59 protein-coding genes and 3 pseudogenes (1 of these 62 cut by a window edge) are annotated in these 55,153 nt (G+C 58.1%); 23 read left to right on the forward strand and 39 right to left on the reverse strand.

All coding sequences use genetic code 11. The features are described 5' to 3' along the window. Positions 1-349: 349 nt before the first annotated feature. Positions 350-1,570 (forward strand): chromate efflux transporter, encoded by a 1,221-nt coding sequence (chrA, locus tag VDP81_RS00005; RefSeq protein WP_323012369.1) that lies wholly within the window; start codon positions 350-352, stop codon positions 1,568-1,570. Between the two features lie 27 nt (positions 1,571-1,597). Here the strand turns inward: chrA and VDP81_RS00010 are convergent, their stop codons facing one another. Then, on the reverse strand, positions 1,598-2,656 hold the full coding sequence (locus VDP81_RS00010) for a DMT family transporter (RefSeq protein ID WP_323011193.1): 1,059 nt from the start codon (positions 2,654-2,656) through the stop codon (positions 1,598-1,600). A 7-nt stretch (positions 2,657-2,663) separates the two neighbouring features. Continuing rightward, entirely contained in the window at positions 2,664-3,095 is a 432-nt protein-coding gene (gene merR, locus VDP81_RS00015) for an Hg(II)-responsive transcriptional regulator (RefSeq protein ID WP_323011194.1), read from the reverse strand. Positions 3,096-3,135: 40 nt separating this feature from the next. Here merR and merT point away from each other — a divergent pair, with 40 nt between their 5' ends. The 5 genes and pseudogenes from merT to VDP81_RS00040 form a co-directional block, all read left to right on the forward strand. Then, a complete protein-coding gene (gene merT, locus VDP81_RS00020; protein WP_323011195.1) occupies positions 3,136-3,516 on the forward strand; it encodes a mercuric ion transporter MerT in 381 nt (126 codons plus the stop codon). Positions 3,517-3,528: 12 nt separating this feature from the next. Beyond that, positions 3,529-3,813 (forward strand): mercury resistance system periplasmic binding protein MerP, encoded by a 285-nt coding sequence (merP, locus tag VDP81_RS00025; protein WP_269499742.1) that lies wholly within the window; start codon positions 3,529-3,531, stop codon positions 3,811-3,813. After that, a complete protein-coding gene (locus VDP81_RS00030) occupies positions 3,810-4,031 on the forward strand; it encodes a GDCCVxC domain-containing (seleno)protein (protein ID WP_323011196.1) in 222 nt (73 codons plus the stop codon). The genes merP and VDP81_RS00030 overlap by 4 nt, the downstream gene beginning before the upstream one ends. A 574-nt stretch (positions 4,032-4,605) precedes the next feature. Further along, positions 4,606-5,850, forward strand: coding sequence for a TolC family protein (locus VDP81_RS00035; RefSeq protein ID WP_323012370.1), 1,245 nt, complete (start codon positions 4,606-4,608; stop codon positions 5,848-5,850). Positions 5,851-5,852: 2 nt separating this feature from the next. Further along, a pseudogene (locus tag VDP81_RS00040) lies at positions 5,853-6,740 on the forward strand (efflux RND transporter periplasmic adaptor subunit); the annotation flags it as partial. Positions 6,741-6,743: 3 nt separating this feature from the next. Here VDP81_RS00040 and arsC read toward each other — a convergent pair. The 16 genes from arsC to ccmA form a co-directional block, all read right to left on the reverse strand. Continuing rightward, on the reverse strand, positions 6,744-7,169 hold the full coding sequence (arsC, locus tag VDP81_RS00045; RefSeq protein ID WP_323011197.1) for an arsenate reductase (glutaredoxin): 426 nt from the start codon (positions 7,167-7,169) through the stop codon (positions 6,744-6,746). Positions 7,170-7,178: 9 nt separating this feature from the next. Next, on the reverse strand, positions 7,179-8,249 hold the full coding sequence (gene arsB, locus VDP81_RS00050; RefSeq protein WP_323011198.1) for an ACR3 family arsenite efflux transporter: 1,071 nt from the start codon (positions 8,247-8,249) through the stop codon (positions 7,179-7,181). A 123-nt stretch (positions 8,250-8,372) separates the two neighbouring features. After that, the gene (locus VDP81_RS00055) at positions 8,373-8,870 is read right to left on the reverse strand and encodes an ArsI/CadI family heavy metal resistance metalloenzyme (RefSeq protein ID WP_323011199.1); all 498 of its coding nucleotides are present in this window, start codon (positions 8,868-8,870) and stop codon (positions 8,373-8,375) included. Next, entirely contained in the window at positions 8,867-9,202 is a 336-nt protein-coding gene (locus VDP81_RS00060) for a metalloregulator ArsR/SmtB family transcription factor (protein ID WP_323011200.1), read from the reverse strand. Before VDP81_RS00060 ends, VDP81_RS00055 begins: the two co-directional genes overlap by 4 nt. 200 nt (positions 9,203-9,402) lie before the next feature. After that, positions 9,403-9,765, reverse strand: coding sequence for a hypothetical protein (locus tag VDP81_RS00065; protein WP_323011201.1), 363 nt, complete (start codon positions 9,763-9,765; stop codon positions 9,403-9,405). Between the two features lie 725 nt (positions 9,766-10,490). Then, a complete protein-coding gene (locus VDP81_RS00070) occupies positions 10,491-11,237 on the reverse strand; it encodes a cytochrome c biogenesis CcdA family protein (RefSeq protein WP_323011202.1) in 747 nt (248 codons plus the stop codon). Positions 11,238-11,280: 43 nt separating this feature from the next. Beyond that, entirely contained in the window at positions 11,281-11,898 is a 618-nt protein-coding gene (locus VDP81_RS00075) for a TlpA disulfide reductase family protein (RefSeq protein WP_323011203.1), read from the reverse strand. A 19-nt stretch (positions 11,899-11,917) separates the two neighbouring features. Continuing rightward, a complete protein-coding gene (gene ccmI / locus VDP81_RS00080; protein WP_323011204.1) occupies positions 11,918-12,775 on the reverse strand; it encodes a c-type cytochrome biogenesis protein CcmI in 858 nt (285 codons plus the stop codon). Further along, complete coding sequence (locus VDP81_RS00085) at positions 12,772-13,227, reverse strand: cytochrome c-type biogenesis protein (protein ID WP_323011205.1); 456 nt, start codon at positions 13,225-13,227, stop codon at positions 12,772-12,774. The genes ccmI and VDP81_RS00085 overlap by 4 nt, the downstream gene beginning before the upstream one ends. After that, positions 13,224-13,748 carry a DsbE family thiol:disulfide interchange protein gene (locus tag VDP81_RS00090; protein WP_323011206.1) on the reverse strand — a complete coding sequence of 175 codons (525 nt, stop codon included), beginning with the start codon at positions 13,746-13,748 and terminating at the stop codon, positions 13,224-13,226. The genes VDP81_RS00085 and VDP81_RS00090 overlap by 4 nt, the downstream gene beginning before the upstream one ends. Next, entirely contained in the window at positions 13,745-15,706 is a 1,962-nt protein-coding gene (locus VDP81_RS00095; RefSeq protein ID WP_323011207.1) for a heme lyase CcmF/NrfE family subunit, read from the reverse strand. Before VDP81_RS00095 ends, VDP81_RS00090 begins: the two co-directional genes overlap by 4 nt. A gap of 5 nt (positions 15,707-15,711) precedes the next feature. Next, on the reverse strand, positions 15,712-16,158 hold the full coding sequence (gene ccmE / locus VDP81_RS00100) for a cytochrome c maturation protein CcmE (RefSeq protein ID WP_323011208.1): 447 nt from the start codon (positions 16,156-16,158) through the stop codon (positions 15,712-15,714). Further along, complete coding sequence (ccmD, locus tag VDP81_RS00105) at positions 16,155-16,439, reverse strand: heme exporter protein CcmD (RefSeq protein WP_323011209.1); 285 nt, start codon at positions 16,437-16,439, stop codon at positions 16,155-16,157. Before ccmD ends, ccmE begins: the two co-directional genes overlap by 4 nt. Continuing rightward, positions 16,334-17,071, reverse strand: coding sequence for a heme ABC transporter permease CcmC (ccmC, locus tag VDP81_RS00110; protein ID WP_323011210.1), 738 nt, complete (start codon positions 17,069-17,071; stop codon positions 16,334-16,336). The genes ccmD and ccmC overlap by 106 nt, the downstream gene beginning before the upstream one ends. An 11-nt stretch (positions 17,072-17,082) precedes the next feature. Beyond that, on the reverse strand, positions 17,083-17,766 hold the full coding sequence (gene ccmB / locus VDP81_RS00115) for a heme exporter protein CcmB (protein WP_323011211.1): 684 nt from the start codon (positions 17,764-17,766) through the stop codon (positions 17,083-17,085). After that, entirely contained in the window at positions 17,763-18,377 is a 615-nt protein-coding gene (ccmA, locus tag VDP81_RS00120) for a cytochrome c biogenesis heme-transporting ATPase CcmA (protein ID WP_323011212.1), read from the reverse strand. The genes ccmB and ccmA overlap by 4 nt, the downstream gene beginning before the upstream one ends. Positions 18,378-19,510: 1,133 nt before the next feature. Between ccmA and VDP81_RS00125 the strand changes: the two genes are divergently transcribed. Next, positions 19,511-19,903 (forward strand): MerR family transcriptional regulator, encoded by a 393-nt coding sequence (locus VDP81_RS00125; RefSeq protein WP_323011213.1) that lies wholly within the window; start codon positions 19,511-19,513, stop codon positions 19,901-19,903. A gap of 341 nt (positions 19,904-20,244) precedes the next feature. Continuing rightward, a pseudogene (locus VDP81_RS00130) lies at positions 20,245-20,558 on the forward strand (transposase); the annotation flags it as partial. Positions 20,559-20,595: 37 nt separating this feature from the next. Here VDP81_RS00130 and tnpC read toward each other — a convergent pair. From tnpC to tnpA, 3 genes are all read right to left on the reverse strand, one after another. Continuing rightward, positions 20,596-22,122, reverse strand: a complete 1,527-nt coding sequence (gene tnpC, locus VDP81_RS00135) for an IS66 family transposase (RefSeq protein ID WP_322995367.1) — start codon at positions 22,120-22,122, stop codon at positions 20,596-20,598. Between the two features lie 206 nt (positions 22,123-22,328). Next, entirely contained in the window at positions 22,329-22,685 is a 357-nt protein-coding gene (gene tnpB / locus VDP81_RS00140) for an IS66 family insertion sequence element accessory protein TnpB (protein WP_323011214.1), read from the reverse strand. Further along, positions 22,685-23,053, reverse strand: coding sequence for an IS66 family insertion sequence element accessory protein TnpA (gene tnpA, locus VDP81_RS00145; protein ID WP_323011215.1), 369 nt, complete (start codon positions 23,051-23,053; stop codon positions 22,685-22,687). Before tnpA ends, tnpB begins: the two co-directional genes overlap by 1 nt. A 389-nt stretch (positions 23,054-23,442) precedes the next feature. Here tnpA and ltrA point away from each other — a divergent pair. After that, a pseudogene (gene ltrA / locus VDP81_RS00150) lies at positions 23,443-25,028 on the forward strand (group II intron reverse transcriptase/maturase). A 363-nt stretch (positions 25,029-25,391) separates the two neighbouring features. On the opposite strand, the gene VDP81_RS15305 reads toward ltrA, so the two are convergent. From VDP81_RS15305 to VDP81_RS00160, 3 genes are all read right to left on the reverse strand, one after another. Beyond that, positions 25,392-25,679, reverse strand: a complete 288-nt coding sequence (locus VDP81_RS15305) for a hypothetical protein (protein ID WP_416233196.1) — start codon at positions 25,677-25,679, stop codon at positions 25,392-25,394. Continuing rightward, complete coding sequence (locus VDP81_RS00155; RefSeq protein ID WP_416233197.1) at positions 25,643-26,107, reverse strand: solute carrier family 23 protein; 465 nt, start codon at positions 26,105-26,107, stop codon at positions 25,643-25,645. Before VDP81_RS00155 ends, VDP81_RS15305 begins: the two co-directional genes overlap by 37 nt. A 105-nt stretch (positions 26,108-26,212) precedes the next feature. Then, on the reverse strand, positions 26,213-27,604 hold the full coding sequence (locus tag VDP81_RS00160; protein ID WP_323011216.1) for an 8-oxoguanine deaminase: 1,392 nt from the start codon (positions 27,602-27,604) through the stop codon (positions 26,213-26,215). 69 nt (positions 27,605-27,673) lie between these two features. On the opposite strand from VDP81_RS00160, the gene VDP81_RS00165 reads away from it, so the two are divergent. The 3 genes from VDP81_RS00165 to VDP81_RS00175 are packed head-to-tail and all read left to right on the forward strand — an operon-like array spanning position 27,674 to position 29,899. Continuing rightward, positions 27,674-28,477 (forward strand): motility protein A, encoded by an 804-nt coding sequence (locus VDP81_RS00165; RefSeq protein WP_323011217.1) that lies wholly within the window; start codon positions 27,674-27,676, stop codon positions 28,475-28,477. After that, the gene (locus VDP81_RS00170) at positions 28,474-28,878 is read left to right on the forward strand and encodes a flagellar motor protein MotB (protein ID WP_323011218.1); all 405 of its coding nucleotides are present in this window, start codon (positions 28,474-28,476) and stop codon (positions 28,876-28,878) included. The genes VDP81_RS00165 and VDP81_RS00170 overlap by 4 nt, the downstream gene beginning before the upstream one ends. Beyond that, a complete protein-coding gene (locus VDP81_RS00175) occupies positions 28,838-29,899 on the forward strand; it encodes an OmpA family protein (RefSeq protein WP_323011219.1) in 1,062 nt (353 codons plus the stop codon). Before VDP81_RS00170 ends, VDP81_RS00175 begins: the two co-directional genes overlap by 41 nt. Here the strand turns inward: VDP81_RS00175 and VDP81_RS00180 are convergent, their stop codons facing one another. Then, complete coding sequence (locus VDP81_RS00180; RefSeq protein ID WP_323011220.1) at positions 29,900-30,325, reverse strand: DUF411 domain-containing protein; 426 nt, start codon at positions 30,323-30,325, stop codon at positions 29,900-29,902. It lies immediately after the preceding gene. A gap of 222 nt (positions 30,326-30,547) precedes the next feature. On the opposite strand from VDP81_RS00180, the gene VDP81_RS00185 reads away from it, so the two are divergent. The 3 genes from VDP81_RS00185 (at position 30,548) to VDP81_RS00195 (ending at position 34,645) form a co-directional block, all read left to right on the forward strand. Beyond that, a complete protein-coding gene (locus VDP81_RS00185) occupies positions 30,548-32,434 on the forward strand; it encodes a methyl-accepting chemotaxis protein (RefSeq protein ID WP_323011221.1) in 1,887 nt (628 codons plus the stop codon). Between the two features lie 146 nt (positions 32,435-32,580). Then, positions 32,581-33,843 (forward strand): FAD/NAD(P)-binding oxidoreductase, encoded by a 1,263-nt coding sequence (locus tag VDP81_RS00190; RefSeq protein ID WP_322994987.1) that lies wholly within the window; start codon positions 32,581-32,583, stop codon positions 33,841-33,843. Between the two features lie 49 nt (positions 33,844-33,892). Then, on the forward strand, positions 33,893-34,645 hold the full coding sequence (locus VDP81_RS00195; protein WP_323011222.1) for an SDR family NAD(P)-dependent oxidoreductase: 753 nt from the start codon (positions 33,893-33,895) through the stop codon (positions 34,643-34,645). A gap of 1 nt (position 34,646) precedes the next feature. On the opposite strand, the gene VDP81_RS00200 is transcribed toward VDP81_RS00195, so the two are convergent. Next, positions 34,647-35,444, reverse strand: a complete 798-nt coding sequence (locus VDP81_RS00200) for a hypothetical protein (RefSeq protein ID WP_322994985.1) — start codon at positions 35,442-35,444, stop codon at positions 34,647-34,649. A 127-nt stretch (positions 35,445-35,571) separates the two neighbouring features. On the opposite strand from VDP81_RS00200, the gene VDP81_RS00205 reads away from it, so the two are divergent. The 5 genes from VDP81_RS00205 to VDP81_RS00225 all read left to right on the forward strand — a co-directional run bounded on the left by VDP81_RS00205 (position 35,572) and on the right by VDP81_RS00225 (position 40,419). Beyond that, positions 35,572-36,390 (forward strand): RsiV family protein, encoded by an 819-nt coding sequence (locus VDP81_RS00205; RefSeq protein ID WP_322994984.1) that lies wholly within the window; start codon positions 35,572-35,574, stop codon positions 36,388-36,390. A gap of 200 nt (positions 36,391-36,590) precedes the next feature. Next, positions 36,591-37,595, forward strand: a complete 1,005-nt coding sequence (locus tag VDP81_RS00210) for a sulfate ABC transporter substrate-binding protein (RefSeq protein WP_323011223.1) — start codon at positions 36,591-36,593, stop codon at positions 37,593-37,595. Positions 37,596-37,598: 3 nt separating this feature from the next. Continuing rightward, a complete protein-coding gene (cysT, locus tag VDP81_RS00215; RefSeq protein ID WP_322994982.1) occupies positions 37,599-38,453 on the forward strand; it encodes a sulfate ABC transporter permease subunit CysT in 855 nt (284 codons plus the stop codon). Positions 38,454-38,467: 14 nt separating this feature from the next. After that, entirely contained in the window at positions 38,468-39,343 is an 876-nt protein-coding gene (gene cysW / locus VDP81_RS00220; RefSeq protein ID WP_322994981.1) for a sulfate ABC transporter permease subunit CysW, read from the forward strand. A 2-nt stretch (positions 39,344-39,345) separates the two neighbouring features. After that, positions 39,346-40,419, forward strand: coding sequence for a sulfate ABC transporter ATP-binding protein (locus tag VDP81_RS00225; protein WP_323011224.1), 1,074 nt, complete (start codon positions 39,346-39,348; stop codon positions 40,417-40,419). 80 nt (positions 40,420-40,499) lie between these two features. Here the strand turns inward: VDP81_RS00225 and VDP81_RS00230 are convergent, their stop codons facing one another. The 5 genes from VDP81_RS00230 to mltG all read right to left on the reverse strand — a co-directional run bounded on the left by VDP81_RS00230 (position 40,500) and on the right by mltG (position 44,872). Further along, the gene (locus tag VDP81_RS00230) at positions 40,500-41,330 is read right to left on the reverse strand and encodes an ankyrin repeat domain-containing protein (protein ID WP_323011225.1); all 831 of its coding nucleotides are present in this window, start codon (positions 41,328-41,330) and stop codon (positions 40,500-40,502) included. 13 nt (positions 41,331-41,343) lie between these two features. Then, the gene (locus VDP81_RS00235) at positions 41,344-42,123 is read right to left on the reverse strand and encodes a TatD family hydrolase (RefSeq protein WP_323011226.1); all 780 of its coding nucleotides are present in this window, start codon (positions 42,121-42,123) and stop codon (positions 41,344-41,346) included. Between the two features lie 61 nt (positions 42,124-42,184). Beyond that, a complete protein-coding gene (gene holB, locus VDP81_RS00240; RefSeq protein ID WP_323011227.1) occupies positions 42,185-43,219 on the reverse strand; it encodes a DNA polymerase III subunit delta' in 1,035 nt (344 codons plus the stop codon). Continuing rightward, the gene (gene tmk / locus VDP81_RS00245; protein WP_322994976.1) at positions 43,216-43,854 is read right to left on the reverse strand and encodes a dTMP kinase; all 639 of its coding nucleotides are present in this window, start codon (positions 43,852-43,854) and stop codon (positions 43,216-43,218) included. The genes holB and tmk overlap by 4 nt, the downstream gene beginning before the upstream one ends. Before the next feature lie 7 nt (positions 43,855-43,861). Then, entirely contained in the window at positions 43,862-44,872 is a 1,011-nt protein-coding gene (mltG, locus tag VDP81_RS00250; RefSeq protein ID WP_323011228.1) for an endolytic transglycosylase MltG, read from the reverse strand. A gap of 98 nt (positions 44,873-44,970) precedes the next feature. On the opposite strand from mltG, the gene VDP81_RS00255 reads away from it, so the two are divergent. Beyond that, positions 44,971-45,903, forward strand: coding sequence for a folate-binding protein (locus tag VDP81_RS00255; protein ID WP_322994974.1), 933 nt, complete (start codon positions 44,971-44,973; stop codon positions 45,901-45,903). A 65-nt stretch (positions 45,904-45,968) separates the two neighbouring features. Here the strand turns inward: VDP81_RS00255 and mmsB are convergent, their stop codons facing one another. Genes mmsB through VDP81_RS00270 form a run of 3 tightly spaced genes read right to left on the reverse strand, consistent with a single transcriptional unit; the run spans position 45,969 to position 49,204 of the window. After that, positions 45,969-46,862 carry a 3-hydroxyisobutyrate dehydrogenase gene (gene mmsB, locus VDP81_RS00260; RefSeq protein ID WP_322994973.1) on the reverse strand — a complete coding sequence of 298 codons (894 nt, stop codon included), beginning with the start codon at positions 46,860-46,862 and terminating at the stop codon, positions 45,969-45,971. A gap of 30 nt (positions 46,863-46,892) precedes the next feature. Next, positions 46,893-48,053, reverse strand: coding sequence for an enoyl-CoA hydratase/isomerase family protein (locus VDP81_RS00265; protein WP_323011229.1), 1,161 nt, complete (start codon positions 48,051-48,053; stop codon positions 46,893-46,895). Next, positions 48,050-49,204 carry an acyl-CoA dehydrogenase family protein gene (locus VDP81_RS00270; protein ID WP_322994971.1) on the reverse strand — a complete coding sequence of 385 codons (1,155 nt, stop codon included), beginning with the start codon at positions 49,202-49,204 and terminating at the stop codon, positions 48,050-48,052. The genes VDP81_RS00265 and VDP81_RS00270 overlap by 4 nt, the downstream gene beginning before the upstream one ends. A gap of 388 nt (positions 49,205-49,592) precedes the next feature. On the opposite strand from VDP81_RS00270, the gene VDP81_RS00275 reads away from it, so the two are divergent. Then, positions 49,593-50,711: a hypothetical protein gene (locus VDP81_RS00275; protein WP_323011230.1), complete on the forward strand. Its 1,119-nt coding sequence runs from the start codon at positions 49,593-49,595 to the stop codon at positions 50,709-50,711. A 10-nt stretch (positions 50,712-50,721) separates the two neighbouring features. On the opposite strand, the gene VDP81_RS00280 is transcribed toward VDP81_RS00275, so the two are convergent. Beyond that, the gene (locus VDP81_RS00280) at positions 50,722-51,018 is read right to left on the reverse strand and encodes an RnfH family protein (protein ID WP_323011231.1); all 297 of its coding nucleotides are present in this window, start codon (positions 51,016-51,018) and stop codon (positions 50,722-50,724) included. Between the two features lie 2 nt (positions 51,019-51,020). Next, entirely contained in the window at positions 51,021-51,455 is a 435-nt protein-coding gene (locus tag VDP81_RS00285) for a type II toxin-antitoxin system RatA family toxin (protein ID WP_322994968.1), read from the reverse strand. Between the two features lie 125 nt (positions 51,456-51,580). On the opposite strand from VDP81_RS00285, the gene smpB reads away from it, so the two are divergent. Then, positions 51,581-52,042, forward strand: coding sequence for an SsrA-binding protein SmpB (smpB, locus tag VDP81_RS00290; RefSeq protein ID WP_322994967.1), 462 nt, complete (start codon positions 51,581-51,583; stop codon positions 52,040-52,042). A 39-nt stretch (positions 52,043-52,081) separates the two neighbouring features. Here smpB and VDP81_RS00295 read toward each other — a convergent pair whose 3' ends face one another. From VDP81_RS00295 to ppsA, 3 genes are all read right to left on the reverse strand, one after another. Beyond that, positions 52,082-52,546, reverse strand: a complete 465-nt coding sequence (locus VDP81_RS00295; RefSeq protein WP_322994966.1) for a methylated-DNA--[protein]-cysteine S-methyltransferase — start codon at positions 52,544-52,546, stop codon at positions 52,082-52,084. Further along, positions 52,530-52,757: a hypothetical protein gene (locus VDP81_RS00300; protein WP_323011232.1), complete on the reverse strand. Its 228-nt coding sequence runs from the start codon at positions 52,755-52,757 to the stop codon at positions 52,530-52,532. The genes VDP81_RS00295 and VDP81_RS00300 overlap by 17 nt, the downstream gene beginning before the upstream one ends. A 91-nt stretch (positions 52,758-52,848) precedes the next feature. Next, positions 52,849-55,153 carry the 3' portion of a phosphoenolpyruvate synthase gene (gene ppsA / locus VDP81_RS00305; protein ID WP_322994964.1) on the reverse strand. The gene runs 74 nt beyond the window's last position, so 2,305 of the gene's 2,379 nt are visible here — the last part of the coding sequence; its start codon lies off the right edge, out of view — the gene reads right to left on this strand; its stop codon occupies positions 52,849-52,851.

The following is a 55,153-nucleotide window of genomic DNA, read 5'->3' on the forward strand; positions in this document are numbered from 1 at the left end:
TGTGGTTGAAACCAGCTCACGTGATCACTCGACTTGGAGGCGTAAACGGTATCCCAATGTTCCTTTGACTGCATGGCAAATCCTCTCATCGCACATCTACTCTGCGCGATACGCTTGATGCCCCCACAAGGCTTCTTCCAGCTCACCCCCTCAGTTTATCCTTATTTCGACCAATATCTGCGGCACCAATGACACACGGCCTCTCAACAAACTGACCAACTCGCGGCACGGGAAACAACACGGATAAAATTACCACAACCTTCAGGCCAACCAAAGCAACCACACAACATAGAACTTCGAGTACTGTGTGGTGATTATTTTCAGAATTAAACGTAGGGCAAGCGGAAAAATGACGCCATTGACGACCTGCGACCCTCCTGTCAAAGCGGTCAACGCCTGGAAAGTGTTTCTCATTTTTCTTCGGCTCGGGCTTACGTCGTTTGGCGGACCCGTTGCCCATCTTGGCTACTTTCGAGAGGAGTTCGTTAACCGCCGGCACTGGCTCAGCGACAACAGTTATACCGATCTTGTCGCGCTTTGCCAGTTTTTGCCTGGCCCTGCCAGTAGCCAAGTTGGTTTGGCGCTTGGGCTATCTCGTGCAGGATATGGCGGTGCGCTCGCAGCATGGATGGGCTTCACCCTTCCGTCGGCGGCCATGCTCATACTCTTCGCGCTCGGTATTTCAACGTGGGGCGAAGCTGTTCCGAGCGGAATACTGCAGGGCTTAAAGATTGCGGCAGTCGCCGTCGTTGCCCAAGCGGTATGGGGGATGGCGCGTAACCTTTGCACGGGCACCCTACGAGTGACCATTATGGCAATCGTGGCTTGCGTGGTACTGGCATGGCCAGGCATTTGGAGCCAAGTAAGCGTGATTATCGCAGCAGGATTCGCCGGTTTGTTTTTATTTAAAGCAACTGGAGAATTGGTGCATGAGCCGCTCGATATCACGGTGAGCCGTCGTACCGGTGCCATTTTCCTGACGCTATGCATTGCTCTGTTGATTGGGCTGCCTGTGCTGGTTCAGACCTGGCCAAGCCAAGCCTTATCCATGTTCGATGTGTTTTACCGGGCCGGATCCTTGGTTTTTGGCGGTGGGCATGTCATCTTGCCTTTATTGCAAGCCGAGGTTGTGCCTAACGGCTGGGTGGCCAATGACACGTTTCTGGCTGGCTATGGTGCCGCTCAGGCCGTGCCAGGCCCTCTCTTCACGTTTGCCGCCTTTTTGGGTGCGTCAATGACGGCATCGCCAAATGGCTGGCTGGGCGGCCTGCTTTGCCTGGTCGCCATCTTTGTGCCCTCGTTTCTGATTGTGTTGGGCGCGCTGCCGTTTTGGGAGCAGTTACGCACCAACTTACGCATGCGAGCTGCGCTGATTGGCGTGAATGCCGCAGTAGTTGGGCTGTTGTTGGCTGCCCTTTATGATCCGGTCTGGACCAGTGCGATCCATCGGCCCACCGACTTTGGACTGGCGTTAATGGCTCTTGTTGCCTTGATGTTCTGGCGCCTTCCGCCCTGGCTTACTGTGTTGGGGTGTGGACTAGGCGGCTGGTTACTCAGTATTGCCCTATAAACTCACCGCAAATATAACGAATAGGTATCAATGCTTGTGTCGATGGTGAGCGTCTGGAAAATGCTCGTGGGCATGAGTTAACGGCTCATGGCGATGCCAATGGCTATGCGCTGTACCCGGCGCGACAGGCACATCGTGCGAATGCTGGTGATGCTCGTCATGGGTATGTCGGTGCTCATGCTCCAACGCCTCATGGGTATGGCTATGGCTATGGCGCTCAGTCAAGTGCAGCCAAATCCCGACGGCCATCAAGGCCCCTGCGACCAGCAAGGGCACGGTGACCGATTCGCCCAGAGCAATTGCCAATACAGCACCAAAGAACGGTGCGACTGAAAAATACGCTCCGGTACGCGCTGTGCCCAGATGGCGCAGGCTGACCACGAACAACGCGAGGCTTACGCCATACGCCAAAAAGCCCACCACCATGGCACCAGTCAAGCTTGGCCATGTGGGCAGCGAAGCACCTAAAATAAACGCCAAAATCAAATTCACAATGCCGGCGACCAGCCCTTTCATCGAAGCAATCCACGTGGCATCAGTAAGCGCGACCTTACGCGTCAGATTGTTATCGATCCCCCACGCCAGGCAGGCCCCGAGCACCGCCAATGCAGGCCAAACTCCGGCAAAGTGCGCTTCGCCCGGCCAACTCAACACCAGCGCCCCTGCGACGATAGCCACCATGCCGAGTGCAATGCGGCGATCAAAATTCTCTTTAAAGACAAACCACGCCAAAAGTGCCGTAAACACGCCTTCAGCATTGAGCAGCAAGGAGGCGCCCGATGCGGGCATCCCTGTTAAACCAACCATGAGCAAAACGGGACCGACCACGCCTCCAGCGCCAATGGCTCCGAGCAACCAAGGCACTTCGTAGCGCGGTAGCCGCACTGCTGGCGCGCGCGTCAAGCGGCGATAAAGCGTAAGCCCAATGCCCGAGCCTAAATACAGCAGGCCAGCCAGCAGCCAGGGGCTAACACTCTCAAGCAATAATTTAGCCAGAGGTGTCCCTGCTCCGAAAAGCAGCGCCGCCAGTAAAGCGGATATCACGCCCGGTTGACGTAGATTCTGCTTCCAGTGAGGTGTAGACATGCGAACTCTATAGAGATTTGGTGAGATATTCGCTTGACTCGTGCAATGCTGAAATCAGCGGACATTTGACTGCATTGTGCGCTGAACCGCATTGGGCCACGAGTTGATCCAGTGCCCTTTCAATGCGCTGCAGATCAGCGAGTTTTTCGCGTACGTCTAGAAGTTTATGCTCGGCGATCTCACGCGCTTCCTCGCAATGCATGCCATCGTCAAGCTTCAGCAGTTCGCCTACTTCGGCCAGGCTAAAACCCAGCCGCTGCGATGCTTTGATAAAACGCACCCGATCAAGGTCAGCGTCGGTATAGTGGCGAATACGGCCATAGGCGCGCTCTGGTAGAGGCATCAGACCCTTGCGCTGGTAGAAGCGAATAGCCTCGACGTTAATTCCGGCCGCCTGCGCCAGCAGACCCACCGTCAGCGTTTTTGAGGTTTTTTTCATTGATTGACTCTGTACTTAAGTACAGAAGTAAGCTTACACCATGCAAATAGATTCCACGAGCAAAAATACGACGACGACAACACAGGCCAAGCATCCCGCATTGCTTGCGGGCGGTATCGCTGCCGTCCTGGCGTCGACCTGCTGCCTGGGACCACTGGTACTGATCACACTGGGCTTTTCAGGGGCATGGATTGGCAATCTGGCAGTGCTCGAACCATATCGGCCTGTCTTCGTGAGCGTGGCTTTAGTAGCGTTGTTCTTTGCTTGGCGACGCATCTGGCGACCTGTCCTGGTCTGCTCATCTGGGAATGTTTGTGCCACACCGCAAGTCAAGCGTATCTATAAATTGTTATTCGGCACCGTATCCGGGCTAACGCTGAGCGCACTTGCGTTCCCCTACGTCGCCCCATGGTTCTACTAGAAGGAAGAAGTCATGAAAAAAATGCTTGTAGCCGCCGCATTGAGCATACTGACCGCTCCAGCTTGGGCCGTTCCCACGACTGTTACTTTATCTATACCGACGATGGATTGTCCGGTATGCCCTATTACGGTGAAGAAAGCACTCACTAAGGTGCCGGGTGTCAGTCAGGCAGAAATAAGCTTTGAAAAACGGCTGGCTACCGTGACGTACGAGAGTACTAAGACCTCCGTGGATGCCCTTGTGCAAGCTACGACGAACGCAGGCTATCCTTCGATATTGATGGAGCATGCAAAATGAGTGTCGTTATCCTGGAGTCGATGTTGACCTGCCCGGAATGTGGGTACGCCAAAAAAGAATGCATGCCGACCGACGCCTGCCAGTGGTTCTACGAGTGTGAACAATGCCATACCGTACTGAAGCCTAAGCCTGGCGACTGCTGTGTTTATTGCTCCTACGGTTCGGTGCCATGCCCACCGGTTCAGGAGCATGGCAAACAGCGTGGTTGCTGTGGCTGACATTGACCTCATTAACGCCGCAGGTTCATAATTCAACCACTTGCAGATCTCCGCTCACCATGCCTTCATCTAGTCTCCGTACCCACCGATCGTTAATTTTAGTGTTGCTCATCACAACGCTACTGTTCTCGCGTGTGGTGCTCGCAGGCTACGCTTGCCCTCTGCCTCAGCTACAGGCTGAGACCTCAGCATCTCAGATGAATGGCACCGACTGCACTCAGCCAGCCGATCACTCAAAGATGATCGACGAAGCACAGCCTTCGCTGTGTGCACAGCACTTCTCAGACGAAAAACAAGCCACGAATGCCGTCGCACAACCCTTGGCGTCCGAGCCTGTTCTTTTCTTTGCCTATCCCCTCCCACTTCCCCTTGCGCTACAAGTTTGGCAGCCAGCCGCCTTTGACTCTACGTCAGCTTCAGGCGGTGGCGATGACCCACTCTTTCTCCTGACGCTTCGACTGCGCATTTGATCTAACTCCGATTTTCGTTGCCAAGGCCACGGTGACCACCGTGCCTTGTTTTCGTTCGCCTATTCGGAGTTAATTATGCTCGAACCTCTACGCGCACTCGTGTTCTGTGCGCACTACTGGCGCTCGCCAGCACAACCGCCTACGGCCAAAACGGCGGCCTGACGCTCGACACCGCCCTCTACCAGGCCACCAATCGCTCGGCAGCCATACAGGCTAGCCAGTCCTCTGTACTTGCCAGCACCCACGCCGCCGTCAAAGCCGATCAATTGCCCGATCCTATGCTCAAGGCCGGGATTGATAACCTACCTATCAACGGTCCAGATCGCTACTCGCTCACACAAGATCTCATGACCGCGCGCTACGTCGGCATCGAGCAGGAATGGGTCTCTTCTGGCAAACGTGAACGCCGCTCAAATCTAGCAAATCGCATTGTCGACAAGGATCAGGCGGCCACTCTGGTACAGCTCGCCAACACGCGCCAACAGACAGCAATCGCGTGGCTTGACGCGGCGTATGCACAGCGAGCCCTTGCGCTCTCCAATGCCTTGATCGAGCACATGACCCATGAGCTTGCAGCGACCCGCGCCTCCTATCGCGGACTCAGCGCGAGCGCAGACGATGTGACGCAAGCACAAATCATGCGCTCCCAGGTCAAAGACCAGCTGCTGAAGGCACAGCAGGCGTCACGTTCAGCGCTGATTACGCTCAGTCGATGGGTAGCCGCCCCGGTGACTGCGATCGCAGGCGACATACCGCCATTGGAATCCCACGTGGCCACGCTTACGCAGGAGGAACTGAACCAGGTTCAACCCGAGCTCCTTGCGGCTGAGCGTGATATTTACGTAGCGGACGCCGACACATCGGTAGCCAGCAGCAATCGAACGCCGAACTGGACCTGGGGGGTGACCTACCAGCAACGGGGAAGCCAGTACTCGAACATGGTGTCCGTTGGTGTAAGTATCCCGCTGCCCATTTCTCGGGCGAACCGACAGGATCAAGAGGTCGCTGAAAAAGCGGCTCTTGGCAACAAGGCGCGTTTGATGCTGCGAGAAACCCAGCGTCAGGTTCACGCCAATATCCAAAACCTGTCTACCTCGCTTGCCAATGGGCGCGAACGAATCGCCGGTCTGAACAGCACGCTGTTGCCCGCAGTCGCCCAGCAAGTCCGACTCGCGACAGCCGCCTACAAAGCGGGCTCAGGATCACTAGCCAGCGTATTCAACGCCAAACGCGCGCAATTGGAGGCCCAACTCCAGATTGTGGATCTAGAACGCGATGTGGCCCAGGTCTGGGCCCAGCTTGAATACCAGATCGTCCCTAGCAACAATCCACTCGGCCAAAAGGAATAAACATGCGACAAACTCACTTGGCGCGCCCCTTATTTGCGCTCGTTGTCATCGCTGCACTGCTTGGTGCCGGCTATATTTTTGGGTCTCGCCATACCCTCAGCACCCCCCTCGATTCTGCTATGGCCTCTACCGCAAGTGATCAAGCAGATAGCAAATCAGATCGAAAAGTCCTGTACTGGCACGATCCGATGGTCCCGAGCCAACATTTCGATAAACCGGGAAAATCGCCCTTCATGGATATGGCGCTGCAACCCGTCTATGCGGATGAAGGCGGCGGCACCGGCATCAAGGTCGATCCAACGCTCCAGCAGAATCTCGGCATTCGTTATGCGACCGCCGAGCGGCGCCAAACCAAGAACGGTTTCGATGCGGTGGGCACAACACAGTTCGATGAGTCCCGGGCAGTCGTGATCCAGTCCCGTGTGACGGGCTATATCGATCAGCTGTACGCGAATGCACCGATGCAGCGAGTCGCCAAAGGTGCCCCGATTGCGTCCTTATTCGTCCCGGACTGGCTTGCACCACAGGAAGAATATCTTGCCTTAAAGCAAAGCCATGCCGACCGAGGCATGCTCTCAGCCTCGCGTGCGCGTATGCGGGCAATGTCGATCCCGGAGGACATTCTCAATACGCTTGATCGAACCGGCAAAGCGCAAAGCCACATGACCTTGCGCACGCCGCAGGCAGGCGTTATCGCCGAGCTCAACGTGCGTAACGGTGCGATGGTGTCACCGGGACAAATGCTGGCCAAGGTCGCTGGCCTGAGCAAACTTTGGCTCGTGGTCGAAATACCGGAGTCAATGGCTCTTGAGGTGCACCAAGGTATGAGCGTGAACGCCGTATTCGCGGGAGACTCCACACAGCATTTCACAGGACACATCCGCGAGATTCGATCATGCGCTTACCCTCCGGCCTGTCGAGTCGATCACCACTTCCCCGTCCTCCTTGGAAAAGGCACCTCGCTGGGGAGAAGGCAGAATCTCAAGCACGAGCTCTGACGGCCGGCATAAGCGCACCCCAAGCTCTGTGATAACGAATGGGCGATTAATCAGGATCGGATGCGCCAACATAGCGTCTAATAATTGATCATCGGTCAGATCGAGGTTATCCAGACGGAGCTCCGCATAGGGCGTGCCTTTTTCTCGGATCGCCTGGCGCGCCGATAGACCCGCCTGGCAAATCATGTCTTGCAGTTCAGCGCGTGTCGGCGGTGCGCTCAGATACTCGATTACTTGCGGTTCTATGCCCGCATTGCGAATCATGGCCAGCGTATTGCGAGAGGTGCCGCACGCAGGGTTGTGATAGATGGTTGTAGACATTGTCAGTCCTTAGCTTGCCTTAGCTTCGTACCAAGGGCGTGAGCGATTAACGATGCGAACCACGACCAGCATGATAGGCACCTCGATGAGCACACCGACCACGGTGGCGAGTGCCGCACCTGATTGGAAACCGAACAGACTGATAGCCGTAGCCACAGCCAGTTCAAAGAAATTACTGGCACCGATCAGAGCCGATGGGCCCGCTACACAATGGGCTACGCCCAATCGGCGATTCAGGTAGTACGCCAGACCCGAGTTCAGCACGACCTGAATCAGGATCGGAATAGCTAGCAATAGAATAATCAGCGGCTTTTCAACGATCGCATTGCCCTGGAAGCCAAACAGCAGAACCAGCGTAGCCAACAGTGCAGCGATGGAATACGGGCCCAATGCGCTGACCACACGCTGATACGTCGCTTCTCCCCTGGAGAGCAGCAGCTTACGGATCACCTGCGCGATGAATACCGGGATGATGATGTACAGCACGACTGATGTAATCAGCGTATCCCACGGCACCGAGATCGAGGAGAGCCCGAGCAATAGCGCGACGACTGGTGCGAACGCCACGATCATGATGGCATCGTTCAGTGCCACCTGGGATAGTGTGAAGTAAGGGTCACCTTTGCATAGCTGCGACCAGACAAAAACCATCGCGGTGCATGGCGCGGCTGCTAGCAGAATTAGCCCTGCCACGTAGCTATCCAACTGGTCAGCGGGTAACCAGCCTGCAAACAGGTGGCGTATGAAGATCCAGGCCAAGAGCGCCATCGAAAAGGGTTTCACCAGCCAGTTTACGAATAGCGTCACGCCGATGCCGCGCCAGTGGCTGGTTACCTGCCCCATGGCGGCGAAATCGATCTTGATCAGCATGGGGATGATCATGACCCAGATCAGCAGGCCCACTGGCAGATTAACTTGTGCCACCTCCACAGCCGCGATGCCTTGAAATACCCCTGGCATGCCTTGACCGAGCAAGATGCCCGCGATGATACAAAGCAGCACCCAAACAGTTAGGTAGCGCTCAAAGAAGCTGATACCGCCGCCCTGCGGGAGAGCGGCTACTTGCGCGACTGAGCTCATTCCTTGGGCTCCGCGATTCGTTGACTGCTAGCGCTATAGGCCCGAAGGCAATCTTTGCCCAGCACATTGAAAGTTCTGTCAGACATGATCGGATAGTGATTTGAAAGGTTGGGTCATTGAGCCCTAGCAGCAAGCTGAGCCAGGCTTACAGCACGCATTTTCTGCCTTGGGCGCCATGTCAAAGGAGTTCGAGACAGGTGTGCAGCACACGCCACCGCTGTCTGTTGCCTGGCGAGACTGGCCATAGGTCGGTGCGCTCTCCAGCGTCTGGAATGACTCCCAGGCCACGCCTTGAGGATCAACAGACCAGTACTTGTCGGACTTTGCATAGCAGCAGGTCATATTGCTTTGCTCCTGCAAAGGCAGGCTCGCACTTACCAGACGGTCTTGCATCTCTGCTAGCTCTTCATTGGTTTCCACCTGAATTCCCAGGTGATCGACACCGAGCTTGTCTGGCGAAGTGCCTCGGGCGGAGATCGCAAAATTCACCCGTGGGTCGTCGAGCGCCCATTTCGCATAGTCTGATTTGACCGTTGTGGGTTCGGCTGCAAAGAGTGCTGAGTAGTAGCGGATGCTGGCCGACAGGTCGGCTACCGCGACATGGACATGAAAGCGCTTCATGATTTGGACTCCAATGAGGTGTCACAGCTGGTGATGGGAGAGCACGGATTGCCGCCACAGCAGTTTTCCGTGAGGTAACCAAGCAAATCGTTCATCGTCTCGTAGCGTGCTGAATAAATAATCGACCGCCCATCCTGACGACTGGCGAGCAATCCTGCCCGGTGTAGCTCTTTCAAATGAAAGGACAATGATGAGGCGGGTATCTCCATCAACTCGGCGATACGCCCTGCGGGCAGGCCCTCTGGCCCGGCTTGCACCAAGAGGCGATAGACCGATAAGCGAATCGAGTGAGCTAGGGCGGCAAGCGCTTCAAGAACTGAATTTGTTTCCATATTTCTACTATAGTCGAACAATTGAGCACTTGCAACCAATTTATGGAGCTTTGGTCGGGAGTATCTAGCTCAGAGGCTCAGCAGTAATTTTTCTCGAAAATATCCCGATATTTCCACTGAGCCGGTCGAGTAGATGCTGTAAGTTGTGCGCCATCCCATGCTGCAAAGGGATGACGCCTCTTTCGCCTATACGAGCCTAACTATTTAGACGTAGACGAGGACGGTGCTTCAAGTTTATCGGCATATTTCATCATAATCTCGCCCATGGAGCGCATCATCTCGCCATGCATCTGCATCATGACTTTTCCGTTGGGCCCTCCTTCTGAGCCCATCATCGGACAACCGCCCATCATTCCCATCATGCCACCACCCATCATGCCGCCCTCGCCCATGCCACCACGCATCATATGGCCCATTCTGGGTGTATTGCCGTCCTGCGTCATCCCTGACGCATTGGGCATGGTCACGGTGCTATCACCGCTAGGTGTCGCTGCAAAGGCTACGTTCCCCATACCCAACAAAAGAACGGTAAAAGATGTAATAAGCAATCTCGTCGTATTCATGTATATCTCCTAGATTCAATTAACTCCACGCGCGGCCCTGCGGATTACGCAGGCGCCAATTCGGAAAAACTCGTTAAATAAATATTCTGTGCGTACGCGGAGGCGGAGGCATAACATCTGGAAGAAACTGATCGGGAAGAAAATTGCTGGGCACAGCATAAGCCATCAAAACAGCTATAGCTGCCAATTGAAGTCTGTCAGGTAGTACAGCCACCATGCATGACAATGACATGCAAGCCCCGCTGTGAAACCCCGGCAGGGCCGTGGCAATAGGCATTTGCCCATTGTGCAGGTTTTCATGAACATCTCGACCGGCCACTACCTGAGCCTCTGTAGACATAGTCATCATCGGCATATCAGGGCATACAGTCGCCTGTGCGATGGATCCGAATAGTGATATCCACGCGATCAAAATGCACACAAAAGCTTTGATCCAGGTCATTTAACTAGTATAGGTTAACGGCTGACATACTGCTATAGCTAGTCCTTGAGGAGCCTGTGTGTTTATAGCCAGCCAGCTCTGTAAAACATTCAAGTTAGTGACAAGTGCAGCAATTCGTTCTGATCTCAATTGCTCGTCACTCCTAGCCTGTACTGAAGCGGCAATTGGGGTCTTGATAAATGGTGATTGATTTGCTTGCCGCTTGCGCTAAGGTTGTCGTTGTCATAAATATTGCTGCCAAAATCACCTTTTTCATCTGAAATTTTCCTTTATAAAAGCTGTACTACCCAATCGCCCCAAGCGCCGGAAAGGTCTTCAGTAGCCAAATTGCAAACCGCACCAACTGTCCACTGGCTACCGCAATGCCCATCAGCACCAGAATCGCGCCGGTGATTATCTGAAGGTAGCGACCCGCACGGCGCAACGAACCCAGTCGACGCATAAAGGGGGTCATGAAGTACGCGGAAAGAAGGAACGGCACACCTAACCCCAGTGCGTAAATACCCAAAAGCAGTACGCCCTGTCCAAGACTCTCAGAAGTGGCACCAAGTATGAGGATACCGCCGAGCACCGGACCGATACACGGCGTCCAACCGAAACCGAACGCCATACCAAGCACGGTAGCCGACCAGGGTTTTCCGCCGCCTGCACTGGGCTCGAAGCGGTAGTAACGCTGCATCCACATGGGAGCACGTATCACGCCCATAATCATCAGGCCGGCGATGACAATAACGCCGCCCGCTGCAATATTCAGTTCATAGCGATACGATAAGAACAAACGCCCGATTGCGGTGATGCTGGCTCCTAAAATCAGGAATACCATGGAAAAACCTGCAACGAAGCATGCACTAAGACCTAGTGCTCTCCATCGAGCGGAGCGCCCCTCGAAATCAGAGGTGCTTAACTGAGCGGATCCGCCCGCAATGTAGGAAAGATAGCCTGGCACAAGTGGCAAGACACAGGGCGAGAGAAAGGAAGCAATACCGGCGAAGAACGCTGTTAATAGCCCAATGACAGTTAATTCAAGCATAGCGTAGCCTCTGTGAAATAATCGATTCCAATGTCATTGCTTGTCACCTCTCATCCAGAGTAGGAGTGTGCAGCAGTGCACCATCAATCAAGGCTTCAACTTGCGGGCTATCCCAGGCCGCAGGCCCCATCGCCCGGCCGATTTCGCGACCTTCTTGATCTATCAATAGCGTTGTTGGCACACCCGGCGCACGCAGCGTGTCTGAAACCCTTGTTGTCGGGTCAACGTAATGCTTTAACGTGCGAATGCCAAAATCCTGATAGAACGGCTTGATCAAATCGGGATCTCGATCGATCGACAGCGCAACGACTTCAAAATCGGGGCCACCACGCTTGGCATTTAGCCGATCCAGCGATGGCATCTCCTCCCGGCACGGAGGACACCAGGTCGCCCATACATTGAGCAATATGACACGACCTTGAAAATCGGCCAAGGTCACGGTCTTACCCGTCGTATCCTGAAAGGCGATCAAAGGCAGTTTGCGTGGAGTATGCCAGCGCATGAAGCGCTGTCCACCTATGTCCACCGAAACATTAAGGACACCACTAAGGAGGCTTTTCGAGGCATTATTACGTTGATAAAAAAATAAAACCATCGCGATGGCGATCACGCAAATTAACACCATCGCCGCCCATGCAATTATCTTAAAAGAGTTCTTCATGACTAATATTTAGCATCCATCAGTTCTCGGCAGTCACTGTTTCGGTCTGCTCTTGGCGGGTCCGCTCTATGGTGTTTGCAACAGCCCGCGCGGCGTCAGAATCAGGCGGAAGCTGCCCGAGCAATTGTCGCCAGTAATCGATAGCTGCCGGATAGTCTTGGCGCCCAAGCGCCGCAGCTCCAGCCAAAGTCAGGGCAAATGGCTCGTTAGGATTGAGTGCTAGTGCGCGCTCCAACAATTGCGTTGGTTCCCCTTTGAATCCTGCAGGGCTGATTCTGGCGAGTGTTTCAGCATATTCAGACAAGGCCAAAGGATCTGTCTGGATGACGCTAGCCGCATTACTAAAGGCCTCCGCTGCGTCGGCATACCGCTCAAAATAGCGATAAGAACGTGCCAGCATGAGCCAGCCATGCGCGTCGTCGGGATTGCTTGCCAAGCGTGCTGCCAGCGAGTCCACCATGGCCTGTACATCGGCTTGTGTCACGGCAGAAGCGCTTTGCGCAGATGGCGGCGTAATCGCTGCTGGATTGCCCAAGGACAGATAGCTAAGGGTTGCCGCCACAGGCAGGACAATAGCCAGTGCTATGGCTGCTTGCTTGCTGCTCCGACGTCGTAGCTTGGTATCATGGGCTGGCGTTGCCTCTTCGAGGACGCGTCGTTGCAGCTCTTGCTGGGCTACAGCATGATCCTCTAAAGACAATATACCGTTGTCTCTATCCTGTTCCAGCTCAATCAATTGGTCGCGCAGTACTGCCGCATTGACGACGTGATGCTCGACGCTACTGTCCAACCTGGGTCCACGCCACAGCACTGACGCCAGCCATAAGGTGACACCGGCAAGTAGTAATGCTGCAATCAAGGTAAAAATTAGATTCATGGTGATGTTCCTGTTTCTGTGGTTTGGGCTAGCAGCGCCTGCGCTCTTTTGCGCTCGTCGTCACTTAACACTGTGTCAGCCACGTCGCTTTTGCGGCGACGCAATGTGAGCGCCAGAACAAGGAAGCCAAAACCCAACAACAACATGGGGCCAAACCATAGCAATAGCGTGGTGGGCTTTAATGGCGTGCGATACAGCACGAAGTCGCCATAGCGATCCACCATATAGGCTCTGATCTCAGTATCGCTTCGGCCTGCCTGAATCTGCTCGCGTATCTGCTGACGCAAATCCACGGCTAGGTCGGCGCGCGAAGCCGCGATTGATTCGTTCTGGCACACCAGACAGCGCAGCTCGCCAGCAATATCCAACATGCGCCTTTCCGTCGCGCTGTTATCCGCCCACGATGGCAAGGCGATGACCGCACACAATAATGTCAGCCACCAACGTTTCATTGCTCAAGCTCCCGTATCAGCGGTAGTATCGTGTCGCGTACCGCACTATCGGTTACTGCACCGATGTGCTTGTAACGAATGAGCCCATCCTTATCGATAACAAAGGTCTCGGGCACGCCGTAAACGCCATAGTCGATACCCACGCGCCCTTGCGTGTCGGACACGGATAACACATATCCGTTGCCATGACGTTCCAGCCAGGCAATAGCTTCTCCACGTATATCCTTGTAGTTCAGGCCGACTATAGGCACTCCGTGTGTTTTAGCTAAAGCCGTAATCACGGGGTGCTCTTCAAGGCAGGCGTAGCACCAGGAGGCCCACACATTGAGCAACCACACTTTGCCTTTCATCGCTTCCGGTGAAAACGTCTCCTCTGGGGACGCCAGCTGGGGCAACGTGAAATTAGGTGCAGACTTGTTAATTAAAGGTGAAGGGACCTCGCTGGGCTTAAGGGTCAAACCGAAACCCAGGAAGCCAACCAGTACGACAAAACCGACCAACGGCCATATAAAGCGACTCATGCTGTGGCTCCTCCTGCCACCAAGGCGGCCTTTCGTTCTCGACGCTTAAGTCGATAACGACGATCACTGATAGCTAACAGCCCACCCAGCGCCATTAAAATACAACCAATCCAGATCCAATCAACGAATGGTTTGTAGTAAACACGCACGCTCCAGGCACCGTCGGCGAGTGGCTCACCCAGCGCGATATACAAGTGACGCAGCCCATTGGCATCAATGGCCGCTTCGGTCATGGGCATTTCCGAGGAGATGTAGCTGCGTTTTTCGGGATGAAGCAGACGCAAAGTCCGACCATCGCGTGACAGCTCGATGTCACCGACTTCTGCGACATAATTAGGCCCCTGGGCCTTATTGACGCCTAGAAACTTCAACTCATAGCCTCCTGTACTTACCGTGCTACCAGGCGTCATACGCACATCTTGTTCGGTCTCATAGCCCATGACGAGCGTCACTCCCGCTACGAACACAGCAATACCTAAATGAGCCAGATGCATGCCTAGCCAACTACGCGGTTGGGCACGCAGCCCAGTGCGCGTTGCCCGCATACGGTCAACGATGCCCTTAACCACCGCAGTGGCAATCCACGTGGCCAGTGCCAGACCTAACGCCACCAGCGCCGACCAGCGCCCTAACATGAACGGTGCGCCAACACCGATCACAAGCGCCACCGCAGCTGGGACATGCAGGTGTTTTATCAGAGCGCTTATCTTGGCCGACTTCCAGTTAGCCACCGGGCCTACCGCCATGAGAAGCAGGGCGGGCACCATTAGCGGTATGAAAACGGCATTAAAGTATGGCGGCCCCACGGAAAGCTTGCCTAACCCGAGTGCATCAATGAAAAGCGGATACAAGGTTCCGAGAATGACAGCCCCTGCTGCTACGGCCAACAATACGTTGTTCACCAGCAAGAGAGATTCACGCGATATCAGTTCAAACCGCCCGCCCATGCCCACCTTGGGCGCACGCAGCGCAAATAAAACCAAGGACGAGCCCACCACCACGGCAAATAGCATCAAAATGAACACGCCACGGCGCGGGTCGGTGGCAAAGGCGTGTACCGATGTCAGCACGCCGGAGCGCACCAGAAAGGCTCCAAGTAAGGACAGTGAGAATGTGCTGATAGCAAGCAGTACCGTCCAGTTCTTGAAGCTGGCGCGTTTTTCGGTGACTGCTAGGGAATGAATCAAAGCTGTACCGACCAGCCATGGAATAAAAGAAGAGTTCTCTACCGGATCCCAGAACCACCAACCGCCCCAACCCAACTCGTAATAGGCCCACCAACTTCCCAGGGCAATACCCAAGGTCAGGAACAACCACGCTGCCGTTGCCCAGGGCCTAGACCAACGGGCCCAGGTCGAGTCGAGCTGCCCGGCCAGCAACGCGGCGATGGCAAATGCAAAGGCTACTGAAAATCCGACATACCCCATGTACAACAAGGGTGGATGGAATATCAACCCTATGTCTTGCAGCAGAGGATTCAAATCCATCCCCTCTATGGGCGCAGGAACCAGGCGCTCGAACGGGTTGGAGGTGAGCAGCACAAAGAGCAGGAATCCAGCAGTGACCAGGCCCAACACCCCCAATACGCGTGCCACCATGACATCAGGCAGTTGCTTTGAGAACACACTTACTGCATACGCCCAGCCTGTTTGCATCAGTAGCCACAGTAAGAGCGATCCTTCGTGACCACCCCAAACGGCGGCGATACGGTAAAGCAAGGGCAGTTGCGAGTTGGAGTTCTGGGCGACGTAAGTCACCGAAAAATCCTTAACAATGAAGGACCAACCAAGCGTCGCGAAGCTAAAAATAATTAAAAGAAACTGCGCGCGCGCGGCGGGTCGAGCAAAGGCGATCCAGACAGCATTGCCACGCGCCGCGCCGGCGAGGGCTAAACAGCCCTGCGCAAGCGCTACGAATAGTGTCAGGATGAGTGAAAAATGACCGAGTTCAGCAATCATGAGCGTTATGGCCTCACAGTAATCATGTTCTTGGCGGCCTCATCCAGCGCATGCTGCGCTTCAGGGGGCATATAGTTCTCATCGTGTTTGGCAAGCACCTCTTCCGCCCGGAACAACCCATCGGCCCCGAGCTTGCCTTGAGCCACCACCCCTTTGCCTTCACTAAACAGGTCGGGCAATATTCCCGTATAACTGACCGGTATCATTTTGGCGGTATCGGTGACAACGAACTTCACCGTTAGCCCATCACTTTGGCGCTGCACACTGCCGGTTTGCACCATGCCGCCGACGCGAAACGTCCGCTCCTGGGGGGCTTCACCAGCACTCACCTGCGTAGGCGTGAAGAAAAATACGAGGTTGCTCTGAAAAGCATTGAGAACTAACGCTGTGGCGATGCCGAAAGCCGCCACGCCACCAGCAATGAGGGCGATACGTTTATGGCGATTTTTCATCGAGATTCCTCCTTTCTCAGGATTAACTGGCGCTTTACTTGCGATAAAGCCGCTAGTCGGCGCTGACGCAACAGGAGCCATTCGGCGCACAGAACGACAATGGCGACTCCGAATGAACCCCATACGTACTGTCCATAACCGCCCATGGCAAAAAATTCAGCAGGATTCGTCCAATTCATTGCTTTACCTCCTTCAATTCGTCCAACCATCCAGCATGGTGTTCGCGTTCCAAAATGATGCAGCGCACGCGCATCAGCACGATCGCCACCGTATACATCCATGACGCCAAGGCCATAATCAGCATGCCGACCAGCATGACCATTGCCATCGAGGGCGCTTGCGTCAGCGAAACAGATGCACCTTGATGCAGGGTGTTCCACCACTGCACCGAGAAATAAATAATGGGGATATTCACCACGCCGACGAGAGCAAGGACAGCACCGGCCTTATCCGCGCGCCGTGGCTCATCAACCGCTGACTGAAGCGCCATAAAACCGATGTACAAAAAGAGAAGAATCAGCTCGGAGGTCAGGCGCGCATCCCAGACCCACCAGGTCCCCCACATGGGCTTGCCCCACAAGGCGCCCGTCCAGAGTGAAAGAAACGTGAACATGGCGCCGGTGGGGGCCAAGGCCGAGGCCATCATGGCGGCTAAACGATTGTTAAATGCCAGCCCTATCGCAGCCCAGAACGCCATGGCCAAATAAATGAACATCGACATCCAGGAGACCGGCACGTGCAGGAAGATGATGCGATAGCCCTCACCTTGCTGGGCGTCGGTGGGCGCCATGAAGAAACCCACGTACATCCCTATGATCGCCAGCATCGCGGCGGCGACGGCAAACCATGGAATCAGCTTGCCGGCCAGGGGATAAAACATTTTGGGCGATGAATACTTAAACCAATTAATCATTCATTTACTCATTATTCCAACGCAATCCGTAATGCCACGGTTGTGGCCCATGGTGCAAAAAAAGCAGTTAAAACCAGCACGGCGCCCAGCAATGACAGATGCGCCGTAGCCCCCAGACCGACAGCGGCAGCGTCTACGGAACCCGCGCCAAAGATCAGGACCGGCACATAAAGCGGAAGTACAAGCAAGGCGACCAGGACGCTGCCGCCTCGCAGGCCCAGGGTCAAACTCGCTCCGATCGCGCCAATAAAACCAAGTACAGGGGTACCAATGGCCAGCGACGCAGCCAGCACCAGTAACGAAGGCGTTGGTAAATCGAATTGCAAGGCCAGCAGCGGAGCCAGCAAGGTCAAGGGCAAACCCGTCAATAGCCAATACGCGACCACCTTGCCCAGCACCAGCATCCCTAGCGGAGCGGGAGAAAGGGCCATTTGCTCCAAGGTGCCGTCGGCGTAATCCTGCTCAAACAGCCGGTCAAGCGACAACATAGACGCCAGCAGTGCCACCACCCACAAAATGCCTGGAGCGATCTGTCGCAAGGTGTCGCGCTCTGCTCCTATGCCCAAGGGGAACAGGCTCACCACGATGACAAAGAAAAAAAGCGGCGTCAGCACATCGGACTTGCGTCGCATGGCTAGCCTTAAATCGCGTTGAATCATGCCGCACAGCACACTCAGGCCAAATGCGTCGCTCATGGGCCTACTCGTAGAAGTTGTGTTTTACCGCTTAGTGCAATGTTCTGATGGCTAGTCAAAACAACCATCCCGCCACTGCTGAGATGGCAGTCGATTTCACTGATTAGCCACAGGCTTGCTTGTGCATCCAATGCTGTCAGAGGTTCATCGAGCACCCACAAGGTACGTTTCTGTAGCAGTATCTTGGTCAGATTGGCACGACGTTTTTGTCCTTGTGACAGGGTGCGCACAGGCAGATGCTCCCTCCCCCGCAATCCAGCATGGCCCAAGGCCTGATAGGCAGCTTCCAGGGTGACGGCTTCATCAGCCAGTGCCATACTGAAAGTGAGGTTTTCTATGGCGCTTAGATCGTCCTTCAAACCTATGGGGTGACCGCAATACAGCAGCGCGCGTCGGTAGTCATCGCCTAGCGTCTTGATCGGATTGCCTTGCCAATGAATGGCGCCGCCAGCCGCAGGCGTTAATCCTACCAACATGCGTAAAAGACTGGTTTTGCCGCTGCCGTTTTGGCCGTGCACCAACAGGCATTCGCCAGCCTTAAGCTGAAAGTTCAGATGATGAAATAGGCGGCGCTCACCACGCACGCAGTCCAAATTGATGACTTCAAGCACCGTCGACCCTTGTCCACAAATATGTTAGTAACCAGGTGACATCGGTATTTGGGCCCAGCGTCGATATGCAATGTATCGTCCGTTACATACGAGGCTAAGCGCTACCGTAGTGAATTGCTGGGTTCGCGCCCAAAGTTAATTGAACGCGACGACGCTGAAGACGCAGGTGTAAATCAGGGGGGAAGTCGGATCAGCGGCTCGCCAGCTTAGGCAAGAAAAAGCCACTGGGGCCGCTCGGGCCGTTCAGAGAAGGTTGGTAAGCTCAAAGGCGTTTCTTGAAACCGAAGGATCGAGCTAGAGGATATCGAGGAAGTAGTTTGATTTGAAGATGAAATAATCGAAACCGCTGGCGCGTGACATGTATGCTCGTACTGATCCAGAAGCACCGAGTTCGAACTGGTTTGCTGAGTCTCGTCGCTCGAATATACACGCTGCTCTTGATCGTCGCTATAACAAGCCTCGACGCAAATTTCCCTATCCGGCTGGCAATATTCGCTCACGACGCCCCACGAGGCCTGGAGCGGCAGCATAAGCAGCATAAAAATAAGGAGAAATTTCTTCATTGCACTAGCGATTGTACTGGGTGCCGGTATCCCTCGCAAATGAGCGTAAAAAACCACCTTCGCCTTGAGGGCAATGATGCCGTTAACAGTCTTCACAACAATAAGTAACGAAGAGAGAACGAAAAGATCCCTGGCATGCGAGCGACTATCCTTGCCCTCCCCTCCCTACCGTGGTGGCGCGCGCCACAACCTCCCCATCAACCTTGCAAGAGCTCAAGGGCTCAAAATCCGATTCGCCGTATGAGTTTTTGCTCTTGACCTTCCGGTAATGGTAAGCAATATGCTTTTTCTTAACCTATTGGAACCAAACGACAAGGAGGTGCAAATTGAACGCACTGACACTGCCAAAGGACGTTTTGACGACTGCGAACAGCCTGTCGATCGAAGGCCTGGTTCGTACATCGTGCGTGGGCCTAGTCGAACTCGCACTCAAAGCTGTTCCCGGTGTTACCGAGGCGACGACGAGTTTGGCAACCAAGTGGGCCGGCGTGCGCTGATTTCACTCACCGCCGGCAGTGGCCGAATCCCCGCATCACACAGAATTTGAGTAAATGCAAAGGAGGCATCAACATGAATATCGGGCGAGTGGCGAAAGACTCCGGCGTTTCGACGAAGATGATCCGATACTATGAACGGATCGGACTGCTCCCTCCCGCGAGCCGCAGGAAGTCGGGTTATCGGAGCTATTCTCTGTCTGATGTGCACGTGCTGCGGTTTATCCGCAGGGGGCGTGATCTTGGCTTTTCGGTAGCAGATCTCAATGAGTTGTTGAGCCTTTGGCGTGACAGCTCACGTCAGAGTGCTGACGTAAAACGAAACGCTGCGGCTCATATGGCTGAATTACACGGGAAAATTAACAGTCTGGAACAAATTGCTAATGCGCTTCAAACGTTGATCGAATGTTGCTCTGACGATAATCGCCCATCTTACCCAGATATGGCCGACCCTGAGCACACCAATTAACGCAAAAAAACAGTCAAGAAACCGGTAAGGCCAAGTGCATTAAACATTAAGATATTCAAACGTTGGCCGACCATGCTGCTCGCTTTGAGTGAGTTTAAATAAGCTTTTATGATGTCTATTTGGATCAGCTGCCCAAAACCATGCCATAGCACTATTAAACGCATGGTCATCACACATGCTTTGATCGGCGGAGTGAGATAGCGTACGCCACTTCTCGCAAATTTTTTTGTCCAAACTTGTTATTTCTGGGCAAAGAATCTGAACTATGCCACTTCTGACCTCTAAAGTGGACCCCGGAATCGAGACAGCGGTTTAAGCTGTAATCCGAGGAGGAAAGCAGCGTGACAGAGGTTAAGAAACGCAAGGTTCACAGCGCAGAATTCAAGGCGAAGGTGGGCATGGAAGCGATCCGCGGGGAGAAGACGCTCAACGAAATAGGACAACAGTACGGTGTGCATCCCGTGGTGGTCAGCCAGTGGAAGAAGGCAATCCAGGAACAGGCAGCCACGCTGTTTGCCAGCAAGCGTGGCCCAAAGCCTGCAGAGCACGCCGACGAGGACCGCTTGTACAGCGAGATCGGGCGCCTGAAGATGGAATTGGATTGGCTCAAAAAAAAGTCCGGACTATGAACGCAGACGTACGGATGAACTGGGTCATGCAGGACACGTCCCGTAAGCGGTGCATCTCCCCCATTATTCCCAGGCGGCGAGATTCATGGCTAAATCTTGGTCATGAGTATTCCACGGCAACAGCGCCTCGATTTCGTCCACTGTTTGGGCCATCGGCAGGTGTTCCAGCACAAAGCGCAGCCACGCATAGGGCTCGCGCCCGTTGGCCTTGGCCGTTTCCAGCAGCGAATACAGTACCGCGCTGGCGTGTGCACCCGCCGGGGTATCCGCAAAAAGCCACGCTTTTCTGCCAATCACAAACGGCCTGATGGCGTTTTCTGCGGGGTTGTTATCGATGGGCAAATCGCCGCACTCGGTATAGCGGATCAGGCGCGGCCAGACCTTGTGCAGATATCCCAACGCTTCGCCCAGCTTGCTCCTGGGCGTGACCCCCGGCAGGGTTTCATCCAACCATGCACGCAGCTTTTGCAGGATCGGCAGGCTGTGGGTCTGGCGCGCCTCGAAGCGCTGCGCATCGCTCGCTGTTTTCAGCTTGGCCTCGATACGATACAGCCGGGCGAACAGATCCAGCGCGTGGTCTGCGCGGGCACTCTTGCCTTTGGGGCTGACCCGTTTGGCTTCGACGAACTTGCGCCGAGCATGGGCTGCGCACGCCAGGTGCTCCACACCGGGCAGGCGCGCCACCGGCGCGTAGCCTTCGTACCCGTCGGTCATCAGGTAACCCTGCCAGCCTTCGAGCAGGCGTACCGGTATCTGCCCCGAACGGCTCGCCTCGTAATCAAACAACACCACCGTGCGCCCCGGCGGCCCGCCGCGCTGCACCCACATATAACTTTTAGAGGTCGGACTTCGCCCTGGTTCTTTCAACACTTGAACCGTGGTTTCATCCATGTGGATGACGGGCGCATCCAGCAAGGTGTCGCGGGCCAGATTGTGCAGCGGCTGCAAGGCCTGGGCGAGCCTGATCATGGCCCGCGTCATGCTCTGGCGTGGGACGTCCACCTGGTGGCGGGCCATCACCTTCTCGAAGCGCGCCAGAGGCAGGCCGTCGACATACTTCACCACCGCCATCATCGCCAGGAACCCGGCGCTGAAGTTGCTGCGCGGCAGGACCTGCGCCGGTGCCGGCTGCTGTACCGGTGCCTGATCGCCCTTGGGGCAGGCGTAGCGCGGGCGCACCGTGCGGATCACGCGGATTTGCATCGGCACGATGTCCAGCTGTTCACTCACGTCTTCGCCGATACGCACCATGGGGGTGCCGCAGGCGCATTGGCGTTCTGCTTCGGGGACATCGACCAGGAACTCGACGCGGGGCAGCTCGGGCGGCAAAGCGCGGCGATGACCGCGCTTGGGGCGAGGCGTGTTGTGCGCGGGCGCGCCCTCGTGTGCGTCTTCGAGATCAGCGGCCTGCTCGGCCAAGGCTTCCACTTCGTTAAACAGCTCGCCCTGGTGCGACTCGCTACTGGGGCCGAACACCTGATGCCGGGCCAAGCGCCATTGCTCAAGGATGCGTTGCACCGCCTCGGCGACCCCTGTGGCGACGCCGGCGGCAATCCCTTCTTGCAGTTTCCTCTCGAACTCGGATTGCATCGCCGAACGCAAGGCGTGAAGGTGGGTTTCGTTCTGCGCCTGCAGCGTGGCCCGTAACTCGGCCAGCGTCTTTTCGCGCTCGGCTTTCAATGCCGCCTGGAAGGCTTCAACCGAGGTCGGCACAGCGCCGATTTCGGGGCTGTGCTCAGGGGGGAAGGATGGGGTGGCTGCAGGGCGATCAGACATGCATAATTATACCAGAATTATCACATAACTGACTGATATTTCAGTGTTTTATGAGGATGATTCGCCCATAAATCAAACCCTTCCAACAGCCACTCCAACTCTTTGGGGGTGAGTGTCACGGTCGCTTGCGCGCCTGGCGCGGGCCAGGCAAAGCGCTCTTTCTCCAGCCGCTTCTGCCAAAGGCAAAAGCCGTTGCGATGCCAATACAGAATCTTGATGCGGTTGCGCTGGCGATTCACGAACACGAATAACGTATCGCCGAAGACATCCAGTTCCAGCTCGCTTTGCACCAGCGCGGCCAGCCCGTCGATCTGCTTGCGAAAGTCCACCGGCACGCAGCACAAGTAGACCTGCCCAATCGCCACTCCCGGGTGCATCAATGCACCTGCTCAGTCAGCGCCTGACGCACCTGCGCCAGCCACTGCGGGCTGGGCAAGCCGGGCAGCTCCAGACGCAGGCCAGCGCCCAGCACCAGTACATGGCGATCCGCCGCGACAGGGTGATCGACAGCGGCGAGCGGACCCACGTTGACCGGCACAAACTGGCGCGCAACCGGCGCAGCCACCGCCTTGACGGGCACCTGAGCCTTCCGCTCCAGGGCTTTGAGGCGCCGGCGCCAATAATACAGGCTTGAGACCGGCAACCCCTCACGCTGCGCGTAGGCCGTGGCGCCAATGCCCTCGCGCGCTATCGCGTCAAGGTGCATTTCCCACCAGGCCTGCCCTGGTCCTCGACTCGTCGACATCCTCGGTTCTCCTGTTTGCTTGCAGAACCGATACGATGCCCCACAGAGCGGGCGCGAACAATCATGGGAAAAATGGAGCGTTTAGTACGCCAGTCAAAGCTGGTGAGTTGATAGTCGGTGAAAGTCCGATATAGGAAAGAATGGCACATCATCCTAACCCCGAGTCATGCGTCGCCCATCGCGAGGTGGTCGGTGAAGTGTTGACAGGGGAAACCTGCGGGCCAGCCATCGAGCCGCGAAATCATAAATCCGGGACGCCGACGCTGTTAAGCGAAGCGGAAGGCCACAGTGAACATGACGACAAGTGCAAGCCATGCTCACGTCCCGCGCGGTCGCAGACCCTGAGCACGCTGGGAAGTCACTCACACGGAAACTGGGAGGTCTCATCAATGTCCGATCATGTGGTACCGGACGGGGCAGGCAAGGTCATAAACCGTAATCCTGCCGTCTACGTTGGTGAGAAGTCGGATACTCCCGTAGTATCGAAGAAGCTGCCGAACAAAGGGAAACCTGCGGAGGCGGTGGAGAAAAGGGGAGTAGCCAAGGGAAATGTCAGCCAGGAACCCGCACGCCGGACTCAGAGCCGGGTAAGTGCGTCGATGTCTCTGGAGGGCATACGTCAAGCGGCACGCAGGGATAAGCGTGTCCGGTTCACGTCACTGATGCATCACCTGACCGAGGAACGACTGTACGAGAGCTTCTATGCCCTCAACAGGAATGCCGCGACAGGTATTGATCGGATGACGTGGGCAGAGTATGAGCGGGGGCTGTCCACTCGACTACCCGAACTGCACGATGAAATTCATGCTGGACGGTATCGGGCAACAGCTTCCCGGCGAGTTTACATTCCCAAAGCGGATGGTAGTCAACGACCGCTTGGGATCGCAGCTCTGGAAGATCGGCTGGTTCAGCATGCGGTAACTCAGCTGCTGAATGCAATTTACGAGCAGGACTTTCTGGGGTTCTCTTATGGATTCAGGCAAGGCAAGGGCCAGCACGACGCCTTGGATGCACTGACGGTTGGAATACAGACACGTCAGATAAGGTGGGTGCTGGATGCGGATATCCGTGCATTCTTCGACATGATTGATCATGAATGGATGATGCGTTTCCTTGAGCATCGGATTGCGGACCGTCGTCTTTTGAGACTGATTCGCAAATGGCTTGTGGCAGGTGTATTTGAAGAGGGTCGCCGCATTCCATCTGAACGCGGATGCCCCCAAGGGGCTGTCATATCACCCGTATTGGCAAACATTTACCTGCACTATGTGTATGACCTCTGGGTTGCACAATGGCGCAGGCGGATTGCCAAGGGTGAAGTCATCGTTGTGCGCTACGCGGACGACAGCGTGATGGGTTTCGCTTACGAGTCAGAAGCCCGGCAGTTCCTGAAGGCACTCGCAAAACGCCTTGGTCAGTTCGGACTGGAACTGAATGTTGCCAAAACCCGATTGATACGGTTTGGGCGGTACGCCGCCGAAGACTGTCTCAAGCACGGTGAAGGCAAACCCAAGACGTTTGACTTTCTTGGTTTTACTCACATCTGTGGTAAGAACAAGAAGGGCTTCTTCGAGGTCAAACGCCTCACTGTCAAGAAGCGAATGCGTGCCACGCTGAAAGCAGTAGGCCAGACATTGCTGCGCCGTCGCCATGAGCCCGTCCCCGTGATGGGTAAATGGCTTGGGCAAGTGGTGCGCGGCTACTTTGCTTACTTCAATGTGCCCGGTAATGAAAAGCGACTGGATCAGTTCTACCAAGAAGTTTGTCGTCACTGGCTACATGCGCTCAGGCGCCGAAGTCAGCGGCATCGAATGACGTGGGAGAGGCTGAAAACGATCGCTCGCCGTTACCTGCTGTACCCGCGGCAAGTTCCGAAGCATCCCTATCCCTCGGTTCGTTTTGACGTCACAACCCAAGGCAGGAGCCGTATGCGGTAATTCTGCACGTACGGATCTGTGCGGGGGGCATCGGGTAACCGGTGTCCCTACCGCGACCATATAAATCGCATTAGAGTTCACTTCAGACTCAGCATAAGGCGAGTGCTGTGGTGATTGAGCACAGACAATCACAGTCAAGGGGCCACCACTCAACACTTTCGTGGTGATTGAAATCGAAGTAGGCCCGCAGCAGCATCAATTTGCCAACTTTAGTTCCGATGCCTACCAGCATCGATTGAATAGGCGATTAAAATGGAACTAAAGTCGGCTAGAATTTATATAATCTAGATTAAGATGTGTCTGTTAGCTATTGAAATAAAAGCACATACCACATTGTGAAATTATCCGCGTTTAGTTCTGCGCACTAGGTTACCGCCTGCTGCCTTGAAACAGACCCCAGCTCAGGCGCTGGAGGCAGATTGGCTGGTGGCGCTGGCGTCCAGCCCCTCGGACTCGGCCTGGCTGCTGGGCTGAGCCAGTGACTTGCTGGCGGCTGCGTGGTTGAAGACCATGTTCAGGATAATGGCGACGACGGCAGCGGAACTGATTCCGGATTGGAAAATGGTGGAAAACCATTCTGGGAAATCCTTGTAGAAGTCAGGCGCGCCAGGATTGCCGCCCATCGCCCAGAAGGTAGCGACCGGCATCAAGGTCAGCCCAATCGTGGTGATGACGATACCAGTGACCAAGGGCGGAAAAACCGGATGACACGCGCAAAAACAGGGATAATGACCAAGCCCAGAAAGGAGGCTGCCATGACGGCGCCAAAGATGGCTGGCAAGCCTCCCCCTGTGTTCAGGATGGCAATCATGGTGGCCACTCCGGCAAATGAAACGCCTTGTACCAGGGGAAGTTGGGCGCCAAAAAATGGCACGCCCAGCGTTTGCAGCAAGGTTGCCAAGCCCCCCATGAACAAGCAGGCGGTAATCAATAAGCCCAGTTCGTCGGCAGGCAGGCCGGCTGCTTCGCCAATGATCAAGGGGACGGCGATGATGCCCCCATACATGGTCAGCACGTGCTGCAATCCAAATGCCAGATTGGCACCCAATCCGGGATTCTCGTCTTCCGGTCGCAACGCCGGTGTGCTGCGATTGACGGATATTTTGAATGTACTCATTGCTTGGTCTCCTGGGAAATGGGGTTGCCAGCCCCCTGCCCTGTCCGGTCTACGCCGGATCAGGGTCTGAATCGTACGATGGCTGCTACTTAAGCTGATGGATGTTTAGTGAGTGCTGGCGCGCGTGAACAGCGTATGAGCAAGCTGGCGGTGTCGTTCCAGCACCTGTGGCAGATCGGTCGTCAGCAATTGGCCGTCTTCGACCACAACGCGGCCGTTGATCACGCTGGTCGATACCTGACCGGGCGTGCAGAAAACCAAGGAAGCCACGGGATCATGAGCGCCGGCGTACGCAATCGCGGATAGATCGAAGGACACGAAATCAGCGGACATGCCTGGCGCCAAGGCCCCTATATCGTCACGGCCCAGGACGCGGGCGCCGCCCAAGGTGGCGATTTCCAGGGCTTCACGCGCACTCAGGGCAGCCGGGCCATGACCCACCCGCTGCAGCAGCATGGCCTGGCGGACCTCGCCCAACATATGCGCCCCATCGTTGGAGGCGCTGCCATCCACGCCCAAGCCGACCGGCACTTGTGCGTCCAGCATCGCGCGCACCGGGGCAATGCCCGAGGCCAGCCGCATGTTCGAGCATGGGCAATGGGCGACCCCAGTGCCGGTACGGCCAAACAGCGCGATCCCGGCTGCATCCAGCTTGACGCAGTGCGCGTGCCAGACGTCATGCCCAACCCAGCCCAGGTCTTCTGCGTATTGTGCCGGTGTCATGCCAAATTTCTCTTGCGAGTAGATGACGTCATTATTGTTTTCTGCCAGATGGGTATGCAGGGAAACGCCATAATGGCGCGCCATCTGGGCGGATTCGCGCATCAGATCGCGTGATACCGAGAAAGGCGAGCACGGCGCCAACACGACACGCAGCATAGAATGGCGGGTCTCGTCATGATAGGTTTCGATAAGACGCTGACTGTCGCGCAGAATGACGGCTTCTTCCTCCACGACCGAGTCGGGTGGCAAGCCACCCTTGCTGCGGCCCACACTCATAGAGCCGCGAGCAGCATGAAAGCGCATCCCCATCTCCTGGGCGGCGGCAATCGAGTCATCCAGCCGCGATCCATTGGGGAACAGATAAAGATGATCGCTGGTGCTTGTGCAGCCAGACAGCATGAGTTCGGCCATGGCGGTCTTGGTGGATATGCCAATCATTTCCGGGGTCAGGTGCGACCACAGCATATACAGATTTCCCAGCCATGTGAACAGTTCGGCATCCTGGGCAGCCGGCACGGCACGCGTCAGGGACTGATACATGTGGTGGTGGGTATTCACCAGGCCTGGGATCAGCACGTGGCCGCGCATATCCAGCTTTTGCGCAGTCTTGTTGTCCAGCGCCTGGCGATACTCTGATGGCAGGCTTGCGCTGGGGCCCACCCACTTCACGACAGGGCCATCGGTGACCAGCGCCCCATCCGGAATTTCGCGCCGGTCGGCATCCATGGTCACCAGTACATCGGCGTTCAGAGCAATCAGCATTGTGTCAGCCATCCCGTCAATCAGATCAAGGTAAGATACTGTACTTCTCCTGCGATACCAACCAAGCCCACCGCCATGCGCATGAATCCTTCCACTTTGATTGGCATCGTGGCCAGCATCTTATTGCTGGCCATCGTTCTGGTGTTCTCCACCGAGGACCCGCGCCTGTTTGTCGACTTCCCTGGATTGGGAATCGTGTTGCTGGGCACGGCAGCGGCAACCTTTATTGCATACCCCTTGCGCGAGGTCATGCGCATCTTCGGCCTGATCCGCAGCGTAGTGCATCATGAACAGCTTTATGTGGATCGGGATCTGGAAGACTTGGTCAATATTGCCAAGATCTGGATGCAAAGCGATATCCGGGCGGTGGAAAATGCTTTGGAAAAGGTCTCGAACCCGTTCTTGCGCAGTGGCGTACAACTGGTGATCGATAATGTCCCCGAACAGGACATCCTGGATTTGCTGCAATGGCGCATTGCCCGCATGAAAGCCAAAGAACACGCCGAAGCCCAGTTATTTCGGGTGATGGCGGGTTTTGCCCCGGCCTTCGGCATGGTGGGCACCCTGGTGGGCCTGGTGAATCTGCTGTTTCTGTTGGGAGGCGGTGACATCACTGCCATCGGGCGGCAGATGGCGCTGGCCCTGATGACCACATTTTATGGGGTGCTGCTGGCCAACCTGCTGTTCAAGCCCATTGCCGTCAAGCTCGAACGCCGCACCGAGCAGCGTCTGGTGCTGATGAATACCATCATCCAGGGCATTTCGATGATGAGCCAAAAACGCAGCCCGGCCCTGATGCGCGAAACCCTGAAGGCCTTTGTGGCCGATGTGCGTGATGAAATCAAGGACAGCGACATGCTGGCCCACCGGGAATCCGCTGCATGAGATCCGGCCCCGTCGAGCTGCAGCCCGCGCGCGAGTTCATCCAGCGCATGCATGCGCTGGAAGCCGAGCTGCAACAAGCCCGTCAACAACAGCGCCGTCAGCGCTCGAACCCAGACGCCGCCGCCCGTTGGGGCCTGGAGGGCGGCACCCAGCCCCAGCAGGAAGAAGGCTGGTTTCTGACGTATCTCGACATGATGACGCTGCTGCTGGTGGCCATGATCGTGATGCTGGCTTTTTCTGGCTCGCTGAGCCAACAGCGCGACGGCATCGGCCATTCTTCTTCCACGGCCACAACGCCAGACCAGCAGCAGGCGCTGGTGTCGCCCCCCCCCTGCTGCCCTGGCCCCCCCGATGCTGTCCATGGCAGCGCCTATCAGCGGTGGCCTGATTCCCACTCCTGATTATTTTTCTCCCTACCCGGCCGCCCCGGCCAGCGACTTCCAGGATGCGGCCTATCCCGCCGCCAGCCTGGCGGCGCTGGCCAGCGCATATCCAACGCCGATGGACCTGGCACCGCCAGTTCCCGAGCCTGTCGCGGCACCGCTGGTCCCCGCCCCTGTCCCTGCACCATCGACCCCCACCATGGCCGTTGGCCCAAGCAACGACCCTGCCCCTGCCCCCACTGCTCCGCCTGCCGCCAGTCAACCGCTGATCGCCGGCACCGCCCCCGAATTGCCTGCCGCGACGGCCAATGCCGCAGAGCCCATCGCAGTCACCTCGGCGGCAGCACCAATATCAACGCCTGCTCCTGCTCCTGTGCCTGCGCCCGTGCCAGCCAGCCCCGCCCCGCCCGACATCAATCCGCAATCCGAGGGAGAGTCCTTGGCGGCCGACTTGGCTTTGGGCAAGTTGGGCAGCGAGGTCGAGGTCGTCGTCAATCAACGCTCGGTCAGCCTGCGGATCAATAGCGAAATCCTGTTCGGCACGGGCCAGGCGGATCTGAGCCCCCACGGCCAAGACGTGCTGAAGCGCATGGCTGCTTTGTTAGCCAGCAAAGGCTACGACATTGTGGTCGAAGGCCATACGGACTCTATCCCGGTGCGCAGCAATAGCCGGTATCCATCGAACTGGGAACTTTCTACCGACCGAGCCGGCAGCGTGGTGCGATTCCTGTTGGCCGGCGGCATCGACAAGGCCCATCTGCGGGCCGTCGGATTTGCCGATACTCGTCCGATCGCCACCAATCAGGATGCTCAGGGTCGGGCGCGCAACCGGCGCGTGGAATTGGTGATCGAAAAGGGCCAGACCGCCCGCCCCGTTGAAAGCGAGACTGTCGCAGCGACAGACAAACCTGTCCAGGCGGCTGATATCCAGGAGGCTCAGGATTCAGCCGCCCCCTCGGAAACCGATTTGATTCTTCAGCAGGCCCATCAGGGCCAGCCAGGGGTTCAGGACAGCCCGATGAATTCACCCACCGAATAATCAGTCTTTGGAAAAGGCCTGACCATCGAAATCCACAGTGACCAGATTGCCGTCCAAAGCTCCCATGCCAGGGGAATTCAGGGGCATGCCGGGGGCGGATACCCCGCGGATCTGGCTGCTGGCCAATAGCTTGCGCACAGCCGAAGCGGGCACGTGGCCTTCGATGATCTGACCGCTGGCTTCGATCCTGGCGGTGTGACACGAAGCCAGTTCCATCGGCACCCCCAGGCGGGCCTTGATCGCCGCCATGTCGGTTGTGGGAATTTCCTGTACCTCGAAACCCTCGGCCCGCATGTGTTCAGCCCAGCCATGGCAGCATCCGCAGTTAGGGTCCTGGTAGACCGTGACCGCCTGGCCACCGGCCAAAGCGCTCAGGCTGACGCCCAAGGTAGCAACAAACAAAGCAGAGCGAATCAAAACATGCATGGGGAAATTCCTGTGATGAACAGCATGGTGCAAATGAGACGCAGGCCCGATGATTTGGTTCCGGCCCATGACGGGCTGATCATAGCGTAAATCGGCTTTCGGCCCTTGAATCAGCGGCCTATCCTCCGGGCTGATCCCAATATAAGCAAATCTGACAAATCCCTACAATGGCGCTGCAATTCCCGGCACTGATCAGTGCCGTCTCCATATAGGTCACATGCCATGCGTCTACGATCATTATCCATCCGTGCCAAACTCGTCCTGGCTTCTGCGCTGACCGTGGCCATCGCCATGGTGCTGCTGGCCACCGCCAATGTCCTGTCGGCCCAGCTCACCGTCAAGGACTTGGTGGGCCAGCAGACCAGCAGCCTGATCAAGAGCAACGCCCGTGAAATAGAAAGCTGGGCGCGCGACAAAAAGGACATCCTGAGTTCGGTGGCTCCGGTGGCCATGAATGAAGACCCCGTGCCTTATCTGCAGCAGGCGCAACAATCCGGGCGCTTCATGCAGACCTATATTGGCCGTCAAGCCACCAAGCAGATGCTGACCAATGCCCCCCTGCACCTGCCCGATGGCTATGACCCCACCACCCGTCCCTGGTATATAGATGCCGTCAAGGAAGGCGGGCCCATCCTGACAGCCCCCTACCAGGATGCCTCATCCGGCAAGATCATACTCAGTGTCGCCACGCCAGTGGCTTCAGGCGGCAAGGTACAGGCCGTCATCGCTGGAGACATCACCCTGGATGACGTGGTTGCCAGCACCCGGGCATTGCGTCCGACCGAAAACAGCTTCGCCTATCTGGTCGCGGGCGACGGCAGCATCATCGCCCACCCGGACCCCGCCCTGACCTTGAAACCAGCCACGGATGTCTTTCCACGCTATAACCTGCAACGCTTGCAGCAATTGGCGGACAACCCCGGCGAACTGGGCGACACCATTATCGCCGGCCCGGTCTACTGGCTGACTGCCCACCCGATTGCCGACACCGGCTGGATGCTGGTGGTGGCCTTGAACCAGGATGATGTGCTGGCCGGCGTGCGCCAGATGCGCTGGCAGGCGGTGATCACCGGGATCATCATGATCTTGCTGGCCGCCACGGCCCTGACGCTGCTGGCACGCACGCTGCTGCGCCGCCTGGGCAGCCTGAAGGACGCCCTGCAGGACATCGCCTCGGGTGAAGGCGATCTTACCCTGCGCCTGGACCAGACCGGCCACGACGAACTTTCCCAGGTCGGGGCGTCGTTCAACCAATTCGTGGGCAAGATCGCAGGCACCTTGCGCAGCATCCGCCAGACCACGGACTCCGTGCATGTGGCTTCGGATGAAATCGCTGCGGGGAACGCCGATCTGGCCCGGCGCACCGAAGGCAATGCCGCCAGCCTGCAGGAAACCTCCAGCTCTATGGAAGAACTCTCCAGCACCGTCAAACAAACCGCCGATGCAGGCAATGCCGCCGTGGTTCTGGCCAACAGCGCACGCGATGCTGCCAATCAAGGTGGTGTCCTGATGGGCCAGGTGGTGGAAACCATGCAGGGCATGAATGACAATGCCAGCAAGATCGGCGACATTATCGGCGTCATCGACAGCATTGCCTTCCAAACCAATATTCTGGCCCTGAATGCAGCCGTCGAGGCCGCACGTGCCGGCGAGCACGGCAAGGGCTTTGCCGTCGTCGCCTCCGAGGTCCGTGCCTTGGCGCAACGCAGCGCGCAGTCCGCCCGCGAAATCAAATCCCTGATCGACACCAATGTGGCCCAGGTGGCCCATGGCGGCGACCGGGTCCGTCAAGCAGGCGAAGCCATGGACAAAATCGTCTCCGAGGTACAACGCGTCACCGATATCATCAACGAGATCAAAGTCGCCACCAACGAGCAAAGCCTGGGCATCAGCCAGATCGAAATCGCGGTCCAGCAACTGGATGGCGCTACCCAGCAAAACGCGGCGCTGGTGCAACAATCTGCTGCAGCGGCCGATAGCCTGCGGGATCAGGCACAGGCGCTGGCGCAGGCAGTGGCCGGCTTCAAGCTCGATGAGCACGCGCCGCAGCAGCATGCCCACGATCAGGGCAGTGGCCGACGACCTGCTTTGCCGGCGCCCAGAAAATAGCCTTACGGCGGGGTGGGTTTTTGTTGAAATTGGTCATATCGACATAGCCCATCCATTGTTCTCATTATTAAAGAGGCTCTCTAAAATCGCTGCATTGCCTACCAGTTATTCCTATCTGCGGCGCAACCGATCCACCAGAGGCCCTCATGAGCACATCCGCACCCACTCGTAAACACACTGTCGTGATCATTGGCGGCGGTACTGGCGGGGCTGCCGTTGCCGCCCGTCTGCGGCGCAATCAGCCGCAACTCGACATCGCCGTTATCGAGCCGTCATCGACCCATGATTACCAGCCGGCCTGGACACTGGTGGGCGGTGGCGCCTATCAGGCCAAGGATACGCGCCGGGCCTTGCATGACTGCCTGCCGACCGGCGTGCGACATATCGCCCAGCGCGTCCAGCGCCTGCTGCCTGATGAGCGCCAGGTCGAACTCGATGACGGCGCCCGGATCGTCTATGACTACCTGGTGGTGGCGGCTGGCATCCAGATCAATTGGAACGCCATCGACGGCTTGGCCGATGCCCTGGGAAAAAACGGCGTGACCAGCAACTATCGCTACGACCTGGCCCCCTATACCTGGGAGCTGGTCCAGCAGTTCCAGGGGGGAACGGCAATCTTTACCCAGCCAGCCGGTGCCGTCAAATGCCCAGGCGCGCCGCAAAAAGCCCTGTACTTGTCTGCGGATCATTTCCGTCGCCACGGCATCAAGTCCGCCAGCTTGCAGTTTCGTTCAGCCTGCCCCACTGTGTTCGGTATTCCGTTCTACGCTCAGGCCTTGGACAAGGTCATGGACTCGTATGCCGCCGATACGCACTATGGCAATGCCTTGGTGCAAGTGCGCGGCGAGGAAAAAATCGCTGTTTTTGAATCCACCGTGGATGGCCAGACCGTGCGCGAGGAAGTCGCCTACGACCTGCTGCATGTGGTGCCGCCCCAGAGCGCGCCGGATTTCATCCGGCTAAGCCCGCTGGCCGACGCCAACGGCTGGCTGGAAATCGACAAGCACACCCTGCGCCATCCGCGCTATCCCAATATCTTTGGCCTGGGCGATTGCACGTCCACCCCCAACAGCAAGACCGCAGCAGCCATCAAGAGCCAGGCGCCGGTCCTGGCAGGCAATCTGCTCAGTGCCTTGCGAGGGGCAGGCAATGTGGAATCCTACGACGGCTATGCCGCCTGCCCGCTGACGACATCGCGGGGCAAGGTTTTACTGGCCGAATTCACTTACGGCGGCACCATTACGCCCAGTTTTCCGGTCGACCCGCGCGTCCCACGCCGATTCTACTGGTGGCTCAAGCGTTCTTTCCTGCCCTGGTTCTACTGGAATATCTTGATCAAGGGCCGCGGGCTGCCAGTGACCCACAAAACCCGAGAATTTCCGGCTGGGGCGCCTTCGGTACAGCCATAAGTTCTGCTAGGATGGCACTTTGCCATCCTATTTCGTTTCAAGGCCTTCCATGTCCAAAATTGCTCTGGTGACCGGCGCCTCCGCCGGCTTTGGCGCCGCCATTTCGCAGCGCCTGGTTGCAGACGGCTACACCGTGATCGGCGCCGCCCGGCGCCTGGATCGGTTGCAATCCCTCAAATCCGATCTCGGAGATGCCTTTTTCCCCTTGGTGATGGATGTCACCGACGCCGCCTCGGTGGACCAGGGCTGTGCCTGGATAGAACAACAGTTCCAGGGGCTGGACTTGCTGGTCAATAATGCCGGCCTGGCGCTGGGGGTGGCCCCGGCGCAAGAAGCCTCGATGGTCGATTGGGAACGCATGATCGCCACCAACATACTGGGCCTGACCCGCCTGGTGCACGTCGTACTGCCCGGCATGGTCAAGCGCAACCAGGGCCACATCATCAATATCGGCTCTACGGCAGGCGACTATCCTTATCCGGGCGGTAACGTCTATGGCGCCACCAAGGCATTCGTGCGCCAGCTCAGCCTGAATCTACGGGCCGATCTCTTTGGCACCCGGGTGCGGGTCACCAATATAGAACCAGGCCTGTGCGGCGGCACGGAATTTTCCCTGGTTCGCCTGGGCGATGATCAACGCGCGGCAGCGGTCTACGACGGCGCAGATCCCTTGACCGCCGATGATGTGGCCGATGCCGTCGTCTGGGCAGCCACGCGCCCGGCCCGGGTCAATATCAACTCGATTGAACTCATGCCGGTGTCGCAGTCGTTTGCCGGCCTGAAAATACACCGCGAGCCCTGATTCAGTTTCGCACCAGCAACAGCGTCATAGACGTTGGCTCGATGATAGTCGCCCCGGTAAATGGTCGTTCATAGGACGCAATCAAATACATGGTGGCCCCGAACCCCAGCGTAAAAAGCCCCAAGGCCATCACCAATGCCCGGCGTTGCGTCAGATGTATCTCGCAAATCACGCACGCCGCCACAAACAGCAGCACCAGCACCGTGGTCCACTTGGTGGCGGCGACCCGGCTGTGCGACACCAGCAGGCGGTGATTACGGGCAACGTCCACCTGCTGCGTGTAGTGGCGCAGATCTTTGGCGGACTGTCTCAAGAGAATAGCTGGTGCGCTTTTGGCCTGCTCGGCCAAGACCTCGAGCTGAATCGCCATATACGCCAGTGCATCCAATGAGTCATCGGCCTGGCGGCTGGCCTGGCCCTTGGCCATCAGGGGCCATTCGACTTCGACCACCTCGCGGATATAGTCATCCGTCAGGCCAGTCAGTTGCTCGCGCAGATCGGTCGGCAAATGCTGGGCAATGCGCAGAATATCCCCCACCGCCATGGCTTCCTGCTCGACGGCGGTCTGGCCCTTGGCTTCGTGCTGCCAGATATCGGATGCCACAAATGCCACCACCATGCCGGTGGGCAACAACACCCCTGAGAGCATGGTGCTGATCATGGTGGTCTTATGGCGATTTGGCCAGATCAGACGCAGCAGCCACATGCTGGCTGCTGCCGATACGACCAGTAGACCCGTCAGCAGGACACAAACAAGAAACAGCATCCAGTTGGGCAGGTCATACATAAAATCAAGCATGAGGTCTCCGGTCTTGCTGCAAAATCTGCATCATTATCGCTGAATCCCTCCGGGGTATTCGAGGATAGTATCTGGCACAGGCTTGCTCGATACAGTAGGATATAAATTGTTGATGCCAGGAAACCCGATGATGCACCCACCGCGCTTTGCCTATTCCAGACTGTACCGGCCCCTGCTGGCCACCACCATGACGCTGGCACTGGCCGCCTGCGCCAGCAGCCCGCAAGGCGATATTTCCCTGGTGCCCGCCCAATTGGACCAGCAAACCAGCCAATCAGGTTTGTTCTCCCAGCCGATTCAATGGTCCGGAGAACGCCCTGGCTGCAAGGGCGAATGTCCTAAATTAGTGATTGATTCCCTGGCTTTCCCCGGCAATCCCCGCCTGACCGGCCTGGTGGACCATGCCCTGGCCACCATGACCTGGCTGGATACCAGCCGCCCTGCCCCTTACGATACTTTGCAGGCATACCAGGCTTACTACTGGAAGACCGCCGCCCCTCGGGACGAGGCCAATCTGATCGCCCGCAACCGCTATCGCAATGCGCACTTGACGGTGATCGAGCTCAACGTAGGCCAATATCAAACCGGCATGGCGCACGGCATAACAGGCACCCAGTTCATCAACTGGGACAATCAAAGCGCCAAGGCCCTGACCATAGACCAGTTGCTGCAGCCTGGGGCGCGCCCTGGCTTTGATGCAGCCTTGCAGGCAGTGCATGACAAGTGGGTGCTGGCCCACCGCGATGCGATCCAGGACCCGGATAGCTTCAGTCGCATGTGGCCCTTTGCCACCAGCGATAACGTCGCGATCACCGACCAGGGGGTGTTGGTGAAATATCAGTCCTACGAAATCGCGCCTTACGCCTGGGGCCAACCCGAACTTTTGATTCCCTATACCCAGTTGCAGGGTATTTTGCGGCCCGCGTATCTGCCGCCCAATCTCTGATGGCTGCTACCGGACGCATGGCCACTGCCTAAGCCATCGACATGCGCGTGCTGGTGGGACTCCGGTCTGGACATATACCCATATTTCCAGACCGCATTATGCGCATCCCTCATATCGTTGGACAAAACGATTCGTTCGGCCTGACCTCCGATGCACGTAAGCTGATGCCTTGACTCATTCAATGACAAGGCATTCAGTTTATGCGCTTTCGATTGCTGCCCTGGCTGACGACAGCCGTGCTGGCCCTGGGGACGGCACAGGCAAGCAACATCAGTTTGCTGAATGCTTCCTATGACCCGACCCGCGAGCTATATCAGGCATACAACACCGCATTTTCCCGGTATTGGCTGAACAAGACCGGCGATCATGTCCTGGTCCGGCAGTCTCATGGGGGTTCAGGCAAACAGGCGCGTTCAGTGCTGGATGGCCTGCCCGCCGATATTGTTACCCTGGCGCTGGCGCCGGATATCGACATTCTGGCTGCCCGAGGCCTGGTCCGGGCCGATTGGCAGCAGCAATACCCTCAGCACAGCGTCCCCTATTACTCCACCATTGTCTTTCTGGTGCGCAAGGGCAATCCGAAAAACATCCGCGACTGGCCTGACCTGCTGCATCCCGGTGTCCAGGTGATTACGCCCAACCCCAAGACATCGGGGGGCGCCCGCTGGAATTATCTGGCCGCCTGGGGCGCGGCATTGCTGGGCAGCGCAGGAGATGAAAAACAGGCGCGCGACTATATCCGGCAGCTTTACCGTCATGTGCCGATGCTGGATACCGGCGCGCGCGCCGCCACCACCAGCTTTGCCGAACGGGGCATCGGGGATGTGCTGATTACCTGGGAAAACGAGGCGTTTCTGGCAATTCGGGAACTGGGGGCGGATCGTCTGGAGATGGTCATCCCCCCCATCAGCATTCGCGCCGAACCCCCGGTTGCACTGGTGGAGCAAACCGTCGCCCGACGCAATACCAGGGCTGTGGCCCAAGCCTACCTGGAGTACTTGTATTCCCCAGAGGCGCAAGAAATCGTCGCACAGCACTACTACCGCCCTACCCTGGCGTCGGCGGCCCAGCGCCATGCAGCGCAGTTTGCCCCCTTATCCTTATTTACCATCCGAGACCTGGGGCCAGACTGGGCCAGCCTGCAGGCGCAACATTTTTCCGATGGCGGCATCTTCGATCAAATCTACCAGCCGGAGAGCCACTAAACCATGGCCACTTCTGTCTTGCAAGACAGCCCGAGCGCACGCGTGCTGCCCGGACGCAATCTGACCTTGGGGTTAAGCCTGGGCTATCTGTGCCTAGTGGTGTTGCTGCCCTTATCGGCTGCCTACCTGACGGCGGCCAACCAGAGCCTGGAGGCATTTTGGCAGGCCGTCAGCAACCCTCGGGTGCTGGCATCCTACCGGCTGACCTTCGGTGCGGCCTTGCTGGCCGCGATGGTCAATGCGGTATTCGGCGGGATTGTGGCCTGGGTGTTGGTCCGTTATCCGTTTCCAGGTCGACGGCTGCTGGACGCCTTGGTTGATTTGCCCTTTGCCTTGCCCACGGCGGTGGCGGGGATTGCCCTGACCGCGCTCTATACCCCACGGGGCTGGCTCGGGGCCTGGCTGGCCACGCTGGATATCCAGGTGGCATTTCAACCTTTGGGGATCGTCGTTGCCCTGATTTTCGTAGGCTTGCCATTTGTCGTGCGAACAGTGCAGCCCGTGCTGGAAGACATGCCGGCCGACTTCGAAGAAGCCGCCAGCAGCCTGGGGGCCTCGCGCTGGCAGGTATTCACCAGGGTCATCCTGCCGACGCTGCTGCCATCCCTGATCACTGGGTTTGCCCTGGCCTTTGCCCGTGCCACGGGCGAATACGGTTCCGTGATCTTCATTGCCGGGAATCTACCCATGGTGTCGGAAATCACGCCCTTGTTGATTGTGACCAAGCTGGAGCAATACGACTATCCCGGTGCGACGGCGATTGCCGTCGTGATGCTGAGTCTTTCTTTTCTTATGCTGCTGGCCATCAACCTGCTGCAAGCCTGGGTACGCCGCCGCACGCTGGGCCAGACCCTTTAACTGGAACCCCATTGATGAACAGCCTGACAATCCCATCGCCACTCGCCCAAGCCCAGCCAGACCTGGAGGGGCGGCTGACGCGCGGCCTGTTGACGGGGGTGGCCTTTATATTTTTACTGCTGTTTTTATTATTGCCGCTGGTGACGGTTTTTTATGAGGCGCTGGGCAAGGGCTTGGCGGTCTCCCTGCAGGCCATCAGCGACCCGGATGCCCTGGCCGCAATCCGGTTGACCCTGCTTGCGGCGGGCATTGCCGTGCCGCTGAATCTGGTGTTCGGGGTGTGTGCCGCCTGGGCGATTGCACGCTTTGATTTCCGCGGGAAAAACCTGTTCATCACCCTGATCGATCTGCCGTTTTCCGTATCGCCCGTGATTGCCGGGCTGATTTATGTTTTGCTGTTCGGTGCCCAGGGCTGGTTTGGTCCCTGGCTGCAAGCCCATGATGTGCAGATCTTGTTTGCCGTCCCGGGCATCGTGCTGGCGACGGTATTTGTCACGGTGCCTTTCGTGGCCCGCGAACTGATTCCCCTGATGCAGGCCCAGGGCAGCGATGAAGAAGAAGCGGCCATCGTGCTGGGCGCATCCGGCTGGCGGGTATTTTGGCACGTGACGCTGCCCAATATCCGCTGGGGCTTGTTCTACGGCGTGATTCTCTGCAACGCCCGAGCCATGGGTGAGTTCGGCGCCGTTTCGGTTGTTTCGGGCCACATTCGTGGCTTGACCAACACCATGCCGCTGCACGTAGAAATTTTATACAACGAATATAACTTTGCCGCGGCTTTTTCGGTGGCTGCCTTGCTGGCCCTGCTGGCGCTGCTGTCCCTGGCCCTGAAATCCCTGGTGCAATGGCGCTTGCGCGTGCAGACCGCCAAACCTCATTCGGAGACCTGATCATGAGCATTGAAGTCCGCCACGTCCACAAGACTTTCGGCAACTTTACCGCACTGGGCGATATTTCACTGACATTTCCCGACGGACGTCTGACCGCGCTGCTGGGGCCTTCGGGCTGCGGCAAGACTACCCTGCTGCGTATTATTGCCGGCCTGGAGCAGCCCGACGGGGGGCAAGTGCTGCTGGAGGGATTGGATGCTTCGCATACCCATGTGCGCCAGCGCCAAGTAGGTTTTGTCTTCCAGCACTATGCCTTGTTTCGCCACATGTCGGTGTTCGACAACGTCGCATTCGGTTTGCGTGTGAAGCCGCGCAAGCAGCGCCCCAGCGTACGCCAGATCCATGACAAGGTCATGGGATTGCTGGAACTCGTCCAGCTGGATTGGCTGGCCGACCGCCGACCCGGCGCCCTGTCCGGCGGGCAGCGCCAGCGCATTGCGCTGGCGCGCGCCTTGGCGGTAGAGCCGCGCGTCTTGCTGCTGGACGAACCTTTTGGGGCGCTCGATGCCAAAGTCCGCAAGGAATTGCGGCGCTGGCTGCGCCGCCTGCACGATGAACTGCACATGACCAGCCTGTTTGTCACCCACGACCAGGAAGAAGCCCTGGAGGTTGCCGATCAGGTGGTCATCATGAATCGAGGCCAGGTCGAACAAGTCGGCAGTCCGCAGGCGGTCTACGATCAGCCTGCCAGCCCCTTTGTCTATGGTTTCTTGGGGCACGTGAATTTATTCCATGGCCGGGTGCAGGCGGGCTGCCTGCATACCGGTGGCGCCACGCTGGGCCGTTTAGGCATCGATCTGGGTGCCAGCGGCCAGGGCACCGCCTACGTGCGGCCCCATGATATCCAGATTGTGCCGCTGGGCACCAAGCATACAGACGCGCCCTCCGAGGGCCTGCTGGTGAATCTGCAGCGGGCTCATGCCTTTGGTCCGCTGGCGCAGCTGGAGCTGCGCCGCGAAGACACTCAGGAAATCATCGAAGTGGTCATGCCCAGCCAGGAGTTCGATCAAATCCGGGCGCAAGGCCACCAGCGCTTCATTGCGCACCCGCGGCATGCGCGGGTGTTTTTGCAATAGCTTGCTGCCTGTGCGATGCCCAACTGGCCCAACCGGGAGTTAGCCTTTTGCATGTCTCTCTGAGCGATTTGCGCGGAAGCTTATTTCACCGGCTCGTCGAAGCGATCCAGATCGAAGTAGCGTGAGAAAGAAGAGGCGTCCTGCGCATCCTTGGCGGGCGCCGGGCTTGGCTCGGGCTGCGGTTCCGGCAGGCCGGCCGCCTGTCTGGCCCGCTGGCTGCGAACCTGGTCGGCTGCTGCTTTTATGCCTTTCGCCATCGACGTGTTATTGCGTTTCAGGGCCCAGTCGACCGCAGTCTCGCCAGTTGCAGTGACCATGGTCGGATCCGCCCCGTGGTCCAGCAGCAATTGGGCCATGGCTGATTTTCCAGACAAGGCCGCCATCATTAACGGCGTCGTGCCATCCGGGCCGGGGGCATTGATGATGGCGCCATGCTTGATCAGCATGCGGGCGGTGTCTACCTGGCCTTTGGACGCCGCATAGTGCAAGGGCGTCCAGCCCAGACGATTAAGCTGGGCGCCTGCCTGGATCAAGGCGGCGGCACGGTCGGTCTCGCCCAAAATGCAGAGGTACATCAGGGCGGTTTCATCCTGCGCGTTGGGCTGGTCGATCTGGATGCCGGGGGCCAGCAGCAGCACATCGTATACCCGCCAGGATTGTTCGCGCACAGCCTGCGTCAGGGCAGGATTGCCGATCTTATTCAGTGCGCTGGTGTCCGTGCCGCGCAATAGCCGGGCCTGCACCGCACTGACATCGTCCCGGCGGATAGCCGACCACCAATCGGAGTCCGGGGCGGACTGCGCCTGGGCGCCAAAGGCCAGGAAAAGCAAACCCAGCACCAGACCAGCCAACAGGCTGGGCAAACGAACAATGGCCGGACGACCCCGGGAGCTTGTAAGTATAGGCAGCATAGGGATTTTGGCCTCAGGCATGGTTGATCTTGCTGAACAGACGAAAGTAATTGTCGGTGCTGGCTTGCTCGATCACAGAGACCGGCACCCCGCGCAGTTCGGCGATTTTTTCCGCAACATGAATGACCTTGGAGGGGTCGTTGAGCTTGCCCCGATAAGGCACAGGGGCAAGATAGGGGGAATCGGTCTCGATCAGCAATCGATCCAAAGGGACTTTCTGGGCCACCTGCTGCAGATCGACTGCGCTTTTGAAGGTAACAATCCCGGAAAAAGAAATATAAAACCCCAGATCCATGGCATCGCGCGCCATCTCCCAGGTTTCGGTAAAACAGTGCATCACGCCATGGTCAGCGTGCTCTTCGCGCATCAACCGGATGGTGTCGGCGACAGCCGCCCGCGTGTGTATGATCAGCGGCAGGCCAGTCTGCCTGGATGCCTGGATATGCATCCGAAAGCGCGCGCGCTGCCAGTCCAGGGGTTCGGCCAACCGATAGTAGTCCAGGCCGGTCTCGCCGATGGCGACGACCTTGGGGTGGACGGCACGCTGCAGCAGATCGTCCAGGACGGGCTCGGCACCATCATCGTCTTCGGCGTCGTTGTCCGGATGCACCCCCACCGATGCGTGCAGGCAAGGCTGGGACTCGACCAGCGCAATCAGCCCGGGCCAATCGCGCAGATTCACGCTGACCACCAGGGCATGCCCGACATTGGCCGCCTGCATGCGGGTCAGGATGTCGGGCAATTGAGCCTGCAGTGCGGGAAAGTTCAGATGACAATGAGAATCAACGTACATAATAAAAATTCGTCAGTAAAAGCTGCTGAGGCACGTCACCATGGTACGCCACATCATGTGCTTATTGCCTGGGTAAAACAGCTTGCAAAAGGCGCTGGGCGGCGTGGTCGGCCAATAGCTTAGGATTCAGGGGGTGGTGTGCCAGGCGGCGCTGTTTGGCCAGCCACTGGCCGGTTCGCGCCAGCAGGGCCGGATCAGCCGCTTCAGCAATGGCCTGGATTTTATCGGCTCGATCGGGGTAGTACCGCACCGGCAAGCCCCGGGCCGCCAGGCTCAGGTCCAGCCAGATGCGTTGAAAGCTATCCAGCCACTGGGCGGGCTCGGATGCCAGCAGGACATCGGCCAGCGGCGCAGAGGCCTCTGTGGTGCCAGCCTGCCGCAGGAATTGATCCACACAATCCGGCAAGGCAGGCTGCTGTAAACGGGCCTGCCGCAGGGCGGCCAGCGGTGCGCCACCGGCTGCGGCCAGCCGGGCGCCCGGCTGGTCCACCCCTTGGTCCTGCAGCCAGGCCAAGGCCTGATCCGCACCGGGCGTTGCCAGCGGCAGACGCCGACAGCGGGATACCAGCGTGGGCAGCAAACGGTCCGGCATATCGGCGACCAGCAGAAACACGGTATGCGCCGGCGGTTCCTCAAGGATTTTCAGGAGCGCGTTGGCCGCTATCGTGTTCAGGGATTCTGCCGGGTATAGCAAAGCGACGCGCCACCCTCCCCGATGCGTGGCCATATTGAACCAAGGCAGCAAGCTGCGGATTTGTTCAATACGGATGTCCTTGGAAGGCTGTTTTTTATGGCCGGACGCTTCGGTCTCGTCGATGGCGGCGCCTTCTTGGGCGGCCACGGCATCCGGCCGGATGCGGCGCAAATCAGGATGGTTGCCCGCCCGTACCCAGCGGCAAGCCTGACAATGATCACAGGCCAGGCCCTGCACAGGAGATTCGCACAGCAGGCTGGCTGCCCCCGCCATGGCGAATTCGACCTGGCCGACACCGGGCAGGCCATGGATCAACCAAGCATGGGCGAAGCGCTCAGGAGTGGCCAGCCAGGACTGTGCCTGCGCTTGCTGCCAGGGGAGAAAACCGATGGCGGCAGTCATGGGCGGCTTTGCCAATGCTGGACCAAGGCCTGTAAACAGGCATCCAGGCGGATGCGGATTTCCGGGATGCCGTGGCTGGCATCAATATGGCGAAAGCGATCCGGATCGGCTGCCATCCTGTCGAGATATGCCTGACGGGTACGCTCGAAGAAAGCCGCATTTTCTTGTTCGAACCGGTCTGCCGTGCCGCGCCCCTGCTGGACTCGGGTGCGTGCCACCGCCAGCGGTACATCAAACAGAAATGTGCAGTCCGGCCCATGCCCCGGCTGGGTCCAGGCATCCAGTTGAGCAATCGCGTCCGTCCCCAGTTGTCGGCCACCGCCCTGATAGGCATAGGACGCATCGGTGTAGCGGTCACACAGCACCCACAGGCCCTGCGCCAGGGCGGGCTGGATATGCGTGCGCCAGTGTTCGTTGCGGGCCGCGAACATCAGCAGGGTTTCCGTGCGCAAGTCCATGGCCTGATGCAGCAGTATTTCGCGTAGTTGTTCGCCCAGCGGCGTGCCACCCGGTTCGCGGGTGCAGAGCAAGGAAATGCCTGCCTGGCGCAGCCAATCCGTCATCCAGGCCACATGTGTGCTCTTGCCGGCCCCATCCAGGCCTTCCAAGGTAATGAAACAACCGCGTTGCGCCATGATGATGTCAGTTTCGCTTAAGAATGTATTTTCCCACCGCCCGGTTATGCGCGGCCAGGTTCTTGGAGAATTCGCTGGTCCCATCCCCACGCGACACAAAGTACAGAAAATCATGCTGTTCCGGGTGCAGGGCCGCCATCAGGGCGGCCTTGCCCGGACTGGCAATGGGGGTGGGTGGCAGGCCTGGACGAGTATAGGTGTTCCAGGGGGTATCGCGTTCCAGGTCTTTTTTGCGCAAGCGCCCCTGGTAATCGGCCCCCATGCCATAGATCACGGTGGGATCGGTCTGCAGCGGCATGCCGATGCGCAGGCGATTGATGAATACCCCGGCAATGCGGGCACGATCGGCACCATGGCCGGTTTCTTTCTCGATGATGGAAGCCAGAATCAGCGCCTGATAGGGAGTTTCCAGGGGCAGATCGCGGTCGCGCTGCTGCCAGGCGGACGCCAGGGTCTGCTCGCCGGCCTGGGCGGCCCGACGCAATATGTCCAGATCCGAGGACCCAGGCGTAAACACATAGGTGTCAGGATAGAACAAGCCCTCGGGCGCGGCCGGCTCCAGCGCCAGACGCTTCAAGATGTCAGCCGCTTCCATGTCTTTGGTATCGTGGCGGACCTGCTCGTCGGCATCCAATGCGGCGCGAATCTGGGCAAAGGTCCAGCCCTCGGGAAAGGTAAGCCGCGCCTGGGTCATATCGCCATTGGCCATGCGCTCCAGCAAGACCCAGGGGGTATCGCCGACCCGTGCCTCGTAAGCACCGGCCTTCAGGAGCTTGTCGCGACCGCTGAGTCGGGCCAGCCAGACAAAGGCCAGCGGGTCGATCTCTATGCCGGCCGCCTGCATGGCCTGGGCCATCTGCCTGGGTGTGCTGCCGTTGTCGATCAGGTAATCCACCACATCGGCCCGCATCAGTACGGGCCGCTCCCAGCCCCACCAGGCAGCACCACCCACGCCTGCGCCCATCAGCGCCAAGCCGACAATCAGCAGCCAGAGGAACAGTCGCAGAGTTTTTTTCATGGACGCCAGTTTACCTGAGGCTTGTAGGGGCTTGGCTTGGTCTTGGGGGAAACGCCCGCTATCATGGTGCGTTTAGTGGCAATGGTTTTAATGTGGCGATGAAGAACGCATTTGAGATAGACGGGCAATGGCCCCTGGACGACTTGGCTGTGATTCAGTTGCAGGGGCCGGATGCCGCAGAATTTTTACATGGCCAGCTCAGCAATGCGGTGCTGGACCTGCCCCCCGACCAGGCTAGGCCTGCCGCCTATTGCACGGCCCAGGGGCGCTTGCTGGCCAACGGCGTGATCTGGTCCGATGCGCACGACCAGCGCATCAGCCTGATGGTGTCGCGCGACCTGGCAGATGGCCTGCTGCGTCGGCTGCGCCTGTTCGTCCTGCGGGCCAAGCTGGATCTTTCGTTGGCCGAAAATCATGTGATTTCAGGCGTCCAGGGACCAGCCCTGGTGGCTGAAGCACTGCATGGCCTGCCGCCCTGGTCACGCCAAACTCTGGACGGCGTCGATTGGATCGTCGCGCCGCACACCAGCGCCGCCCGGCCTGCCGCCTGGCGTATACAGCCTGCGCCTCGCTTACCCACAGACGCGCATCTGGCTACCCCTTGGCATGCGGCGCAGATCGCCAGCGGCTGGCCTTGGATACGCCTGGCCAGCCAGGATATGTTCTTGCCTTCTACCCTGAACATGGATGTGAATGGCAGCATCGATTTTAAAAAGGGGTGCTATCCGGGTCAGGAAGTCGTGGCGCGCAGCCATTACCGAGGAACCGTGAAGCGACGCCTGGCCTGGGGGACGGCCTCCTGGCAAAATTCGCTGCCTGTGCCCGCCGCAGGGACGGATCTTTATGCGGCAAATCACGCTGCGCCTGCCAGGCCCGTCGGACGACTCATTGCATGTGTGCTGCTGGATGGACAGCTGTATGTGGCAGCCGAAACTACACTGATAGACGGCCCAGAAGCACCCTGTGTCATCGGCAGCGCCGATGGCCCGATGCTGATGCTGCGCTTGGCAGACCCAGGGCTATCCGCATAAGCCCCGGCGATTTCGACCCTGAACACACAAGCTGCCCCCCGAAAAACCAGGGGGGCAGTACGTCGTCAGTGCGGCTGGTGATACAGCTTTAGAATGCTGGAGAAATCCAGCTTGCCATTACCCTGCGTGCTATGCAGGGCATATAGGTTGCGGGCCAACTCACCCAGGGGCGTGGTTGCGCGGGCTTGCATGGACGCCTCGGCTGCCAGGCCCAGATCCTTCAGCATCAGATCCACGCCGAAGCCGCCCTCGTAGTCGTGCGAGGCAGGCGCCTGTGCCATCACGCCTGGCCAGGGGTTGTATAGTTCAGTCGCCCAGTTGCGCCCCGAGCTTTTGGCAATGATGTCGGACAGCGTCTTGGGGTCTAGGCCATTGGCCACGCCCAGCGCCAGGGCCTCTGCCGTGCCTGCCATCTGAATGCCCAGCAGCATGTTGTTGCAGATCTTGGCGACCTGCCCTGCGCCGGCCGCGCCCGCATGAAAAATATTTTTCCCCATGACCTGCAGGTACGGCATGGCGGCGGCCAGGTCGTCATCGGTGCCGCCGACGATAAAGGTCAGGGTGCCGGCCACGGCCCCCCCGGTGCCGCCTGACACGGGCGCGTCGATCATGCGGATGCCCTGCTGGGCGGCGGCCACGGAAACCTTGCGCGCCGATTCAGGCGCAATGGTGCTGCATTCCAGGACCAACGTGCCCTTAGTGATGGCGGTCAGCAAGCCGTTTTCGCCCAGGTACAGGCCCTCGACGTGGCGGCTGGCCGGCAGCATGGTAATGACCACATCAGCCCCGACGACCGCCTGGGCTGCTGAATCTACCGCCGTGGCCCCGGCATCGGTGGCCGCCTTCAAGGCGGCAGGCACCAGGTCAAAAACCCGCAAGGTATGGCCGGCCTTGATCAAGTTCTGGGCCATCGGGCCACCCATATGTCCCAGGCCGATGAATGCAATTGTGCTGCTCATGGTGATGTCTCCTGCAAAATGTATTGTTATTTAAAGATCTGCCAATGGATGTTCTTGGCCTGCGGGCCAGGGGTGCACCAGGAATCGTCTGACCCAACTGGCAGAGGCCTGCTCGAACGTGGCGGGATACCAGCGCGGTTTTTTGTCTTTGTCGATGAGCAAGGCGCGTATGCCTTCGCGGAAGTCAGGTTCGGCGCAGCATTGCAGCGCCGCCACGTATTCCATGCGGAAAGCATCGGCTAGAGACAGATGGCGGGCGCGATTGACCAGCATGTATCCCAACCGAGCTGATCCGGGTGCGCCTGCCAAAAAATTGGTGGCAGCCCGCGCCATCCAGGGGTCAGGGTGACGCTTCCAGGCGGCCAACGCGGTAGCCGCCTGCATAAAATCAGCACGGCTGCAGGCGCGGCGGATATCAGCGGCATGCGTTTGCAAGGGGCCTGGATCGGGCACAGCCAGTTGCAAACCATCCAGGACCGTATCCAGCAATGCCGCCTGCTCGTCTGGGTCCGTCGGCCATTTTTGGGCCGCCAGCGTCGCCACCAGGGTATCCAGGCCATCCACCGCGCAATAATGATCGGCCAAGCCATAGTGCAGGCAATCGGCCGCCCCGAGCTGGGCGCCGGTCAGGGCCAGGAATTCGCCGATGCCGCGTGGCAAACGACCCAGCATCCAAGTGCCTGCCACGTCTGGAAATAGACCGATGGTGACTTCAGGCATGGCAAAGCGCGTGCTGGACGTGACCACGCGATGGCTGGCCCCCAGCATCAAACCTACCCCGCCGCCCATGACAATGCCGCTACCCCAGCAAATCATGGGTTTGGGATAGCGATGAATGCGGTAGTCCAAGCGGTATTCGATCTCGAAAAAACTGCGGGCATGCAGATTGGCCCAGGCATCCCGAGGACTATCCAGCATGCTTTGATAGAGCGCATGCAGGTCACCTCCCGCACAAAAGGCCTTGTCGCCCGCCCCGTGCAGGACCACAGCCACGATACGATCATCGTTTTGCCAGGCGTGCAGGCGCTCATCCAGCAGCCTGCACATAGGCAGCGACAAGCCATTGAGGGTGTCGGGACGATTCAGGGTGGCCATCCCGATACGCTTGCCATCCTGGGTCGGGACTTCGCGAAACAGGACAGGATCAGGCTCGGTTTCCTGAGAAACATCGACGATATCAGTGGTGCTCATCGCAAATCGGCCTCTTGGGTAAGAATATGCCGCGCCACAATGACGCGCATGATTTCATTGGTGCCTTCCAGAATCTGGTGTACGCGCGTGTCGCGCACCAAGCGTTCCAGGGGATAGTCTTTCAGGTAGCCATAGCCGCCGTGGATCTGCTGGGCATCCAGACAAGCCTGGAAACACAGATCCGTGGCAAGGCGCTTGGCCATGGCGCAATAGGCGCTGGCCTGAGGATCGCCTGCGTCGAGTTTGGCAGCGGCCAGACGCACCATCTGACGCGAGGCCACGATATTGGTCAACAAATCCACCAGTTTGAATTGCAGGGCCTGGAAATCCGCCAGGGGGCGGCCAAATTGGCGGCGCTCGCCCATGTACCGACGCGCGGCCTCGTAAGCGCCTTGGGCAGCGCCTACGGAACAGGTAGCGATATTGATGCGTCCGCCATCCAGCCCCTTCATGGCAAAGCGAAAGCCGTCACCCTCGTTGCCCAGACGATTGGCCACTGGCACACGGGCATTTTCAAAGGTGATGGGCCGAGTGGACTGGCTGTTCCAGCCCATTTTGTTTTCTTTGCGGCCATAGGTGATGCCATCGGTATCGGCCGGCACCACCAGCGCAGAAATTCCGCGTGGGCCCTCGCCCCCGGTGCGGGCCATCACGATCAGTACATCGGTATCGCCTGCGCCGGAAATAAAGGCCTTGGCGCCATTCAGGACATAATGATCGCCTTCCAGCCGGGCGCTGGTGGATAGTGATGCTGCGTCTGACCCGGCGCCTGGCTCGGTCAGGCAGTAAGAGGCAAGTTTTTCGCCCGTGGACAGCAATGGACCCCAATAATCGCGCACCGAGGGCTGCGCCCAGCTGCCTACCATCCAGGTCGCCATATTGTGGATGGTGATGAAGGCCGTGGTGGAAGGGTCCACCGCCGCCATTTCCTCGAATACCAGGGTGGCATCCAGCCGGGGCAGGCCCAGCCCGCCGATGGATTCCGGCGCATACATGGCGCAAAATCCGAGTTCACCTGCTTTGGCGAAAACCTGGCGGGGAAATATATGTTCCTCGTCCCAGTGCGCTGCGTGGGGGGCGAGTTCGCCCAGGGCAAATTCTCGGGCGGCCTGTGCAAAAGCCTGTTGTTCTTCGCTGAGGCGAAAATCCATGGTGTATGTCTCCGGATTTATGGTCGTCACGGTCGCGAGACGCTGATGGCGTCATCTGACGTGGCCGGTCTGATCAAGACCGGCCGCTGCTTCGCTGATTACTTTAGCACTTGACGCCCGCGTCTGTATCATTTGACCCTCCTAAATCCATCCAATCATGATGGGGTTTAGAGGGTCCCTAGCACGATCTTGCGGGTTGGTGCTTTTGCGAATCTTGGGGTCTACCGGATGGACGGAGACGGCTGCGATCGACACAAGGTGCGCAACATGCCACTAGGGACAATACTGATGTCGTACGTAGTGACATTCAGTATTATCTTGGCTAGTATTAAAAAATAACTAATATATTAATAAAGTAGTGGCTAAAGTATTTTTTGATCGAAGCTTCATGTGGAAGCTCAAGCCTGGCCAGAAGCTGCTTGCCAGCGTCAGCCTATTGCTGCTGATTGTGGCCTTGGCGGCCTTTAGCCTCTGGCACATGGTGAAAGCACGAAGCTTCGAGGCTTACGCCCAGCAGCACGCAGAGGCTGCCTCCCTGGCTGATACGCTGGCCCAGCAGATCGAATACGGTCATAGCCAGGCCCTGGCCTACGTCATGGTATCCGAGGACTCAGCCCGCAGTTTTTACCAGGCCGGACTGGAAGAGCTGGCCGTCAGCAATGCCCAGTTGCGATCCCGCATTGAGCCCTTGAGCACCGAGCCCAAGGCCTTTGCACTGTACCAATACCTGCAGCAGGCCCGTCTGCCCTACGTCGCCTGGCGAGAGGCCGCCCTGGAATCCCTGACCACCGACCAGGCCTATGCCAAGCGGCTGATTTCCAGCATCGACATCAACACCTTGGTCCAGGACTATATCGATAGCATCGAGACCCTGGCCCAGTATCATCATCGGCAGGCGGCTACGATGGGCATCCAGGCTGCGGCCACCAGCCAGTTCAGTCTCTACGGCTTGATCATCAATAGCTTGCTCGCGCTGGCCTTGGCCACGGCCATTACCTGGCGACATATCCGACTGGTGGATATCCGACACCGCCCGGTGCGCCGTCGTCATCCTCCCCCCGCCATCGGAGGCCCTACCCGCCCCGACGCAGACAGTTCGCAGCGGCGCGCGCATTTTCGGGTTCGCACGCCCCTGATCAATGCGGCGTCCTTTGCCGTTCTGGACCCCAGCGTGGATGTCTTCAACTGCGTCTTCCCGTTGTTTGACATCAGTACCGGAGGCGCCCGCCTGATCGACTTGAAAGGCCGCTTGAACAACCATACCGACAAGATATTCCATGGTCGACTCGACCTGCCCGGCGCCCAGTCGGTACAGCTAGACTTGAAGATTCTGCGCGTCAATGAAACGCAATTGGATGGTCAGAAAATTTTGCTGACAGCCGCTGGAAAATTCCACGAACAAGACCACCAGCAGCACGTGGCCATCCAGCAATATATCGATCTGCTTGATCGCAAACTAAACCAGAACCAGAAAAAAGAACTGCCTGATCGGCCGGGTAAAACCTGAAGTCTGCAAACTAGCCAGCGCCGGACTTGTGCTTTCCTGCCCGGTGCGCCACGCGGCGGCGGCGGGACTCCAGGGGATCAAAGACCAGGGGGCGGCAGAGTTCGACCCGGTCGTGTTCATGCAGCACACGCTGGGGATCGCAACGTTCGCCATAAATCGCCATGGTCAGGGGCTGATCGGTATATTCTGGAAATTCCAGTGCAAAATCACTGTCAGCCACCGCCTGCGCGGCTGTGCTGCCTGCAGGCACGTCCAGCGTCTGACGCCATAAGCGGGTGGCGGCGGCAAAAACAATGGATACCTGCATCCCTAGCTTCCGTAGACGGCGTGAGCGCGCTGCGTGAAGGAATCGATGAAACTGCTGGCGATGCGGTTAAAGACGGGGCCGACCACCGCAGACAGCGCGCGGCTGGAGAACGCGTATTCCATGGTGTAGAGGACCTTGCAGCCATCTTCGCCCAGTGGCTGGAAAGTCCAGTGTCCGGTCAGATTGGAAAACGGCCCATCCACCAGGTGAAAGATGATCTTATGGGGATAGTCGTGTTCATTGCGGGTGGTGAAGCTTTGGTGGACACCGGCAAAGCGTATCTGCACGCTGGCCTGCATGCCGGTTTCGTTGTGCCATTGCACAGTCGAGCCGCCACACCAGGGCATGAAATCGGGATAGCGGGCAACATCGGCCACCAGATCGAACATTTGGGCACAACTGAAGGGAACGAGGACAGAACGTTGGATCGCAGGCATCAGCAGGACGGGAACATAAGAAAACGATAGAATGAAAGGATTTTATCAGGGCATGCGGGGCTACCCAAAATCCCAGCCTTTTTGTTGGGGATAGCACCCTGATTCTGCCAAACAGAGCCAAATCCATGAGTATTGTCGATAACCGCAAAGCCACCCACGATTACTTCATCGAGGAGCGCTTTGAAGCCGGGCTGGTGCTGGAAGGCTGGGAAGTCAAAGCCATCCGCGCGGGTCACGTACAGCTAAAAGAAAGCTACGTCATCGTGCGCGATGGGGCCTTGTGGATTCTAGGCATGCACATCAGCCCATTGCCCACGGCGTCCACCCATATCCACCCAAACGCCACCCGAACCCGTAAACTGCTCTTGCACGCCCACGAAATCAGCAAGCTGATCGGCAAGGTCGAACAGCGCGGCTATGCCTTGGTGCCCTTGAATCTGCACTATAAAGGCGGGCGCATCAAACTGGACTTCGGCCTGGGGCGCGGCAAGAAACTGCACGACAAACGCGACACCCAGCGTGACCAGGATTGGGCGCGGGAAAAAGAACGTCTGATGAAGCACGATACGCGGGCGCGACCCAACTGATCGTCTAGCCTATGATCAAGCTTTCCAGTTGCATCTAATCTAGCCGATGACCAGACCTTCCAGCTGCAACAAGCGGATCTTGCGGCCCAATCCGCCCCCATAACCATTCAGGCTGTGGTTGTGCGCCAGAATACGGTGGCAGGGGATGATGATGCTGATGGGGTTGCTGCCCACTGCCGTGCCGACGGCGCGACCATGCCCGGTACCCAGGCCTGCCTGTTCGCCCAACTGGCCATATGACAGGGTTGCCCCACAAGGCACAGCCAACAAAGCCTGCCAGATTTTTTGCTGGAAGGCGCTACCCTGGGGAGCCAAGGGAATATCAAACGTCTGGCGCTGGGCTCGCCAGTACTCATTCAGTTCTGTCTGTGTCTGCTGCAAAACCGCCAGCGCACCGGCAGGCGTGTCTTCTTGCAGCAAGTGCAGCGACATCCGGGCGGGGTCGGCCATGGCAGGTTCGGAGGCCAGCGCCTGCGTATCGAACAGTTCACCGCCCCCAGGCATCGAGCCGGGCAGGCCGTGCCTTCAGGGTGCGCAGCGCCCGACCCTGCAGAGTAGTGCCGGCGCCAGGCTGAGCAACCGTGTCGTGTGCGGCGCACAAGCCCTGGACCTGGGGGCAATCCCGCTGATCGGTGAAATGTAGTCCGGTCAGATGAAGTTCATCGGCACTGAGCAGGATATCCCCCAGCGGGGAAGAAAGAGTGGCATGAAACATGATGGCTCCGGTGACGCGAATCGCTGAACCTATACGATACGCCCGTCTTGCAGGGATTAAAAACCCACAAGACGGGCGACGCAACAAGCAATCAGGCGACGGTGCGGGTATCGGCCAGACGCTGCCAGGTGTCCACCACCGTGTCCGGATTGAGCGACATGGACAAAATGCCTTCGTCACGCAGCCACTGAGCCAGATCAGGGTGGTCGCTGGGTCCTTGGCCGCAGATACCGACGTATTTCCCGGCCTTCAGGCAGGCCTGGATGGCGCGGCGCAGCATGAACTGGACGGCAGGATCGCGTTCGTCAAAATCGGCGGCCAGAAGCTCCATGCCGGAATCCCGATCCAGCCCCAGGGTCAGTTGGGTCATGTCGTTTGAACCGATGGAGAAGCCGTCGAAGAACTGCAGGAATTCCTCGGCCAGGATGGCGTTGGTGGGGACTTCGCACATCATGATCAGGCGCAGGCCGTTGTCGCCGCGCTTCAGGCCGTGGGAAGCCAAGAGATCAACCACGCGCTGTGCTTGGCTGAGGGTACGCACAAAGGGCACCATGATTTCGACATTGGTCAGCCCCATGTCGTCGCGGACCTTTTTCAGGGCCTCGCATTCCATGCGGAAGCATTCGGCAAAGTCGTCCGAGACATAGCGCGATGCACCGCGGAAACCCAGCATGGGGTTTTCTTCCTCGGGCTCGTAGCGCGAACCGCCCACGAGCTTGCGGTACTCGTTGGATTTGAAATCGGACAAGCGCACGATGACGGGCTTTGGGTAGAAAGCCGCGCCGATCGTGGCAATGCCTTCGGCGAGTTTTTCGACAAAGAAGGCGCGTGGGCTGGCATAGCCCCGGGCAGCGGACTCAACGGCTTTTTTCAAGTCGCCATCGACATTGGGGTAGTCCAGAATGGCCTTGGGGTGCACGTTGATGTTGTTGTTGATGATGAATTCCAGGCGGGCCAGCCCTACCCCGCCATTGGGAATCTGGGAAAAGTCGAAGGCCAGCTGCGGATTGCCGACGTTCATCATGATTTTCAGGCCGATTTCCGGCATTTCACCCCAGCGGACTTCCTCGATTTCGGTCTCGATCAAGCCGTCGTAGATGTGTCCCTCGTCGCCCTCGGCGCAAGACACGGTGACCTCGCGGCCATTGGTCAGCACATCGGTGGCATCGGCGCAGCCCACCACGGCGGGAATGCCGAGTTCGCGGGCAATGATGGCGGCATGGCAGGTGCGTCCGCCCCGGTTGGTGACAATCGCCGCAGCAAGCTTCATGACCGGCTCCCAGTTCGGATCGGTCATGTCGGTCACCAGGACATCGCCTGCGCGGACTTTGTCCATTTCGGAGGCATCGGCCACCACGCGCACGGTACCCGAGCCAATTTTCTGGCCGATGGCCCGGCCACGCACCAGGACTTCGCCAGTGGCCATCAGGCGATAGCGCTCCTGGACATCGTTGTGCCCCTGTTGGGATTTGACGGTCTCGGGGCGTGCCTGCAGGATGTAGAGCTTGCCATCGATGCCGTCACGGCCCCATTCGATATCCATGGGGCGCTGATAGTGGGATTCGATGATGGTGGCGTATTGGGCAAGTTCGATGATCTCGTCATCGGACAGCGAGTAGCGGTTGCGCTCGGAGGCCGGGACTTCGATGGTGCGAACGGCATGGCCGGTGGTGCGATCGGCGTCGAATTCCATCTTGAGAAGCTTGGAACCAATGCGTCGACTGATGATGGGATAGTGGCCTGCCGCCAAGGTGGGCTTGAAGACATAGAATTCGTCGGGATTGACAGCGCCCTGGACCACGGTCTCGCCCAAGCCATAGGACGAGGTGATGAAGACCACGTCCTTGAAGCCGGATTCCGTATCCAGGGTGAACATCACCCCCGCGCTGCCTTTGTCGGAACGCACCATGCGTTGGATGCCGGCCGACAAGGCGACCTCTGCGTGGGCGTAGCCCTTGTGGACCCGATAGGAAATGGCACGGTCGTTGTACAGGGACGCAAAGACCAGGCGGATTTTCTCCAGGACTTCGTCGATGCCGACCACATTGAGGTAGGTTTCCTGCTGGCCCGCAAACGACGCATCGGGCAGGTCTTCGGCGGTCGCCGATGAGCGCACGGCAAAAGAGCCGTTGCCATCGGCATCCAACTGGGCAAAAGCGCCACGGATGGCCTGTTCGAAAGCGGCAGGGAACGGGGTCTCGATCACCCATTGGCGGATTTCGGCCCCGGCATTGGCCAGCTCGCGGACATCATCGGCATCCAGGGTATCCAGGCGATGATTGATCCGCGCATCCAGGCCAGTGGACTTCAGAAACTCGCGAAAAGCATCGGCCGTGGTGGCAAAGCCACCAGGCACTCGTACGCCGGCATCGGCCAGCTGACTGATCATTTCACCG

Source organism: Castellaniella sp. (genome assembly GCF_034675845.1).
Classification (GTDB): domain Bacteria; phylum Pseudomonadota; class Gammaproteobacteria; order Burkholderiales; family Burkholderiaceae_B; genus Castellaniella.

Bases quoted from the DNA above. Each gene is read 5' to 3' on its own strand.
- VDP81_RS00200 (WP_322994985.1), bottom strand. From the start codon at position 35,444: ATGCTTGATTTTATGTATGACCTGCCCAACTGGATGCTGTTTCTTGTT.
- smpB (WP_322994967.1), top strand. From the start codon at position 51,581: ATGAGTATTGTCGATAACCGCAAAGCCACCCACGATTACTTCATCGAG.
- arsC (WP_323011197.1), bottom strand. From the start codon at position 7,169: ATGTCTACAACCATCTATCACAACCCTGCGTGCGGCACCTCTCGCAAT.
- VDP81_RS00190 (WP_322994987.1), top strand. From the start codon at position 32,581: ATGAGCACATCCGCACCCACTCGTAAACACACTGTCGTGATCATTGGC.
- VDP81_RS00185 (WP_323011221.1), top strand. From the start codon at position 30,548: ATGCGTCTACGATCATTATCCATCCGTGCCAAACTCGTCCTGGCTTCT.
- ccmB (WP_323011211.1), bottom strand. From the start codon at position 17,766: ATGAGCGACGCATTTGGCCTGAGTGTGCTGTGCGGCATGATTCAACGC.
- VDP81_RS00055 (WP_323011199.1), bottom strand. From the start codon at position 8,870: ATGAAGCGCTTTCATGTCCATGTCGCGGTAGCCGACCTGTCGGCCAGC.
- ccmD (WP_323011209.1), bottom strand. From the start codon at position 16,439: ATGGATGTATACGGTGGCGATCGTGCTGATGCGCGTGCGCTGCATCAT.
- cysW (WP_322994981.1), top strand. From the start codon at position 38,468: ATGAACAGCCTGACAATCCCATCGCCACTCGCCCAAGCCCAGCCAGAC.
- VDP81_RS00090 (WP_323011206.1), bottom strand. From the start codon at position 13,748: ATGAGTCGCTTTATATGGCCGTTGGTCGGTTTTGTCGTACTGGTTGGC.
- VDP81_RS00280 (WP_323011231.1), bottom strand. From the start codon at position 51,018: ATGCAGGTATCCATTGTTTTTGCCGCCGCCACCCGCTTATGGCGTCAG.
- ccmI (WP_323011204.1), bottom strand. From the start codon at position 12,775: ATGAATCTAATTTTTACCTTGATTGCAGCATTACTACTTGCCGGTGTC.
- arsB (WP_323011198.1), bottom strand. From the start codon at position 8,249: ATGAGCTCAGTCGCGCAAGTAGCCGCTCTCCCGCAGGGCGGCGGTATC.
- mmsB (WP_322994973.1), bottom strand. From the start codon at position 46,862: ATGAGCAGCACAATTGCATTCATCGGCCTGGGACATATGGGTGGCCCG.
- VDP81_RS00295 (WP_322994966.1), bottom strand. From the start codon at position 52,546: ATGCCTGGGGGCGGTGAACTGTTCGATACGCAGGCGCTGGCCTCCGAA.
- VDP81_RS00070 (WP_323011202.1), bottom strand. From the start codon at position 11,237: ATGCTTGAATTAACTGTCATTGGGCTATTAACAGCGTTCTTCGCCGGT.
- VDP81_RS00010 (WP_323011193.1), bottom strand. From the start codon at position 2,656: ATGTCTACACCTCACTGGAAGCAGAATCTACGTCAACCGGGCGTGATA.
- VDP81_RS00030 (WP_323011196.1), top strand. From the start codon at position 3,810: ATGAGTGTCGTTATCCTGGAGTCGATGTTGACCTGCCCGGAATGTGGG.
- VDP81_RS00125 (WP_323011213.1), top strand. From the start codon at position 19,511: ATGAATATCGGGCGAGTGGCGAAAGACTCCGGCGTTTCGACGAAGATG.
- VDP81_RS00195 (WP_323011222.1), top strand. From the start codon at position 33,893: ATGTCCAAAATTGCTCTGGTGACCGGCGCCTCCGCCGGCTTTGGCGCC.
- holB (WP_323011227.1), bottom strand. From the start codon at position 43,219: ATGACTGCCGCCATCGGTTTTCTCCCCTGGCAGCAAGCGCAGGCACAG.
- VDP81_RS00270 (WP_322994971.1), bottom strand. From the start codon at position 49,204: ATGGATTTTCGCCTCAGCGAAGAACAACAGGCTTTTGCACAGGCCGCC.
- ccmC (WP_323011210.1), bottom strand. From the start codon at position 17,071: ATGATTAATTGGTTTAAGTATTCATCGCCCAAAATGTTTTATCCCCTG.
- VDP81_RS00085 (WP_323011205.1), bottom strand. From the start codon at position 13,227: ATGAAACGTTGGTGGCTGACATTATTGTGTGCGGTCATCGCCTTGCCA.
- VDP81_RS00175 (WP_323011219.1), top strand. From the start codon at position 28,838: ATGGCAGCGCCTATCAGCGGTGGCCTGATTCCCACTCCTGATTATTTT.
- VDP81_RS00210 (WP_323011223.1), top strand. From the start codon at position 36,591: ATGCGCTTTCGATTGCTGCCCTGGCTGACGACAGCCGTGCTGGCCCTG.
- VDP81_RS00165 (WP_323011217.1), top strand. From the start codon at position 27,674: ATGAATCCTTCCACTTTGATTGGCATCGTGGCCAGCATCTTATTGCTG.
- ccmE (WP_323011208.1), bottom strand. From the start codon at position 16,158: ATGAAAAATCGCCATAAACGTATCGCCCTCATTGCTGGTGGCGTGGCG.
- VDP81_RS00065 (WP_323011201.1), bottom strand. From the start codon at position 9,765: ATGAATACGACGAGATTGCTTATTACATCTTTTACCGTTCTTTTGTTG.
- VDP81_RS00095 (WP_323011207.1), bottom strand. From the start codon at position 15,706: ATGATTGCTGAACTCGGTCATTTTTCACTCATCCTGACACTATTCGTA.
- VDP81_RS00235 (WP_323011226.1), bottom strand. From the start codon at position 42,123: ATGTACGTTGATTCTCATTGTCATCTGAACTTTCCCGCACTGCAGGCT.
- tmk (WP_322994976.1), bottom strand. From the start codon at position 43,854: ATGGCGCAACGCGGTTGTTTCATTACCTTGGAAGGCCTGGATGGGGCC.
- VDP81_RS00265 (WP_323011229.1), bottom strand. From the start codon at position 48,053: ATGAGCACCACTGATATCGTCGATGTTTCTCAGGAAACCGAGCCTGAT.
- VDP81_RS00300 (WP_323011232.1), bottom strand. From the start codon at position 52,757: ATGTTTCATGCCACTCTTTCTTCCCCGCTGGGGGATATCCTGCTCAGT.
- VDP81_RS00255 (WP_322994974.1), top strand. From the start codon at position 44,971: ATGAAGAACGCATTTGAGATAGACGGGCAATGGCCCCTGGACGACTTG.
- VDP81_RS00205 (WP_322994984.1), top strand. From the start codon at position 35,572: ATGATGCACCCACCGCGCTTTGCCTATTCCAGACTGTACCGGCCCCTG.
- mltG (WP_323011228.1), bottom strand. From the start codon at position 44,872: ATGAAAAAAACTCTGCGACTGTTCCTCTGGCTGCTGATTGTCGGCTTG.
- VDP81_RS00075 (WP_323011203.1), bottom strand. From the start codon at position 11,898: ATGAAGAACTCTTTTAAGATAATTGCATGGGCGGCGATGGTGTTAATT.
- merR (WP_323011194.1), bottom strand. From the start codon at position 3,095: ATGAAAAAAACCTCAAAAACGCTGACGGTGGGTCTGCTGGCGCAGGCG.
- chrA (WP_323012369.1), top strand. From the start codon at position 350: ATGACGCCATTGACGACCTGCGACCCTCCTGTCAAAGCGGTCAACGCC.
- VDP81_RS00230 (WP_323011225.1), bottom strand. From the start codon at position 41,330: ATGCTGCCTATACTTACAAGCTCCCGGGGTCGTCCGGCCATTGTTCGT.
- cysT (WP_322994982.1), top strand. From the start codon at position 37,599: ATGGCCACTTCTGTCTTGCAAGACAGCCCGAGCGCACGCGTGCTGCCC.
- VDP81_RS00155 (WP_416233197.1), bottom strand. From the start codon at position 26,107: ATGAGTACATTCAAAATATCCGTCAATCGCAGCACACCGGCGTTGCGA.
- VDP81_RS00275 (WP_323011230.1), top strand. From the start codon at position 49,593: ATGTGGAAGCTCAAGCCTGGCCAGAAGCTGCTTGCCAGCGTCAGCCTA.
- tnpA (WP_323011215.1), bottom strand. From the start codon at position 23,053: ATGTCGACGAGTCGAGGACCAGGGCAGGCCTGGTGGGAAATGCACCTT.
- VDP81_RS00060 (WP_323011200.1), bottom strand. From the start codon at position 9,202: ATGGAAACAAATTCAGTTCTTGAAGCGCTTGCCGCCCTAGCTCACTCG.
- VDP81_RS00160 (WP_323011216.1), bottom strand. From the start codon at position 27,604: ATGGCTGACACAATGCTGATTGCTCTGAACGCCGATGTACTGGTGACC.
- merT (WP_323011195.1), top strand. From the start codon at position 3,136: ATGCAAATAGATTCCACGAGCAAAAATACGACGACGACAACACAGGCC.
- VDP81_RS00170 (WP_323011218.1), top strand. From the start codon at position 28,474: ATGAGATCCGGCCCCGTCGAGCTGCAGCCCGCGCGCGAGTTCATCCAG.
- VDP81_RS00180 (WP_323011220.1), bottom strand. From the start codon at position 30,325: ATGCATGTTTTGATTCGCTCTGCTTTGTTTGTTGCTACCTTGGGCGTC.
- tnpC (WP_322995367.1), bottom strand. From the start codon at position 22,122: ATGCAATCCGAGTTCGAGAGGAAACTGCAAGAAGGGATTGCCGCCGGC.
- VDP81_RS00225 (WP_323011224.1), top strand. From the start codon at position 39,346: ATGAGCATTGAAGTCCGCCACGTCCACAAGACTTTCGGCAACTTTACC.
- VDP81_RS00285 (WP_322994968.1), bottom strand. From the start codon at position 51,455: ATGCCTGCGATCCAACGTTCTGTCCTCGTTCCCTTCAGTTGTGCCCAA.
- tnpB (WP_323011214.1), bottom strand. From the start codon at position 22,685: ATGCACCCGGGAGTGGCGATTGGGCAGGTCTACTTGTGCTGCGTGCCG.
- merP (WP_269499742.1), top strand. From the start codon at position 3,529: ATGAAAAAAATGCTTGTAGCCGCCGCATTGAGCATACTGACCGCTCCA.